Origin of the sequence: Streptococcus danieliae (assembly GCF_009767945.1) — a bacterium.
Lineage (GTDB): Bacteria > Bacillota > Bacilli > Lactobacillales > Streptococcaceae > Streptococcus > Streptococcus danieliae.
In genome coordinates, this window is the sequence record NZ_WSRS01000002.1 from 1 (window position 1) to 57,257 (window position 57,257).

Genomic DNA, 57,257 nt, shown 5'->3' on the forward strand with positions numbered 1-57,257 from the left:
TTCGCATCCACTAAACCAATCTCCTCTACTCATGTTTTCTGAGACTAGTATAGCTAGATTTCTACTTTATCGGAAGATACCTTGTTATTGGGCGCTTACATTAAAAAGCTAAATAATAAAAGCCTAAAACTGTCAGTTTTCAGGGATTCCACACAACTTGACAAAGAGCCAATTTTTTTTGCAAAAAAAAACTCTATGGATTAAAAATCCATAGAGTCAATGGCTATTCTGAATCAGACTCTGCTGCTTTCTCTGGGTTTGCTTCCATTTTTGAAACAATTTCATCAAAAGAAAGGGGGTGAACATCTGTCTCCTCTTCCTCTTTATTAACTGGCATTTTACCAGTTTCATAAAGGGATTTAATCTCTTGACTATCTAGAGTTTCATGTTCTAAGAGAGCTTGAGCAATGAGAGCGTGTTTTTCGCGGTTATCTTCAATAACTTTACGAGCTGCTTCATGGGCTTCTACCAAGAGTTTCCGGACTTCCTGATCAATTTCCCGAGCTGTTTGTTCAGAAACTGATTTTTCTGGGCTCACTTGGCCACTAAACAAAGCATGGTTTCCTTCATATTGAACAGGACCAAGCACGTTGCTCATTCCATATTCAGTAACCATACTTCGAGCTAACTGAGTCGCTTGTTCAAAGTCATTGGAAGCACCAGTGGTCTGAACACCAAAAATGATTTCTTCGGCAACACGACCACCCATCAAGCCTGCCAATTGTTCCTTCATATCATCCTTGGAAAGAAGGGATTGGTCTTCTTTTGGAAGAGCAATCATGTAACCACCTGCACGGCCACGGGGGACAATGGTAACTTTGTGGACCACACGCGCGTTTGACAATACCAAACCGACGATGGTATGACCAGCCTCGTGGTAGGCCACAATTTCCCGGTCTCGTTTGGATACTTCCTTGTCTTTCTTGGATGGACCAGCAATCACACGGTCTTCCGCCTCATCGATATCTGAAGCATCAATTTCTGTTTTGTTGCGACGCGCAGCTACCAAGGCTGCTTCGTTCAAGACGTTCTCCAAATCAGCTCCCACAAAACCTGGGGTTTGTTGGGCCACCAATTTCAAGTCAACATCTTTGGCCAAAGGTTTGTTCTTGGCATGGACGCGAAGAATCGCTTCCCGGCCTTTCACATCTGGACGACCGACCAAAATCTTCCTATCAAAACGACCTGGACGAAGCAGGGCAGGATCCAAGACATCACTCCGGTTGGTTGCAGCAATAACAATAATGCCTTCGTTGCCTGCAAAACCATCCATTTCGATCAATAATTGGTTAAGGGTTTGTTCGCGTTCATCATTTCCGCCACCCATACCAACACCACGACGGCGACCAACAGCATCAATCTCATCAATAAAAATGATGGCTGGGGCAGCTTTTTTGGCATCTTCAAAAAGGGAGCGAACCCGACTGGCTCCGACACCGACAAACATTTCCACAAAGTCCGAACCAGAAATACTGAAGAATGGCACACCAGCCTCCCCAGCAACAGCCTTGGCCAAGAGGGTTTTACCAGTCCCTGGAGGGCCCTCTAGCAAGACTCCAGCCGGAATCCGCGCACCAAGGTTGGTAAAGCGTTTTGGGTCCTTGAGGAATTCAACAACTTCTACCAACTCTTGTTTTTCTTCTTCAGCACCGGCTACGTCTGCAAACCGAACTTTGATTTCTTCCTTGGTAGCAGCTTTGGCACGGTTCCGACCAAAGTTCATAGCACCGCGTGCCCCGCCTCCGTTCTGGTTCATCATGGTCATGAAGAAGAACAGAACAATGACAAAGGGAACAATGCTGATCATAAACTGAATCCAAGCACCACTGGAGCTTTCCCGCTTAATGCTAAGATCAGCTCCCTTTTCTTGGGCTAGATCCTGAATTTTAGAAATATTGGCTTCTGATGGTAGGATGATGCTGGTAAACTGCTCAGCTTTCACCGAATTGGCGTCAAAAAATTGGACTCCTAGATCCGTTTTTACCTCTTGTGCTTCTTTATAAGTCCCTTGGATCTCAATCACACTACCATTGGGTTGGTAGCTAAGCTTCTTGACATTGCCACTTTCTAATTGCTTGGTTAACTCTGAAAAGGAGAGTTGTTGTGTCTGACTACCAGAATTAGAGCCAAATAGCATTTGGAAACCAGTAATCACGGCAACAATCACAAGGAGATAGGCCAAGGGATTACGACCGACGAATCGGTTGTTTTGTTTCTTCATGTAGTTCCGTTTCCTTTTATATTTTATTGATAAACTTCCTCTTTTAAAATTCCAATGTAAGGAAGGTTACGGTAATTCTCTTGATAATCTAGCCCAAAACCAACGACAAATTCATTGGGAATGGTGAAGCAAGAATAGTCTGCATCAATTTCAACCTGACGTCCTTCTGGCTTGTCCAAAAGGGTTACGATCTTAAGAGAGGCTGGCTTGCGCTCTAAAAACATCCGTTTCAAAACATCCAAGGTCAAACCGGAGTCAATAATATCCTCAATGATAACAACGTGTCGATTTTCAATATCAGCTGTTAGATCTTTAACCACAGTCAACTCGCCTGTACTCGCCATTCCACCTTGGTAACTTGAAACAGCCATATAATCTGTCTCCAAATGAGCATCGACATGGTTAATCAACTCCGCCATAAAGGGAATGGAGCCTTTTAGAATTCCTACAAAAATTGGATTTTTCTCTTGGTATTCTTGGGTCAAAGTCTGACCTAACTTTTCTGCAGCGGCAACAATCTCTTCATGAGAGATAAGTACGTTCTTGATATCCTGATCTAACATATATATTTCCTACTCTATTTTCATTTTTTGGACATAAATTCTAGCCTTCATTATACCATGTTCATTCTCGATACTCAAACATGGGCCATGACTATTGACAATTCCCTGAATCTTTTCATTCTGCTCGACAATGACGGCCTGCTCCCGCTCCTGAACCGGAATTTTCTCATTAATAAACCAACGCCGCAATTTTCGCCGATAACCGTTCCATTCAAAGGCATCCCCTTCTTGACGTCGACGCAAGAGAACTGGCTTTGACTCCACGAGAATCTCCGCCAGAATAGGACCTTGGGGTTTTCTTTCGAAGAAAAAGCGAAAGGCACCAAAATCAGTCACCTGGCCGACTTCTAGCAAAAAGGGAGGGAGCTCTTCTTGGCTGGAAGGAGGACTTGTAATTTCAAAGCTATTGTAGCGTTTGTCTAACCAGTAGCCCTGCCCTAGATAAGTCCGGTGACTTCCATCTTTCCGCAATAGACGAGCCAGGGAGTCAAGGCTGTTCGGTCCCCTGTGGAGCTGGGGATAGTTCTTTAAATACTGGTCTAAGAGGTACATTTGTAAGACCTCTGGCTCCTCTTGCCATTTTTCCAAATGGGAGGGATCCAAAGGCGGAATCCGACTGGCCAAGAGACCATAGAGGTCTTCCACCTGCTGGGATAAACGCAAAAGGCCACGATCAAGCCCCGGATTCTCCGCCCGCAAAAGGGGCAGTAGCTGATGGCGAACTCGATTACGAAAATAGGTGGGGGAGCTATTGGAGCTATCTTCAAAATAAAACTCCTGGGGCAGGTCCTGCTTGGCAAAGGGAAGCAGAGGACGAATCAGCTGACCAGGGCCAAACAACTGACACTGCTTCATCCCTCCCAGGCTCTCCAAATGCTTGCCTTGAATAATTCGCATCAGGATGGTCTCAACCTGATCATCCTGATGGTGGGCTGTGATCAGGGCTGTGTAGGCCTCTTCAACCATCAGGCGCTTAAAAAAGGTGTAACGAAAATCACGCGCCGCTAGCTCTGTAAATTTTCCTGTAAAAGAGCATGAATAGAAGGGAATTTCCAAGTCTTGCGCCAGGCGCTCTAGGGACTTCTCCTCCCAAGCAGCTTCCGGACGTTGACCATAATTTACATGGGCCAGCCCCATCTGAATCCCCAATTCCTCTTGGTGCCGATAGAGAAAACTCACTAAATACAGGGAGTCTTTACCTCCTGATAAGGCCACCAAAACCCGGCTATGCTCTTGAAAAAATTGCTGGTCTAGCACATGTTGGCGTAAATGTTCCTCAAATGTCATTTGAGTACCTCGTAGATATCCTTGGAAATGCGAGCAATCAGGTCCATTTCTTTATTCTCCGTGAAAACAACAAGAACATAGGGAGACTTGGCAAAAACAATAGCTGCATCGTGGTGAAAGTCATCCGCATCACCAATTTTATGAGCAACTAGAACCGGCAGATCTTTGGGAATCCGCTGGTCGTCAAAATTCGTTTGCTTGAGCATCTCCAAAAGCTCGCCTTGCTGGTCATAAATGGCTTCCATCAGGAAACCTGCCATTTGCGGGCTCACCTCCCGGTCCACAACATCCCAAGTCTGCCCCACAATCTGACGAATTTCCTGGTGGAAGTCTTGATTGGAGGAGTCCGTCCCATAATAGCCCAAGATATTATGAGCTACATTATCGGACTCTTTGGCTGCTTTTTCCTCTAGTTCCTTAAGACTGTAGTTTTTTCCATCCGGTTCTTTGGGAAGACTGCCTGTTCCAGCTGGATCATAAGCGCCATCATAGTCTTCCGTTTCTTTCTTATAAAGAAAGGTGTCTGTCCACTTTAAAGTGCCGTCCAGGACCTGCTTTTGCACATAGTAAAGGTAGGGAAGTTTGGTGATACTAGCCGAATACATGATTTGATCTAGCTTCACCCCTGCCACCTGCTGGGTTTCCAGTTGTTTCACATAGATGCCCAGTCCCTCTTCTTGGTACTTCTGCTCCAAAAGCTCCTGTACCCGCTGGATACGGTTGTCCTCCTTTGATAAAGAAGACCAGGCAACATATTCCCCTTTATCGGTAAGGGCAAAGGGACCACGTGGATAGGTCAATTTTTGAACAATCCGTACCTGCTGATAAGGCTTGTAAGGAACAGAGGCAGGTTTTGTCTGAGCTGTTGGAAACTCTTTATAAAACTGGGCTCCGGGTTGGATAAAAAAGGACTGGTCCAAGGTCTCTGCCGTCAGAACTTGATTGTCATAGACCAGACTCCGACTACCCAAGATATGACTCCCGTCCTTTAGTGTAAACAGGGGAGTCCCATCTTCACGATAAATCAAGCTTTGGATCTCCAAAGCTTGATTGGGGAGGATTGTGTTTTTGATATCTTGCAACTCTTGATCCTTAAAACTAACTAATGCTTGAGCAGCTAAGGGCTGCTGGGGTAAGTCTTGGTAAAACAAACCGAAAGGCAGCTGGGTCAACAAGGCCTTTTCTCTAAGCCCCAGGGTTAAATTCTCGGCTGGGTCTAGTTTCACAAAAGGCCAGCTGACAAACCAGCACAGGACTGGCAAGAGTAGCCATTGCTGCTTACTGGTCTTCGACATGGTCATTTAAATAGAAGGTTTTGTTCTTTTCCGCTAGTTCAGCTAGTTTTTCCTCTGAAAACTGGAGAAAAAGCGCAACCTTTTTCATGAGTTCTGATTTTTCCATTTATTTAGGTAGGAGGTCCGGTATGGTATAGATGGTTTCCCCGTCTTTTGAATAGTAATAACGGGCCCGCATATACTTGCTGGCATAGTCATCATCTTCTAGCTTCTTGGCTAGATTCGAGAGCCTCTCTTCTTCCCTTTCTAATTGTTGGTATTGTTGGTCCATTTCACGGTAGTGCTTCCGTCTTTGTTCCAAAACCTCGCGATTTCGAACCAGGTTAAAAATAGGAAGGATAAACAGGAGCACCACCAAAATAAGGACCCAACCTATAAACCGATTCCGCTGCCGGCGGTGGTCATGTTGTTCACGCCTTTGGGAGCTTTCTTCGTGAATATAGGCATTCTTCATTTGCAGGACATTTTTAGGCATCTTCTTCGATCCTTACTTCCTCCAACAATTCATACATTTTGGAGGCATCTTCTTTTTTGGTGCTGTCCAACATTTCTACAACACGAACGCGCACCAACTTGTTACCAAAACGGATTTCAACAATATCGTCGATTTTTAAATCAGTTGAGGATTTTGCCAGGATACCATTGACTTTAATTCTCCCCTTGTCAGCAACTTCCTTAGCCACTGGACGTCGTTTGATCAGGCGAGATACTTTCAAATACTTATCTAATCGCATGGTTCATTCTCCTTTTTTTCTATTGTAACACGTTTTGTTCAGGCTTTTGATCGTGATCCTCTAGTTTCTGATCCAATACCTGCGCTAAAAAGCGGGTTACCTGGAGCAAAGCCTCGAGGATCTCGTAATCTTTTTCCTGTTTGGCCTTAAAAATGATTTCCATTTTTCCTTGGACATCGCTTAATTGTGCTTTCAAAGTCGTTTGTGAAAGGGCTTGGAAATAATCTTGGGCCAAGAAATAGCGGCTAGCTTTGGCAGCAAAGCGAAGGTGAATAGCTCCGTTTCGCAATAAAATATTTTCGACAAAAACCTTATCTGCATAGGCTTTTAAAAGGGCAATTTCAAGCAGATAGGCCACCGCATCTGGATACTCTCCAAAACGGTCAATCAACTCTTCCTGCAACTCTTGGTAAACTTCTGGTCCATCGATTTGACGAATCCGTTTATAGATCTCAATCTTCTGCCGTTCATCTTGAATATAGTCAGATGGCAAATAAGCATCGATGCCCAAAGAAATCTCTGCGTGGGTTCCCTGTTTTACCTGAACCCGATTCTGCTTCTTAGCGATAGCTTCTTCTAATAATTGTGAATAGAGTTCAAATCCAACGGAGTCAATGAAACCACTTTGGGAGCTTCCCAATAGATTTCCTGCTCCACGAATGGAAAGGTCCCGCATCGCAATTTTAAAACCACTGCCCAGCTCTGTGAAACCTTTAATCGCATCCAAGCGTTTCTCTGACACTTCTGTCAAGCTCTTGTCAGGCTTGTAAAAGAGATAGGAATAGGCAAGCCGATTGCTACGGCCGACACGTCCCCGCAATTGGTAAAGGGTTGACAAGCCCATGTAATCGGCATTTTCAATAAAAAGCGTATTGGCGTTTGGAATATCAACCCCTGTTTCAATAATGGTTGTGGTGACCAAGACATCATAAACACCATTGATAAAATCCAAGAGGGTATTTTCCAAACGCACTTCCGACATTTGACCGTGGACAAAACCAATCGAAGCTTCTGGAATCAGTTCCTGCAATTCGGCAACCTTCAGTTCAATGGTTTCGACACGGTTGTAAAGATAGTAGGCCTGGCCGCCTCTTTCAATCTCCCTTAAAACAGCATCACGGATAACTTGGGGATTGGTTTCCATTACAAAGGTTTGGACTGGGTAGCGATTGGTTGGAGGGGTTTCAATAACCGATAAATCTCGGATTCCTAGCATGGACATATGCAGGGTTCGGGGAATCGGAGTAGCAGTTAGGGTTAAGACATCTACCTTATTTTTCAAGGCTTTCAATTTTTCTTTATGTTTCACCCCAAAACGCTGTTCTTCATCGATGATGATCAAACCTAGGTCGGCAAATACCACATCGTTTGAGAGGAGACGATGGGTTCCGATGATGATATCGACTTGTCCCTTGGCCAATCTTTCCAGGATCTCCGCCTGTTCTTTTTTACTTCGAAAGCGGCTCAGACCGTCCACCTCAACCGCAAATTCTGCAAAACGTTCTTGGAAGTTTACCAAGTGTTGTTGAGCGAGAACGGTCGTCGGCACTAGGATGGCCACTTGTTTCTGATCCTGCACCGCTTTAAAGGCTGCCCGCATGGCGACCTCGGTTTTTCCAAACCCAACATCCCCTACCAAGAGACGATCCATGGGTTTGTCTTTTTCCATGTCCTCTTTGATTTCCTGAATACTCTTGAGCTGGTCCTCTGTTTCCACATAGGGAAAATCATTATCAAATTCTTCCTGATCCGGAGTGTCTGGCGAAAAGGCAAATCCCTTCAGCTGGGCACGCTCCGCATAAAGCTTCAGCAAGTCATCGGCAATATCTTCGACCTGCTTTTCAATCTTCCGCTTGGTTTTCTGGAAACGACCGTCATTTAGTTTGTTCAGTTTCGGAGTTTTTCCGTCACTGGCCACATATTTAGACAGCAAATCCAATTGATCAACTGGTAGGGAGATACGATCGCCGTTTTCATAACGGACCGTGAGGTAGTCCCGATGATTCCCGGAAACCTCTAAGGTCTCAATTCCTAGATATTGACCGATTCCATGGATGGAGTGAACAACATAGTCGCCTTTTTCCAACTCCTGATAACTTTTTAAGCGCTCGGCGTTTGAAATCGTCTGTCGCCGAACCCGGTGTTTATTCTTTTTATGGAATAGTTCCTTCTCTGTAATGACCAGTAATTTCTGATCTTGGAGTTGAAAACCTTGACTCAAGCCAAGTTGACACAATTGTATCCCATTAACCTTGATTTCATCGCTTTTCACAAAATCCACTGTCAATTCATACTCCTGTAAAGAAGATTGTAAAGACTGTAATCTTTCTTTAGAAGTGATGTCAAGCAGAATTGTATAGCCCGATTTCTGAAAACGAACCAACTCCTCTTTAATGATTGGGATTTGGTTAAAGTAGTCCTGGAGTGGAAATTCCTGAAACTGGTATAAGCCGCTTAATTTTAAGTTTCCAAACCCTCTTTGAATATAGGAAAAGAAACTAGCTGGCTTGTGGAGACGCCACTTAGAGTAGGTATCCAGATAGTAGCGTTGAGTTGACACTGCTTTGTCAATCTGTAATTGATCTGTCAAGAACTGAGCAACCTCTAGTTCTTGTTGGGCTTTTCTATCTGTCAAGCGTTGAAATTCATCAAAAATGACCAAATTTTCCTTTGACAGGTAATCCAAAAGGCTCCATTCTCCCTCATAGAAGTATTGTAAGAATCCTGGATAGGCATCATGGTAAGAATAGTTACGAACTGCAGCAAGAATTTCCTGAAGATAAGAGAGAAGACTTGGATTGGATTGAGACTCCATCAATTCAATCAAGGCTGCTTCAGCACGGTCATAGTCTGCTTGACTAAGAATCTGATCAACAACTGGCTGGAGAGTCAAAGAATCAACCTGTTGTTGCGAACGTTGATGGTCGGGACTAAAGATTCTGAGACTGTCTAATTCGTCGCCAAAGAACTCTAAACGATAGGGAAAGTCTTGGCCTAAGGGATAGATATCCAAAATATCTCCGCGGTGGCTATATTCTCCTGCTTGAGAAACCTGGCCCACCTTCCGATAGCCCATATCCGTTACTACTTGCAACAAATCGTCAAAGGCATAGGTTTGCCCTAATTCTAGGGTCATTTTGTAAGCCGCATAATCCTTAGGATTTGGTAAACGGAGGCCCAGAGCAGCTAGATTGGCAATCAGAATACCCGATTGATTTTCTTGCAGAAATTGGAGACTTTGAGCCCGTGCATATTCTCTCTCCTTGGAAGCAAAGGCTAACTCTACCGCCGCCACATCTTCAGCAATAAAAGGATAGACCTGCTCCTCTCCCACTAAGGCTACCAAATCGCTTTCCAAGCGTTCAGCCTCCACCACACTGGCAACAACCACCACAATTTTTGCTTGTTTGGTACGTAAGAGACTGGCAATTGCGAGAGCTTTGCTACTGGCAGAAAGGCCTAAAATCAGTTGCCGCGAGTCCTTGGTAAAGCCTTCTTGCCAAGCTTGCATTTGCTGATTTTGTTCAAAGAGTGAAATGAGATCGATTTTAGCCATTGTAACGCCTCATTGTAGCTTCTAGGTCACTTGTCTCCAGATAATGGTAAAGTCCGTCTGTGACGCGTTCTAGGGCTTCTGACATCGCGATTTGTTCCTCAGCCGTAAAATTCCCTAGTACATAGTTAGGAACAGACTGCTGGGGCGCTGGACGGCCAATCCCAACCTTGAAACGGAGAAAATCCGAATGCCCTAACAGATGGATAATGTGTTTGATCCCATTATGACCACCTGCTGAGCCTTTGGCTCGCAGACGAACTTTCCCGACAGCCATATCCAGGTCATCATAAATCAGGATTAGATCCTCAGCCGTTAACCCGTAATAGGCCAGGAGGGCTTCGACAGCCAAACCACTTCTATTCATAAAGGTCGTTGGTTTTACAAGATAGATTTTTTCTCCTCGATGGAAAAAGGAAGCTACTTCTGCTTGAAAAATACGATCTTCCTTGAACGTAATATTTTCTTTTTGGGCAACATGATCCACAAGCTGGAAACCCACATTATGGCGTGTTTGTTGATATTTAGAGCCTGGATTGCCCAAGCCGACTACAAGTTTGGTCATTATTCCTCCAATACGAAAAGAGGCTGGGAAGGTGCCAACCTCGCTTGATTATGTTAGACGTTAAAACGAAATTCCATGATGTCGCCATCTTGAACGACGTACTCTTTTCCTTCTTCACGCAGGCGTCCAGCTTCTTTAACAGCCTTTTCACTACCATAGGTCATCAAATCATCATAGGACATGGTTACAGCGCGGATAAAGCCTTTTTCGAAGTCTGAATGGATAATCCCAGCTGCTTGTGGTGCTTTCATTCCCCGTTTAAAGGTCCAAGCGCGAACCTCTTTCTCACCAGCGGTGAAGTAGGTTCCCAAACCTAGAAGGTGGTAGGCAGCGCGAGTCAACTTGTCCACACCGGATTCTGCTAGTCCCATTGCTTCGAGAAACTCAGCCTTGTCTTCATCTTCTAATTCGGAAATTTCTTCTTCCGCACGTGCTGAAATCACAACTACCTGAGCATTTTCTGTTTCCGCAAAGGCGCGAATTTGTTGGACATACTCGATAGCATCAGGATCAGCTACTTCATCTTCTCCCACATTGGCCACGTAAAGAACCGGTTTTGTAGTTAAGAGGAATAAACCTTTGACCATTGCTGCTTCTTCTGGACTAAACTCAATTGTCCGAGCAGACTTCCCATCTTCGAGTACCGGTTTAATTTTTTCTAAAACGGCAAATTCAGCGACAGAGTCCTTATCCTTTTGAGTACGGGCCATCTTCTCAACACGCGCATAGCGTTTGTTAATACTTTCGAGGTCGGCCAAAATCAATTCTAGATTAATAGTCTCAATATCTGCCATTGGATCCACAAAATCAGATTCACGTCCTTGTTCCCGCATGACATTTTCATCGTCAAAAGCCCGAACCACATGGACAATTGCATCAACTTCACGAATGTTAGCCAAGAACTTATTTCCTAGCCCTTCTCCCTTAGAAGCTCCTTTAACAATTCCAGCAATATCCGTAAATTCAAAAGTAGTTGGAACTGTTTTCTGTGGTTTAATAAATTCCGTTAGTTTGATCAAACGTTCATCGGGTACTTCCACCCGACCAACATTGGGATCAATAGTCGCAAAGGGATAGTTTGCTGCCTCTGCTCCTGCTTTGGTAATTGCATTAAATAAAGTGGATTTTCCAACATTTGGTAATCCAACAATTCCTGCTGTTAAAGCCATGTTTACTCTCCTATTTTCAATTCAATCCATTATATCATATCCGCCTAAAAAAGGGCGTGCAACTCCAATTTCTCTTTCTAAACAGAAATTGGCCAGTCACACCCCCTAAGGCTCCATTTATTGTAAAATTCGTTTTATTTTTTGTTCAAAATCATGCCGACTCATCATAATCAAATGCTGGCAATTGTGACACCGCAGTTTAATATCGGCCCCTAAGCGTAGAACTTCCCAATCATTGGCCTTCTTACCCGTCTCTTTAACCAGACAGGCATGCGGTTTTTTCATTTCAATCCTAGTTCCAACTTGATACATCCTACCTCCTAATTGGTCCGAACTGGAGTAATTAACTGAATCAGATGATCATCTTCCATTCCTTTTAAGGTAAAAGGTCGAATATGAGAAATAAAGCTAAGCTCGACTTCCTCAGCCTTAATCGCCTTTAAGGCCTCAATCAAATAGTTAGGGTTAAAACTGATCGTCAAGTCTTCCCCAACAAGATGAATCGTTTCTAACTCTTCGTCAACCTGTCCCACCTCTGGAGAATGAACATAGGAACGGACTATCTGGTCTTTGATTTCCATTTTGACAGTTCCATTCTCGGTCGCATTGGAAAGAAGCCGTGCCCGCTCCATAGCTTGCCGCAGGCTAGCAACATTGAACGTAATTTGACTATTAAATTCTTTTGGAATCAAGCGGTCTGTATCCGGGTAATTTCCTTCTAGCAAACGCGTGTAAAAGGAAATATACTCACTTTTGAAGAGCATTTGGTTGTGGGCAAAATAAACCTTAACTGTTTCAATTGCGTCATCAAAGACAGCTGTAAATTCCTTCAAAGAACGGCTGGGAACGACCACATCAAAATGATCACCCACATTCTCCAGTTGAATTACTTTTTGGCTTAGCCGGTGGGAGTCTGTGGCCACTGTTTTAAGTTGTTTCTGATCATTGAGAACAAAGTGAACCCCTGTTAGGATTGGGCGACTTTCCTGGTTACTTGCTGCAAAGGCTGTTTCTGAAATGAGTTCCTTAAGGACTTTCGTTTCCAATAGGAGGGGATTGGTTGTTGGGACTTCCTGAATTCGAGGATACTGATGACTATCTTTTCCTTTTAGGGTAATCTCAGACTTGCCACTTTTAAGAATCAATTGGTGATTTTCAATTTCTTTCAACTCCAATTCAACGGATGGAAGGCTGGAAACGACATTAATGAAAAAATTAGCTTCTAACAGCAAACTACCTGGGGCATCAATGACTAGGCCAGCATTTTCTTGGTCAATTGAAATAAAGTTTTCAATTGAGATCTGACCGTTGGAACCAATTAAGGTAATCCCTTCAGCTGCTACTTCTATTTTTAAGGTTGATAGAATGGGAATTGCATTTTTGGTACTAATGGCACGTTTCACTGTATTCAGAGCTTGAAGAAAAAAATTCTTGTTAATTGAAAATTGAAACATGGGGTCTCCTTTATTTATTATTTTAGTTATTAATTGTTAAGTATTAGTAGTAGGGCTTGTGGATCTTGTGGAAAAGTCGCTTCAAGTGAGTCCACAAGTGAGGTTAGACTTGTGCACAACCTGTGAATAACTTGGGGAAAACTTCGGGAGTTATCCACAGCTACTTTTTCAGGTTTTTTTTAATTTCCTCAATTTCCAAAAATAAACTTTGGTCATCTTTAATTTGTTTTTTGATTTTTCGATGGGCATGGATGACAGTTGTGTGGTCTTTGCCCCCGAAAGCTTTGCCAATTTTGGGTTGAGAGTTATCTGTCAGTTCGCGACTAAGATACATGGCAACTGAACGAGCCAAGACGATGTGTTGTTTCCGAGAGCTCCCTTTAATTTCCTTGACACTGATTCCGTAGAATTTGCCAACTTCTTCTTGGATATTTTCGATTGGGATAACGGTAATCCGTCGAACATCTTCTTTGCGAGAACGGATGGCTTGAGCGGCCAATTCGACGGTAATGGTTTCAACTCCTTGGACATCTGCAACGAGTCGGATGTCATTTAGAGCTCCCTCTAGTTCTCGCACGTTGCTATCGAATTGATTGGCTAGGTATTCGAAGGTTTCAATGGGGAAGGTGTAGGGAAGATTCTGGGTTTTGGCTTGAAGGATGGCAATCCGTGTTTCATAGTCAGGAGGTGTGATGTCAGTGATTAGGCCCCATTCAAAGCGGTTAATCAAACGCTCGGGCATGCCATTTAGTTGATCGGGTCTACGGTCACTGGTAAAGACAATTTGTTTTTCTTTTTTGAAGAGGGTTTCGAAGGTATTGAACAATTCTTCCTGAGTGCTGGCCATGGTGTCTTTGTTGAGTGATTGGATATCATCAATAATCAGCAAGTCCAGGTTGCGGAAACGCTCTTTAAAATCTTCGGTATTGGCCAAGCGAATGCTTTCGATAAAGGAATTGAGAAAGCTTTCAGCCGAGATGTAGAGAACTCGATTATTAGGGTAGTCTTCGAAAAAGGCATTTCCAAGAGCATTGATCAGATGGGTTTTTCCGAGACCCGGGCCGCCATAAATGAATAGGGGATTGTAGGTATTCCCTGGTGCTTCGACAACAGCTAGGGCTGCCCCCAGGGCATGGATATTCCCATCTCCGCGGACAAAGTTGTCAAAGCTATGTTTCCTGATCAGTCCTGTATCTTCCCGATTTTGAGGCTGGACCTGGGGAGCTGCCCTGTACTGCTCTTGGTAGGCAAGTGGACGCTCAAAAACGTAGTGCACTTTGAAATCAACGTGATAGAGTTCAAAGCCAGCAACGCGGAGATTTTCTTGGAAATTATTCTCCCAATAGTCTTGTTTGATGGGATTGTCCAGGTAAACTGTAATGGTGTCTCCATCAATTGAAACAAGTTCAGCTCTATCGACAAAAAACTGGATGGATTCAGCGTCATTTGTTTGCTGGCTTAATTCTAAAAAACGCTGCCAAAATTGTTGATTTTTGTCCATAGCGATTCCTTTCCTGTGTATAACTCGATTAGTAGGATTATATCATAGCTAAAAGTTTTCCACAACCTGTGAATTGATATCCACATGTTTAGAAAAAGTTTTCCACAACCTGTGAATTCCAGTTAGAACTGTTGAACAATCAACTTTTGGCTTGTGAATAATTTTGAGAATAAAAAAGAAAAATCCACAAGTCTATTTTAACTTGTGGATAATTCGCTCGTATTCGTCAAGATCTTTGTAGAAGATGGTGATACTTCCTTGATTATTAGAATTTTGTTGGATCTGGATGCGCGTGCCGAGATTTTCTTGAAGTTGACGTTCGGCATCTGCAAGGAAGGGATCTGTTTTTTTCGTTTTTGGAGTTTCCTCTTTGTGTTTCAAGGCAGCCTCTAGCTGACGTACCGACCAGCTCTTGCTTTGGATTTCTTGCAGGAGGTAGAGTTGTTTTTCAACTGTTAAAGGAAGCAGGAGGCGCGCGTGTCCAGGGCTAATATCTCCTTGAATGAGGGCCTCTTGTAAGATAGGGGCTAGTTTTAGGAGACGGAGGCTGTTGCTAATATAGGGGCGGGATTTGCCCAGTTGCTGGCCAATGTCTTCATGGGTTAAGCCGTGTTGAACCAGTTTTTGGAAGGCCAGTGCTTCCTCGATGGGATTTAAATCTTCCCGTTGTAAGTTTTCAATAATGGCTTGTTCCATCATCTGGGAGTTGGACAAGTCTTTAACCAGAGCTGGAATGGTGGACCAGCCTAGCTTTTTACAGGCACGTAAGCGCCGTTCCCCAGCCAATAATTCGTAACCGGTAATGGGGGATTGACGGACAATGATGGGTTGAATGAGGCCGTTGACAGCGATGGATTGACTTAATTCTGTCAAGGCTTGCTCTGAAAATTGTTGTCTTGGTTGATACGGATTGGTTTGAATTTCTGCAATCCGAATGTCTGTCATGTAATCCATTTGTAAAGTATAACACCGCCTTACGAAATTGTAAAGCGGTGCAGGGACTATTGTTTTAGGTCTTTGGTTGATTTGTCGAGTTTTACTTCAACTTTTTCTAACTTACCATCGCGGTAATATTCAATGGTGACGGTGTCGTTTAGTTTTTTACTGTAAAGAGCGGTTTGTAAATCGCTAGTTGACTGGATTTCGCTGTCGTCAATCTTGGTAATGACGTCGTATTGTTTCAATTTACCGTCAACAGGGAAACCAGCTTGGATGGAGCGGATCACAACACCGCTTTGAATTGTTTCAGGCAGTTGGAGTTGGTCCAAGTCACTGGTTGAAAGGTTTGTCAGGTTGGTCATGCTGATGCCAAGGGCTGGTCGATTAACGGAACCATTTTGCTCCAGTTGTTCGACGATGGCAATAACTTCATTAGAAGGAATGGCAAAGCCCATACCTTCAACGGATACGCCAGAGATGCTGGAAGCAATCTTACTGGATGTAATCCCAATCACCTGTCCGTCAATGTTGATGAGGGGACCGCCAGAGTTTCCTGGGTTAATGGCTGCATCAGTTTGTAAGGCTTTAGTGGAGATGGTTTGGCCATCTTCTGAACGCGAGGTAACCGTCCGTTCCAGGCTGGAGATAATTCCTTGGGTGACGGAATTTGCATAGTCGGTTCCCAGAGGGCTTCCGATTGCAATGGCTGTTTCTCCAATGCTTAGTTGACTAGAATCGCCTAGTGTTGCAACTTCTTGGACTTTATCAGCAGGAATGCGGACTACCGAAATATCTGAATAGACATCGGAACCGACCACCTCGCCTTCGACCTTGCTTCCATCAGCGAATTGAATATCGAGACGATCTGCCCCAGAAATGACATGGGTATTAGTGACGAGATAGGCATGTTTATTATCTTTTTTATAGATAACCCCAGAACCTTCTCCAGCAGCCATATCTTCGCCATTATCGCTAGGACTCAGATTAAAAATACTATTACTTTGGTTGTTTTCCGTATAGCTAATCACAGATACAACGGCGTTTTGTACTTTATTAACAGCTAGTGTTGTACTGGTTTCATGTTTTTGCGTTTTTTTGGGAACAACTTGAGTCTGGTTGTTCATGAGCATTTGATTTTGAGAAAGCTGACTTCCAGCATAGCCTCCTAAAAAACTAAGTCCGAGGATACCAGCAGCAATCACAGGTGTTTTTAATGATTTATGTTTCATGTGGACCTCCAATTCACAAGTTGACTATATAAAATCAGACTTAATTATAGCTTAAATCCCCAAAGTTATCCACACATTGTGGATAACTTTGTGTATAATGGGGATATGAAAGTAAAAATTATCACAGTGGGAAAACTAAAAGAAAAGTATCTGCGTGACGGAATCCAAGAATATCAGAAACGGCTGTCACGTTTTACACAGGTCGAGATGATTGAATTGGCCGATGAACGAATCCCAGATCGGGCCAGCCAAAGTGAAAAGGATCAAATCATTGAAAAAGAACACCAAAAGATTATGGCCAAAATCCAGGAACGTGATTACCTGGTCGTTTTAGCCATTGAAGGTCGCTTGCAGTCTTCTGAAGCTTTCAGTCAAGCCTTGGCTCAGGCAACTTTAAAAGGTTATTCTACTTTGACCTTTGTGATTGGTGGGAGTTTGGGACTGTCTGAAAAATTAAAAAAACGGGCTCATTTACTTCTCAGTTTTGGATTAATGACTTTACCCCACCAGTTAATGAAATTGGTTCTGGTTGAGCAGATCTATCGTTCCTTTATGATCCAGGAGGGCAGTCCCTATCATAAATAGTTTCCCCCGCTAGGACGAGGAGCCTTTCAGTAGTAGGGAATAGTTGAACTGCTTGCATTTGAAGGGTTTATTTGGTAGAATAAATCGTGTTGGTCCCATAGCTCAGCCGGATAGAGCATTCGCCTTCTAAGCGAACGGTCGCAGGTTCGAATCCTGCTGGGATCATGTAGATAGAGTCTATAGTAGAATAGAGGACTGGTCTATAGCCAGTTCTTTTTTTGACGGCTCTTATGAAAATATCTGCTTGTTTTTTTAGAAATGGTCTTGTGTAGTTTCATTTCAGGCAGTTTGGGGTACATCTTGGGATTTGAATCCCTTTAGGAGGCTATTTTAAGATAAAATAGACAAAAAGTTTCAAGGATTACCAAGAAAGCCTGTAATAATGGGATTTATGACCTATCGAAAAATATTGACTTCTGAATTTATTCCCCAATTTGTTCCCCCTAGAGATTTTTCAGAGCTGTTTCAAAGTATGAGACGGCTTTTTTTGCGTTCTCTTTTGAGAGGTGGCTGTAGATGTCCATAGTCATTGATAGCTGGGAGTGTCCCAGTCGGTGCTGGAGTTCCTTGTAAGGGATCCCCGAGTTAAGCAGTAAGCTGGCGTGAGTATGTCGGAAGCAATGGAATCCAAGATAAGGAACGCGGGCTTTTTCGCAATGTACTTGAAGGCGATAGCGTAACCTCCGACTATGCGGGTAATCATTGATGAAATCAGAAAAGACCACAGTTTCAGTCCTTCCCAGTTTCCAAGCCTCTTGAGTTTGTTCTCGCTTGTAACTCTTTAGCATGGCCACAGTCTCTTGGCTTATATCTATATCCCTTTTACTTGATTGGGACTTAGGACTGTTTACCTCCTGTTTATGGTTCAACGTCTTAGTGATGTGTACCACCGATTGGGAAAGGTCAATATCTGACCAGTGGAGTGCCAGCGCTTCATTGATACGGCAACCAGTAGCCAGTAAGAACTTGTAGAGGGTGACCTCGTATCGATGGCGGTAGATGGTTTGGTCAAGGGTATCTAAATAATCAAGAAATTGTTTTAACTCCTGATTGTCAAAGTATTTTAGCTTTTGGTGATTGGCTTTCTGGGTATTTCTTGGCAGTATTACCTCCCTGGCTGGATTGTAGGGGAGTGCTTGCATGGTAACACCATACTGAAGAATCCGCTTATTGAGCGCGTGGATTTTGTCATAGTGAAGATATGCCCCTTGGTCTCCCCTATTGGTTTGCTCGGCCAGTTTGTTGATGATTGACTGAATCAATGGAGTGGTGAGCTTATCCAGTTTGTACTGACCGAACAAGGGGATAATATGACGGTTTAGGAGTGTCTTTATCCCATTTTGAGTATTGGGCTTGACTGTATGCTGGTAGCTGTCCCACCAAAGGTTGGCAAGTTCTTGATAAGTGGTAATGCTGGTAGATTTGATCCGAGTAGTACCGTTTTTCTGAAAGTCTACAATAGTCTTCCGAGCCTTTGCCTTGACCTCTTTCTTGGTTCTGCCCGTGATGGTGGTTTTGACTTTCTTTCCTGTCACCTTGTCAGTTCCAAGGTAGATGTTAGCCCTGTAGACGGTTGAGCCGTCCTTTTTTGTAATCTGTTTGATATTCATGATAAACCTCTTTCTAAATTCATCAGTAGGCAAGCGATAAAGTTTTTTAGGTTTGAATCATGAATGGAGCGCACGCGCCCCGGATTAGATTTTGTCAGAGTGTTTGGAAAGAGTGAGTCCGTAGAATGTGGGGTCACGTTTTGTCACCTCATAGGGTGAGGTAAGGGTTAGGTATCGTGAGTTCTTCTCTTGGTTCGTTTTGGAACTTCTCGGCGTTCGGCATGTAAACAAAAAAAAGCTAGATGACCCTATCACTCCCGATAACTGAAAAGATTTTGATGTGAGTATCTTCAGTAGGTGGGAAGTCAATCACGATGTCAGAGTATTTAGGGTTGATGGAGACCAGGCGGAGCGCGTGGGGTTCGGTGTAGACACGTTTCAAGTACGTTTTATCATTGACCACGACAGCGCAGACTTGGCCTGAATAGTTAGAAATCCCCTTATCTATTAAGTAGACCACGTCCCCATCATGGTAGTTAGGTAGCATACTATCACCGTCAACGATTGAAGCGATGTCGTGCCTCGGTGGTTCGTTGGTGACTTGTACGGTGGTTTTGTCGTCGTCATCATAGCTAAAACCAAGGCCAGCAGCTAGACTTGATACTGTTTCCACGTCATAAGTGATACCTAGTTCTTCTACAGCCGTTTCTTGTTCTTCTAGGAGACTATGGCCATACTGTACCCACTTTTGGCGATTATCGGCTGTTAGTTTTTGGTCAAGCTGGTTTAGGTCGGAAGGAGTGGGGGATGAGGTTGAGGTATTTGAAAAAGTTCCGACTTGGCCACTTAGTTTCATCACCTCGTGTGGGATATTGTCTACAAATCTTGGGTCAAGTTGTGATTTTCTGATATTTAAAAAGTCGGCCATCTTTTGTAAGTTTCCCGCAGTCGGTAACGATGTTCCTTTTACATAACCGGTTATAGTACTTTTGGGAATCCCAGTAGAGTTGTGGAGGTCTATTTGGCGGACTCCTCTAGCAGACATATATTTATTTAGATTGTGTGAAAATAATTTCCTGTTTAGTAGGTCTTGAGGGCTAGATTTTGCCATATTATTTCCCTGCTTTCATTGTCTCTTATAGAATAATTGTAACACTAAAATAGAAAAAATACGAGTATTTCAGAATTTTTTTAAAAAAGTTTGACAAAGTACGAAAATAATAGTACTATCTTTCTATCACTTTTGAAAGGAAATTAGAAAAAATGCAACAATGGACACTAAAGGCTTGCCGTATAAATGCTGGATATACGTTGAGACAAGTTGCCGAAAAGGTAGGAAAAAGTTTTCAAACTATATCCAAGTACGAAAAAGATAGTACTGAAATTCCTTTAAGTCTACTAAAAGATTTAGCAAAACTTTATAACATGAAAATAGATGATATTTTTTTGGGAGATAGTACGAAAAAATCCGAACAGAGGTAGAGTCTCAGAGAGATTGAACCGACCATCACTATTGATGACTTATTTTTCAGTTAGAAAGGATCAACACCATGAACCTAGTCTATTTAGACGGCAAGAAAGAGCCGTACACAACTCACGAAATCGTGGCAGAACATGCTGAAATCGATAGTATTTCAGTTAGAAAGCTGATTGATAAACACAGAAAGCGATTGGAAGCCTTTGGGGTTTTGTCATTTGAAATCCATAAACCTGAAAAAGGTTCTTTAGGTGGGAGGCCTAGAAAAATCTATCACCTAAACGAACAACAAGCGACCTTACTTGTTACCTACCTGGGAAATTCTCTCCCCGTGGTTGAATTTAAGACAAACCTAGTCCGTGCCTTCTTTGAAATGCGGGACGAGTTGGCCAAGTTTCAATTACAACGACAACTTGAAGCACCGAAACGCAAAGCCTTACATAGTGCCATAGCAAGATGGGAACACGCTCCCAAGCATGCCCATTCTACAATGGTCAACCTGCTTTTGAAGGGAACCACAGGCTTGAATAAGAAGCAACTGACTGAAGCGCGTGGGGGAACTACAGCAAACTCATTGACGAGTTGCGAACTATCCACGGCTTGAACCTGGTTGCTATTGGCCAACGTATCGGTACAGATCCGAGGACGGTAGGCAAATGGCAAGCAGGTAAGCATAAACCGAATAAAGATAGTCGCAAGAAGATAAATGCCTTATATAGAGAAGTGAGGAAAGACATGACAACACAGAATACAGTGAATCCATTTGAAGATTTTTTCGATTGGTCAAAAGAAGTTAGTAAGAAACCAGTTGCTGAAGTTATTACAGTTCAACAATTCGGGGAACACTCTTTTGAAATTTATGGAGACAAAGATAATCCGCTTTTTATTGCCGTTGAAGTCGCTAAAATGATTGAGGTACAAAACACAACGGACTTATTAAAGAGGGTTGATGAAGATGAAAAGCTGACCTATGTAGTATCTAGGGCAGGACAAAAACGAGAAGTGAACATGTTGACAGAATTCGGCTTATATGAAGTTCTATTCCAGTCACGCAAACCAAAAGCGAAAGAATTCAAAAGGGTTGTCAAACAAATCCTGAAAGAAATCCGTCAGCAGGGTTACTACATGCAGGGCGAGCTGGTAGAACCAACAACAGCACCCACAGAAGAAGAAGCAGAACGCTACTACATTGACGCACTGACAAAGCTTATTTTGGAGGCCACAGACCTAAGCGAGAAAGAGCGTCTAAATCAACGCCTGGGGCTTTTCTTAAAGAATCGTAACTACTACAGCAAGCGAATCGAAACGAGTCACTAAGCGCGTGAGAACACAAAAAAAAAGACCTAACGGATACCAGCCGTTAAGTCTGACGGAACAAACCAAAACCAACCATCAGTAGGCATGCGATAGAGGTTTTTAAGTTTATCATGAATATTTTAATTATATCAGAAATTAGGGCGAGAAGCTATGAACGTAATGAATATTATGGGGAGGGAAGCATGAACGAATTATATTTATCAATCCATGACCAACTGTTGACCTTGCTTGTTTTGTTCCTTCTGCTGGGGCTTACGGTATTCCACCGAAAGCCAAAGATTGAGACCACAGAGGAAACACGCGCCACAAAGCAAGAAACAGAACTAACCCCAGACTATGGCCGATATATTTGGTTAGCTGGTCGGTACTACAATTAGGAGGCAGAAGATGACAGATTTAGAAGTAAGGCTACTTAGGCTTATTCCAGTAGGGAGTCAGAGGCCTATCAATACGAAGGAGCTTGCTAAACTCCTAGGAATCAATGAGCGGACAGCACGGGATATTATTAGCCGTTTGATTGTTCGCTACCGCGTCCCAATTGTGGCCAACCGTGGGGGCAATAGCGGGCATTATATCCCAGTTGATGATGGGGAGCGTTTGGCGGGAATCCGTGAGCTACAAGCCCAGCATAAGGCAGAGGGTGAACGCTTGAATACACTTATTATGGCCGACCTAAAGCAACATGAAAAAGTGTTGGCAGAGTTTGAGGAGAAAGAACATGAATAAGATTGATTTAGAAGATATTAGGGTAAAACTTCCCAACTTGGTGACTATATCCGATAGTACTCTAGCTTGTGATGACCGTAATTTGACCTATGCGACACTATCTACTGTTACCGACGTCTTAGACACGATTGTCAGAGCGATTGATGAAGTAGTTTAGGAGGAAAGACCATGAATCTATTAAGCCAAGAGGTTGAAACAGCTTTGAAGTTGGAACTATTGACCATGGTTAAGAAATTTCTGGAATCCTATGAGAGAAAAAGGAATCGCAAGACGGGGCTTATTTCTCAAAAAGAATTAATGGAGGAGCTTGAGATCAGTTATCAAACTTTGACAAGGTGGGAAAAAGCTGGCTTGAAACGCTACCAACCACCGCTTGAGGATACCCGAACAGTATTCTACAGAGAGTCCGATATATTGATGTTTTTAGGAGCTGAAAGATGATTTATACAAGTATTGGAGTACAAAACAGACGACTGACCCCAGTAGCTCCTGATATGAGTTCATGGGACTACTTGGTCGCCTTAGAGCCTGTACCTGTCCCACCTACAGCAGGATTGGGGCAATGGAAGAAGAGCCAAGCCCCGTACTGTATCGCTGGAACAGTTGAAGCTGAACCAGACGGGAGTTACAAACGGAGTAATAAAACACTCGTGGCGCGTGATTTGATTTTTCTTGATTATGACGAACTAGAGAATCAAGATGATTTTTTCGAAGCAGTCAAAGAAGTTTTGAGCGACTACACTTTCTTGATCTATCCAACCATCTCATATAGCTTAGAAAAGCCAAAGTACAGGTTAGTAGTCAAGCCAAGCGAGGAAATGGATGAAGTTAGTTATAAAGCTACTGTTAGGGAGATAGGGGACAGAATCGGCCTACCTTACGACGGGGCTTCTCTAACGTGGTCGCAGCTACAAGGTTTACCCGTGAAGACACAAGCAATGGCTGGGGCTATCCGTTTTCAGAATCTGGGGCAGGACTACCCCGTGCAGAAAGTTGAAAAGACTGACTCGGTTGGCGGTTCTTCTCCTAGAAGTTCGGGAGGTATTTCAACGGCTTACAGCGGGGACTCACTTACAATGCGGGTTGTTAAAACTCTCCTGAATGGTCTAGGAGACGAGGGAGGGCGAAATGTTGCGCTGACTCGATTTGTGGGACTTCTATACTCGAAGTATGTTCGGTGCGATGTGGCCACAGCGTATGAGTTGGCAAAAATTGCCAATAGTGTGACGACTGACCCGTTACCGATTGAAGAAGTTGACAGGACTTTTAAAAGTATCACAGAACGAGAAATCGAAAAAAGGAGACTAGGGCTATAGATGAATATTGAAGAATTAACCCAAAGCATGAATCAGGCGGAAGCTGAATATGATTTTAATGAGATTGAGAGCATGGCGGATTTGTACCGCAGAATCAAGCAAGCTGGGGAGCTTTGGAGAATAGAACATACCGAAATAAAGATTATTTCAAAAGGACCGAGAAAGGGGGAAACTGAAACAAAAATCCCGATACCCTCCCCTGTTGATGTTGCAGAGAATTTGAACAAGCTATGCCATTTTACTTTCATTGGTCGGGGTGGGATTTCTGATAGCAGCCCCGTGTATACATTCGATTGGGATAGTGGGGTATACACTCATAGTCGGGATTTATTGTGGCGATTGTGTCGGGCTTTTGATGGTCGTTTGAAGTCGGCACACTACAAAGAAGTTGAAATGCAACTAAGAACCATGATAAAGATGAAGCGACCTCTAGAAGATAGAAATCTTATCCCGGTCAATAATGGAATCTTTAATCTCAAAGACAAGACTTTCAGACCACACGCGCCCCAGTTCATTATCACCAGCAAGATTAAGACTAGTTATAACCCAGGGGCTGAAAAGCCGATCCTCGGGGGCTGGTTTGATTTTGATGAATGGCTGGACGGTATCGCAGTAGGTGATGAAGATGTAGTGACTCTCCTTTGGCAGATCATGAATGAAGCTATCAATCCCAACTATACAAGGGGGAAAATTGTTCTCCTTCTAGGAGATGGGAACAACGGAAAAGGGACTTATCAAGATTTACCAAAGAATTTGATAGGCCAAGAGAATGTAGCTGCCTTGCGGCCTGACCAGTTTGAAGGGCATAAGCCTGAAATGTTGCTCGGTAAAGTTTGTAATATCGGTGATGATATTAGTAACAAGTATCTTGATGAAGTTTCTGACTTGATGAGTATAGCGACAGGGGACACCGTGATGATCAATCCCAAGCATGAAAAACCTGTAGAACTAACCACGAAGCCTTTGTGTCTTTTCTCGGCCAATGCGTTGCCTAACAGTCGAAACAAGTCCCAAGGTTGGTATAGGCGTTTATGTATCGTTCCTTTTAACGCTGATTTTAACGGACAGAAGGAGCGCCCAGAAATCAAGCAAGTATTTTTAAAAGACAGGGAGCTTTTAGAGTGGGTTCTGTTTAAGATTTTGAACATGGAGAACTTTAAGAAATTCATTGAGCCAGAAGTGACCAAGACGACGCTTGAGGAATACAAGTCAGATAATGACTATATCCTTGGTTTCGTGAAAAACAGGTACGTTCCTAACGGTTGGGATGGACTAACTCATGTACCTACAGCATTTTTAAAAAGAGAGCTGTCAGAGTATGCCCATGACGAGGGAATCAGCAACCCACAGCTTTACGGAGCGGGTAAGCGAGTTGTAGCTGTTTTGAATAAAGAGACAGAGGGAAGGTATGAAATAAAGTCGGGGCGGGTAGTTTTTGGTGATGAAAAAATCTTAGATCCGTTTGGTTTTTTTCAAAAAGACCTAGCAGGGTCACGGAGGGGAATCAGTAAAATCAGATAAAAGGTTTGTGCCCTTGTTTGAAATAGCCAAAACCCTTGATAATACTAGCTGTTTAGGTGGTTTGTGCCTTTGTTGTGACTTTCTTTTTTAAGAATGGCACAACGAAAACCATTGGTGTTGCTGGGTTTGTTGCTATTATGTGACCTTGTGACGTTCTTTTTCTATTATGGATAAAATAAAATAAATAATAATTATTATCTATTTAAAATATATATAATGTCCGAGAAAAACGGCACTGGCACACAACGTGGCTAAACCCTTACAGCCCCAAGGGTTTGAGCGTGTTCCCTTTCTAGGGCACAAAAGGTCACAAAATCTATTTTTTAACATAAATTAGGAGGAGACACATGAAAGAAATTGTAAATATTGAAGAAATGATGGTATTCATCATGAAATTATTGGTCAGCGGTGCCGTGGTTATGTTGGAAGATGGTGGAATTTCCCATGTACCTAGACCCAAAAATGACGCTTTGGTTATTGAGTTTGAAGATGGAGAACCGACCGGGTGCATGAGAGCGGAAAAGGTTGAGGAATTTTATGAGGTTAAGAAAGGGGTGTTGAGATGTTTATAAAAACCGAAAAAGGACTGGTCAATATTGATCAGATTAAAATGATGAGATTTCCTTATGATGAGGATGAACACCAAGGAATGCTTTTGGTATTAAAAAATGACCGAGTCGTGATGACGGAAATACTTTACCCCGATTTAGTGGAAAAAATGGAGAAATTAGGGGTATTGATTTAAGAAGGAGGAAGAAAAATGCAAATCGGAAACAATAACATGGTGGGAATAGATAGTTACAACGATCAATGCTTACGCCTAACGTGTTGAAGCTGATGAAAGTCTTGGATCATGACGGAATTTATACGGAGTTCCTGGAGAATGTTGAAGTCTAAACAATAAAAAACGAGGGTAGCCCAAAAGTGGGTTGCCTTTTTGCCTACATAGTTGGGCATTTGGAGGTATATAGTGATGATGAAGCTAACCATAGAACAATTTGTCGGTATAATGGACAGCCCACGCGCAAAAGGTATGTCAGAGGGTGAGCCTTTTGAAATTGATTTAGAAGCTGAATCATTGTACTTGGGTAGTCAGTACATACCGCTGGAGTCACGACCAGCCAACTATGGCGGTAAGCAATGGTATTTTGTTTGTCCTGATTGTGATACAAAGAGACGGGTACTGTATGGCGAGATTGGACTCATGGCTTGCGGTGAGTGCCAAGGGATCTATAAGCAGACACGGAACAGAACCAAAACAGATTGTGGGTATTGGTGGGATATGGCACTAAAGGAAATCCGAAAGCTAGATCCAAATTTTAAACCGCCAAAAGGTTACGTAGATTATGATGACTTTCCAAAGCGCCCAAAGTGGATGAGATGGCCTGATTATCTGAAGCGCTGGAGGAAGTTCCATAAGTACATGGATAAAGCCCACACCTTATGGCTTAAAGGGTGGTAGAATATTGCAATGACAGATATTAAGAAACGATTGAACAGACTGAAGAAAATACCTGAACGCTTGCAAGAAATCAAAAGGGAAATCGAATACTTGGAGAGTAACCCGATAGCTTCCCAGCAGTTTGAGAATCAGCCACGGAACAATAGCAACAGGAATACCACCGAGGATAGAACTATCAATACCATTGACAGGTTGTCCGAGTTGAAAGTGGAGTTTAAAGCTTGTCTTGACGAGCAGAAAGAGATGGCCCAGGGCATTGAATCCTTGTCTGACCCGTTAGACAATATGGTTATCAGGTTGTTCTACATCGATGGCAATAGCTGGGACGAGGTAGCTAGGAGTTTACGGGTCAGCAAAGCCACTATACAACGGGCTAGGACAAGAGCCATGGAGGAGTTGGAGGAGTTGCTGGGTGGGTGATATTACTAGAAAATACGAGAATAAAATCTGATATAGATGAACAGGAAACCAATACAAACTAGTAACGTCCATTTTTGGACACAACTTAAAACATTTCAACATGCTCAAATTTGAGTGGGTTCAGAGAAGGAATATGATCAAGTAAGAAGCGAAGCCTTGCATGAGTTCACTTATGGTTATCTAGGCGGTTGCTTGATGGAGTTGGTAGCTGGTACATAATCGATTTTTTGGGAACGGTCACAGTAGGAAACAGTAGGGGAGCTGACCCTGTAAAACACAGACTTAGGTTAGACTAGTCCCCCATGTCGAAAAAATCGGGATTTAATTTTAATTCCGCCACCGGTGGTGGGGTCGATTACGGAGATATTTGCATTTCTCGCGTACGACCCCCCTCCCCCCTGTCGTTTTCTTGTCATTGCTGACTTCTGACTGATTTGGGGATTCCTTTTTGGTGCATTTTAGGCTGTTTTTTAAAAGAATACCGCTCAGAATAGCAAAAATTTCAACGAGACCGCCCCTATTTTGAACCCTAGTAATGTCGGTGGTGATTTATACCTTGAATCCTTAAAAGCTCCCAGGGGGAAAATACGGGGCTATTGTGGTTATCAACTATTAGTTGACTGTTTCCATTTTTGGCAGAGCACGCGCAGATTGAAAGCAGGTAATCCAGTAGCTCCCTTATAGGCTGAAAAATGTCAAGTTTTATCAAGTTGTATATTTTAGTAGCTATGTGGGTATTTGCTCGCTGGCAACGGTGTAGGCCTATCCCTTAGCAGACCAACAAAAAAGCGAAGTCGTTTTGACCTCGCCAGCTTGCCTACTGAACTCGTAAAAAATTTGTTCCCCTTTTTGTTCTCCTTTGGTGGTAGTCTATGGGGGTGTATGGAATATCTAAACCCCTAAAAGTGTTGATTTGGTGGTTTTTGTTGGCTGTATGGCGGAATAATAATAATTAGTATTTGCTTTAAGATATAGTATACAGTTGCTATGGAAGTTCATTTGTTTTTAGGACAGGAGAGTCCGTTTCTTCTGCTTTTATTGCTGATCCGTTCTGGGAGCCTGGGCTGGCTCTTTTTTAGTCTACTGAGAAATCGTTTAAAAATGCCTTTCTTTAGTGGTTTCTGCTTGTATGAGCTACTGTTGATAGGGTTTGGAATCTCTTATCCTCCGATCTTTCATCTATTTCTTCTGGTAGAACCTTTTTTCCTGTCTTGGATTCTGTATCGAAATACCTATGAGAGTTTTTCGTTCTCGGCTTATTCGGTTGGGATCCTCTATCTAGGTTTTGATCTATTACGTGCCTTTTTTCTTTTTGGCCTGTATGCGATTGTAGATCACCGGGTGTTTGTGGATTTTCATGTGCTCCTATATGGTGTAGTTGCAGGTTTGTCTGTCTATACTTTGGGTCTCTGTTTTCACTATGTTCATCGCTATTTATTATTGTTGGATAAGCCTCGTTTTCAACAGCAGGTGCGGAGCTCCTTTTTGTGCTTTATGTTGATCCATTTGCTGTTAACCCTGTCGCAAATGTGCAGCTGTTCCTTGTTATCTCTTGGTTGCTTTAACTTCTTGCGAACGGCCTCGCTTTATGGATTTGCTTTTGTTATCTTACGTTTGCGTTTGTCTATTCTTGCTTTTGAAAAAGAAGAAAGGGAGGCACGGCTTCCTATGGCTAAGTTGTGTAAAAAGTTAGGTTGCCTCTATCAGGACTTAAGGGGATTCCGACATGACTTTGCGGGCATGATGGTCAGCTTTACGATGGCGATTGAAAGTCGGGATTGGGAATTGATTGAAAAATTACATCGAGAAGTACTGTTGGAGGCCAATAAGAGCTTGTCCTCTCACGAATATTCTTATTTTGATTTGTGCCTGTTGGAGGATAAGACCATCCGGAGTTTAATCTTTCACTATCTGGGGCAGGCTCAGGAAAAAGGATTGGAATTTTCTCTGGAAATTCGCGAAGAGGTCCCAGCCCTGAATGTAAACCAGCTGGCCTTGGTTCGCTTGCTGACCATTTTACTGACCAATGCAGTTGAAGCAGCTCAAGCATCTGCAGAGAAGGAGATTGCGCTAGCGATTTTTTCAACGGAACACGGGGTAGAGTTGATTTTGGAAAATAGCCGACCAGCTGGTGACTTGGATATTCAAAAAATCTACCAATCTGATTGGTCGACCAAGGGGCCTAGTCGAGGAACCGGTCTCTTTACGGTAAAGCGGATTCTCAATCATGAGGAATCTATGTTATTGGCTACGGACTTTGAGGACCATCGCTTTACCCAACACCTAACGATAAGGAGTCACACATGAAAGTACTGATTTTAGAAGACCAGCTTCACCATCAAATTCGTTTGGAAGGAGCTTTGCAGGAATTAGGGGAAGAATTGCAGCAGAAGCTAGAAATTCGAACCACGGGGAAACTAGAGGAATTTATGGCTTACCACGCGCAGGCGGAAGTTCATCAACTCTATTTTCTGGACATTGAGATTCAGAATCGGGAGCGAACGGGATTGGAACTGGCACGTGAAATTAGGAAAGACAACCCCTTTGCGATCATTGTGTTTACCAGTTCCCATTCTGAATTTGCTCTTTTAACCTTCCGTTATCAGGTGGCTGCTCTGGATTTTATTCCCAAGGATTTGGCAGATGATCTATTTCGTATCAGGTTACGAGACGTGTTAGAATATAGCCGTTCGCATTTTGTAGATGTGGATACCCAGGCAGATTATTTTGATTTTTGTACCAAAGGCGAACGCCTACAAATCCCTTTTCAGGATATTTTCTACATTGAAACGGCACCCAACTCCCACAAACTACGAATGGTCGGAAAAAATTTTATCAAGGAATTTCCAGGAACCCTACAAGAATTAAGTGATTTAAAGGACTCCAAAGGACGAGACCGGTTTTTCCGCCCTCACAAGTCCTATCTAGCCAATATTCAAAATATCCGAGGCTGGGATCGACGAAATAGGATGGTGTTATTTCTGGAACAGGTGAGCTGTCCCTTGTCCCGTTTACGGTTTGCAGCCATGAAAGAGTTATTAGCTGAAAAAAATGAAATTTTTTGAAAAAAAGACTTGCATTCTCAAATCTGAACTGCTATAATTATTCTTGTCCTTGAGATGAGATGGTCCGTTGGTCAAGGGGTTAAGACACCGCCTTTTCACGGCGGTAACACGGGTTCGAATCCCGTACGGACTATAGTTGAGTCGGAGTTCCTCCGGCTCTTTTCTTATGTCTAGAAGCCATAATCAAAAACCACACTGCGATAACTCCATCTTGATTCATTTTAAGATTGGGAATTGTAGTGTGGTTTTTAGTTAAGCCTAGTTTTGTCAAGTATCTCTTTTTTATGTTTTATGAGACTTTTGTCCTGGCTTAAGTGGCTCTAGTTTTTAAGAAACGCTGGTAGAGCAGAAAAGCTATGAGGGAGATGAAACTGATCCAGAAACTAGCATAGAATCCTTGTGGAACAAAGACGAATTGAATGGTGTTAGATCCTTTTGCCAGATCTATGGCCATAAATCCTGTTTGTGCTTGACGGATGGGGATTTCTTTTCCATCTTGGTAAGCTTTCCATCCTTTGTCGTAAGGGAGGGTTACAAAGAGACTGCTAGTTTTGTCGGTTTGGTACTGGATGTTCAGTTTATTGCCTTCTATACGAACCTCTGGTTGATTCTCTTTGAGTTTGCTAAAGAGACTTTCCAGACTTTCTTGAGGAATGTTGTAGACATGGGGTTGACCGTAGCTGGCTTTGGTAGCTCCTGGAAAGAGGAGTTTCAGGTTCACTTCCTTGGCTTCAGAGAAGTAGCCTAAATCAAAGAAGGAGAAGGTGTTATCTAAGGTGTAGGTGTAGACGTTCCCGTCTATCTGGAGTTGGACATTGGAGTCTTCATCATCAGGGAATTGGATATTTGGGAGACTGAGGTAGAGTTGCTGATTGGCTGGTACCTGCAGTACAAAGCTTGTCTGTGGAGGAGTATCCCCGTCCTTTTTGAGATTCCGTTTCAGGTTGTTTTCATAGATAGGAACTTCTTCAAAAAGGGGAGAGTCCAGGCCAGTCAGATGGTGCAGCAAATTGCGCTGATTGTCTAGCGTTAAGCTGGATAATTCAATATCTTCATAGATTTCTTGGGTTAGAAAGGCGAGGGGAAGAGCCCAGTTATTTTCCTCAAGGCGATAGTCGTTTGCTGTTGCAATGGTAGTAAAGCCTAACCGTGGTGGCTGATTTTTACCAATAAGGTAGCGGATACCAAAGAGACTGTCCATGAGGACGGTGTTGTTTTGATAGCGAAGATTGAGGTTGCTACCGGAAGATTTGTACCCGAGGACGTCTAAGGTACCGCTAGTCAGGCGATTGCGAACAGAGGAGAACTGGGAGATGCCATTGAGTCCATGCTTCATCGTATCATTCCCTGTTTGCACCTGTGTTAGTTCTGCTCGGTAGTCTCCTTCTGACATCTGTTCTTTGAGAGCGAGGATCTCTGTTTGGCCTCTTTGGTAGGAATCAAGAGAGGCGAAGCCCCATTCCCCGGCAATTCCCTGAATTTGAAAAAAGGAATTGCAACCAATCTCCACGATTAGGAAGAAACTAACCGCCACAGTGTAGAAGATAGGAGACAATTTGGCCTTCTTGTAAGCCCAGAAGAGCAGCAAATAAGCACCTAAAAATTCAAACGTTAATAAAAACTGGGTAGAATCGAGATAGGTATAGTGCTTGCTGGAGAAATACCAGGTGAGTCCCCAGCCACAGGCTAGGAAGAGGTTGGCGAGGAGTACTTGCTTGAATTGCAGCTCCTCGAGGCGCTCTAAGACAGTTGCGGCCATAAAGACGAGCAGTACGGAAAAGAGCCAGGAGTAACGGTGGAGAAACATATTGGGCGCATGGAATCCTTGCCAGAAGAGGTCTAGGCCTTCAAGATAGAAACTAGTAATTAGGAAACTGATGAGGAGGCCATAGGACAGTTTCACATGAAACCGGATCGATTTTAGGAGAAAGAAGCAGAGACTGAGAATTAAGGGGATTAATCCGACATAAATCATCGGGATCGCCCCGTATTTGGTAGTGTCAAAGGCTCCCACCAAGGTTTTGGCAAAGATATCGAGATACCACGAATCCTCTGTCAAGAGCCGATCAATCGGTGTCAAGGACTCGCCATGACCCCGAAGGTCCAAGAAAGTCGGGAGTAGCATGATGGCGCTACTGGTTCCAGCTAGAATAGAGGTAAGACTAAAGCGGGTTAAACTTGACAGTCTTCTCTTGAAATCCCAGCTGAGTTGAACCAGGTACCAAAGTGGAAGGAAAATGACCAGCATATAGCCAAAGTAGTAATTTTGAATCAAAAGAACGGTCAAACTAACATAGTAAAGACCAACTTTACCCTGCTTGATGAGCTTGTCTAGTCCGTAGAGAATGAGTGGGACCAAGATAAAGACGTCCAACCAGGTCTTGATTTCCAATTGACTAACTGTAAAGCTCATAAAACTATAGCAAAGTGAAAGTATTAGTGCCAGATAGGGTTTTAGTTGCTTAAACGTTCCTTTGATGGAAATAAAGCTAGACAGGCCAATGCAAGCAAATTTAAGGATTGTAAAGAGATAGACGGCATTGGGCATGGTCTTTACGTCGAAGAAATACACTAAAGGAGAGAAGAAACTCCCTAAATAGTAGGAACTTAAGGCATAGAAATTCAAGCCTAAACCGGTGGTAAATGAATAGAATAGACTATCTTTCCCATGTAAAATATCTCGTAAAGCAGTGTCAAAAATGACATACTGGTGGAAACCGTCTCCGAGCAAGGCTGTTTTAGGGCTTGACCAGTAAATTTCCTGACTGTAATAGAGGAGAATCATGCCTAGAGCTGGCAGTATAAATGAGAGGATGGCAAGAGATTGCCTTTTGAGCAAATCTTTCATAATAATTCCTATATAAAAAGGGAGGCTGGGACATCGGTCCTGGCCTCGAAGTTTATTTACAGAGTCTTTTAATTTAGCGCTTATTCCTGCTTCTTACTCCCTAGTTTGAATTCAAAGGGCACCTCTAAAAACTAAATTTCTGAAAATCTAAATGTTGATTTATCAAGGTTTGAGTGATTCAATTTGAAGAAAAACTGGGGTTTTTAGAGGTCCCCAAAAATAGAGCGTAATGGAGAGTAAGGGAACAGTAAACTAAAAGATGATAAGGGAAGCAGAGTGTAAATTCAAAGAGTCTTAATTTTTCCAGAGTTCTTGAACCTTAGCTTGAACTTCTTCATTTTCAAGGAATTCATCGTAGGTTTCGTCAATCCGGTCAATCACACCATTTTTAGAAAGGACGATGATGTGGTTGGCTAGGGTTTGAATAAACTCATGGTCATGACTGGCAAAGATAATGCTTTCTTTAAAGTTTTTCAAGCCATCGTTAAGGCTGGAGATAGATTCCAAGTCTAAGTGATTGGTTGGATCATCAAGAACCAAGACGTTAGATTTCAGCAGCATCATTTTTGATAACATGACGCGGACCTTTTCTCCCCCTGACAAGACGTTGACAGCCTTGTTGACTTCATCTCCACTGAAGAGCATGCGTCCAAGGAAGCCACGGAGGAAGGTATTGTCATCTTCTTCTTTACTTGCAAATTGACGTAACCAATCGAGGATCGATTCATTGCCAGCAAAGTCTTTGGAATTATCTTTTGGTAGGTAGCTTTGACTGGTGGTTACCCCCCACTTGACAGTTCCTTCATAGTCGATATCTCCCATAATGGCACGAATGAGTGCAGTTGTCTGGATATCGTTTTGTCCGATGAGGGCTGTTTTATCACCTGGGCGGAGAATGAAGCTGATGTTGTCAAGGATTGTTTCACCATCAATTTTGACACTGAGGTTTTCGACTGTCAAGAGGTCATTCCCAATTTCACGTTCTGCTTTGAAGTTGATAAATGGGTATTTGCGGCTGGAAGGGACGATTTCTTCCAAGACAATCTTATCAAGCATTTTTTTACGGGAGGTTGCCTGTTTTGACTTACTTGCATTTGCTGAGAAACGTGCCACAAACTCTTGGAGTTCTTTGATTTTCTCTTCTGCTTTGGCATTACGGTCAGCTTGCAATTTGGCAGCCAATTCACTTGATTCTTTCCAGAAGTCGTAGTTTCCAACGTATAGTTGAATTTTTCCAAAGTCAAGATCGGCCATATGGGTGCAGACCTTATTGAGGAAGTGACGGTCGTGGGAGACGACGATGACGGTGTTGTCAAAGTCAATCAGAAAGTTTTCTAACCAGGTGATGGATTGAATGTCCAAACCGTTGGTCGGCTCATCGAGGAGGAGAACGTCTGGTTTACCAAAGAGAGCCTTGGCTAAGAGAACCTTCACCTTTTCACCATTGGTCAATTCACTCATGTTTTGGTAGTGAAGCGCTTCTGGGATATTGAGGTTTTGGAGTAGTTGTGCTGCTTCACTTTCTGCTTCCCAACCACCCAACTCTGCAAAAAGACCTTCGAGTTCGGCAGCTCGAACCCCGTCTTCATCAGAAAAATCAGCTTTCATATAAATAGCATCTTTTTCTTTCATAATGCTATAAAGATGCTCATTTCCCATGATAACGACATCAATCACGCGCTCGTCTTCATAGTCAAAGTGATTTTGACGAAGGACAGATAGACGTTCGTCTGGACCGAGGCTGATCTGACCAGTACTTGGTTCGATGTCTCCGGCTAGAATTTTTAGAAAAGTGGATTTTCCGGCCCCATTGGCTCCAATGAGACCATAGGTATTTCCTTCTGTGAATTTGATGGTTACATCATCAAAAAGTTTGCGATCACTGAATCGCAATGATACGTCTGTTACTGTTAACAATGGACTTCTCCTATTTTTAATATTATTCTCATTTTACTAGAAAGGAGGCTATTTATCAAATCTTGACTTACAATAAGGAAGACTATACAATAGTATCCATCAGAAAAGTAATTTTGTCTCCTCTCAAGAGAGCTTGTGGTTGCTGGGAACAAGTGGGGAACAGGGTGAAGATTGGGCTGATAGACCCTTTAAGTTGCTCTTTTATGATTGTGTTAGCTCGTCTTGGCATAGACAGGACTGCTAGGATTTGCTACCTTATAAAAGACTAGAAGGAATAGATGAATAGAGTAAAAAGAGATGGTTTTCCATAACTGAGGTGGCACCGCGGTATATCGTCCTCACAGAGTTTTTTCTGTGTGGACTTTTCTTTTTATAATTCGAAATGAGAAAGGATTTCTATGACTAAACCAGTTATTTTAACAGGAGATAGACCGACTGGAAAGCTCCATATCGGTCATTATGTTGGGAGCTTGAAAAATCGTGTGCTACTCCAGGAGCAGGGCCAGCACCAGCTATACGTTTTTTTAGCGGATCAGCAAGCTTTAACAGATCACGCCAAGGACCCCCAAACGATTGTGGAATCGATTGGGAATGTTGCCTTGGACTATCTAGCTGCTGGACTTGATCCAGCCAAAAGCACTATTTTTATTCAAAGTCAAATTCCCGAGTTGGCAGAATTGTCCATGTATTACATGAACCTGGTATCACTGGCTCGTCTGGAACGTAATCCAACTGTCAAGACAGAGATTGCCCAAAAAGGTTTTGGGGAGAGTATCCCAACAGGATTTTTGGTTTATCCAATTGCCCAGGCTGCAGATATTACAGCCTTTAAGGCAAATTTTGTTCCAGTGGGCAATGACCAGAAACCGATGATTGAGCAAACCCGTGAGATTGTCCGGAGCTTTAATCATACTTACCAAACAGATGTGTTGGTTGAGCCGGAAGGGATTTATCCTGAGAATGAATCAGCAGGTCGCCTACCAGGTTTGGATGGCAATGCCAAGATGTCCAAGTCTTTAGGGAACGGTATTTATCTGGCTGATGATATGGATACCTTGCAGAAAAAGGTGATGAGCATGTATACTGATTCAAACCATATTCGTGTTGAGGATCCAGGACAAATTGAGGGCAATATGGTTTTCTATTACCTCGATGTCTTTGGTCGTCCGGAGGATGTAGCTGACATTCAAGCCATGAAAGACCACTATCAACAGGGAGGTCTCGGGGATGTCAAGACCAAACGTTACTTACTAGAGATTTTGGAAAGAGAACTCGGACCTATTCGGGAACGCCGCTTAGAATTTGCCCAAGATATGGGACAGGTTTATGAGATGCTCAAAAAAGGGAGTCAGGTTGCTCAAGCAGTGGCTGCGGAAACTCTGGATCAGGTCAAGGAAGCAATGGGGATTCGCTATTTTTAATCTTAAGTGATACTAGTTGACAATTCAGTTGAGAGTGATAAAATATTTTAAACCTATCAGGATTGGCCTGATAAAAGATAAAAAAAGAGGAGAAATACCATGTCAAATTGGGATACTAAGTTTTTGAAAAAAGGATACACCTTTGATGACGTTTTGCTAATTCCAGCAGAAAGTCATGTGTTGCCAAATGATATTAATTTGAAGACACAATTGGCACCAAATTTAACCTTGAATATCCCTATTATTTCAGCTGCAATGGATACGGTTACGGATAGTCGTATGGCCATTGCAATGGCTCGGGCTGGTGGGCTTGGAGTGGTTCACAAGAACATGCCTATTGAAGAACAGGCCGAAGAGGTTCGTAAAGTGAAACGTTCTGAAAATGGCGTTATCATGGATCCCTTCTTTTTGACGCCGGATAACTCTGTATCCGAAGCCAATGAGCTTATGGAACGCTACCATATTAGTGGTGTCCCAATTGTCGACTCGCTTGACGGTCGGAAGTTAGTCGGAATTATTACCAATCGTGACATGCGTTTCATCACGGATTTTGGTCAATCGATCCGTGAACACATGACCAGTGAGGATTTGGTTACTGCACCTGTTGGTACAGATTTGGAGACAGCTGAGCGCATTCTTCACCAAAATCGGATTGAAAAATTACCATTGGTGAATAGCGATGGTTCCTTGGCTGGTTTGATTACGATTAAAGATATTGAAAAAGTGATTGAGTTTCCAAATGCGGCTAAAGACCACTATGGACGCCTCTTGGTTGCAGGTGCTGTCGGAGTTACTTCAGATACCTTTGATCGGGCTCGTGCCTTGTTTGAAGCAGGAGCAGATGCGATTGTTATCGACACTGCTCATGGTCACTCTGCCGGTGTTCTTCGCAAGATTCGTGAAATCAGGGAAGTGTTCCCTGATAAAACGCTGATTGCCGGAAATGTGGCGACAGCTGAAGGTACACGAGCTCTTTATGAAGCTGGAGTTGATGTGGTGAAGGTCGGAATCGGACCAGGATCTATCTGTACAACCCGTGTCATTGCAGGTGTTGGTGTACCACAAGTGACTGCTATCTATGATGCAGCAAGTGTGGCGCGTGAATATGGGAAAGCCATCATTGCCGATGGCGGAATCAAGTATTCAGGTGATATTGTCAAAGCCTTGGCCGCAGGTGGACATGCAGTTATGCTCGGATCTATGTTAGCGGGTACAGATGAGGCACCAGGTGAGACAGAAATCTTCCAAGGACGTAAGTTTAAAACCTATCGCGGTATGGGAAGTCTAGCAGCTATGAAAAAAGGCTCCAAAGATCGCTATTTCCAGGGTTCTGTCAATGAAGCAAACAAACTAGTTCCTGAAGGGATTGAAGGTCGGATTGCTTATAAAGGTGCAGCATCAGATATCGTCTTTCAAATGGTTGGTGGACTTCGTTCTGGCATGGGCTATGTGGGTGCTGGAGACCTCTTCCAACTCCGTGAAAATGCTCAATTTATGGAGATGAGTGGTGCGGGTCTTAAAGAAAGTCATCCACACGATGTTCAAATCACGAATGAGGCACCAAACTACTCTATGCATTAAACCTATAAAACTAAAAGGGTCTGACTCCTCTTGAATTGAGGGAGAAGACCCTTATTTTTTTATTAATGAGGTTGGGACAAAAGTTTAGCCTCTCTATTTATGATTAGCAAAATAAGATGACGCAGTAGTTGATTGGGTCTAACAGTATTGTATGCTATTAGAGAGTACCAAATATTGTTTGCTAAGCAAACTCCAATCGTTCGCCATATGAAGAACACTACATAATCAACCTTGCGGGGGTGGGATGGAAAAGGTCCTGAAGACTTTTTCCATCCCAGCCTAAAAATAAGGACGCGAGGTAGGTTCGGGGAACCTTTTCAACCTGAGCTAAGAAATTGGAAAGCAAAGTAAGATCCAGTGGATCTTTTTAGTATGAGCCTAAAATTAAGAGATCGAATAAACTAATTTTTTTCATCTTAGTTCTGTCCCACACCCTTCTTATTGCTCGGAATAAGAAGGGTTCGTTAGCCTATTTACCGTTATTGGCTTGTAATTTTTCCTTGATGGATGTTAAAAACCTGTAAATCTACTTGTAAATCTTGTAAATGGTCGAGTGAAGTTGTTGTCAAGAATGTTTGGATATCACCGCTAATAGCTTCTAGAAGTCTTGTTTGACGATGATTGTCCAATTCACTCATCACATCATCCAATAAGAGGATGGGACTTTCTCGGGTAACATTTTTGATTAATTGAATTTCAGCTAGTTTTAGAGAGAGAATCAGACTTCGTTGTTGGCCTTGGCTGCCATATTTAGCATCAATACCGTTAAGAGAAAAGCGAACATCGTCTCGATGGGGACCAACGCTTGTACTTCGTTTGAAGATATCGGTTTGTCTTTTTTCTAAAAGAGCTTGAGTCAAATTCTGAGAAAGGAGTTGTAAATCATCTTGTAAATCAACAGAACTCTTGTAATGGACTCTCAAAATTTCTTGATCTTCGGATAAATGTTCTTGTTGAGTTCTGGCTACGGTTTCTAAATCAGCGAGAAACTGCAGCCGATGTTGGATAACACGAGCACCAGACTGAGCGAGTTGCTCGTCTAAAACATCTAAATAATTGCTGTCAATTTTCTGACTAGATTTGAGATAGGAGTTGCGTTGTTTTAAGATATACTGGTATTGAGATAGTTCAGCCAAATAGGTGGATTTTATTTGTCCTAAATCCATGTCCACAAACCTCCTTCTTAAAGAAGGAGAACCTTTAACGAGCTGTAAATCTTCTGGGGCAAATAGGACGACATTCATATGTCCGATATAGTTGGATAGTCGGGCTTGCTTTAAGTGATTTACCTTGGTCATCCGTCCCTTACTGGTCCAAGCTATTTCTAATGGTAGTGTCCCTGTTAGCTTTGCTAAAACTCCTTGCAGCTGGAAGTTATCCGTATCAAACTGAGTCAACTCTTTGTCAAGACGAGTACGGTGGCTCCGGGTAAGCGCTAAAAAATAAATAGCTTCTAGCAGGTTGGTTTTTCCCTGTGCATTTTGTCCCAAGAAGACGGTTAGGCCTGGTTGAAATTGGAGCTTGACATCCTTGTAATTTCGAAATTGGTGAATTTGTAGTTCTTTTAACCACATCTTATCTACCTGGGAACCGAACGGGTTTTCTTTTTGGTTTAGCTTTATCAGGGCTTTGCTGTTTATTTAATTCCTTGACGAGTTGAGCCACTCGTTTTTTTTCTGCGAGGGCTTCTTGGTGTTCCGCAATCTCTTCTTGACTTGGGGCTATTAATTGGATTTGTAAGTCTAGATTGGGAATTTGAAGGTTGTCTTGCAGGTAGAGTTTTTTACCACGACGATTTTCTTCTTGTCCATTTAGAAAGACTTGATTTTCGGCTAAAAAAGCTTTCACAGCGCCTCCACTTTGGATAATTCCTAGGTCTTTCAATAGGGCTTGTAATGTAATAAATTCATCAAATAATTTGTAGTTCATAATATACCTCTGAGGCTATTATAGCATACCCATTCCATTCCTGCTTTGCGGTGTGTAGAGTATGTTTTTAGAGGGATTAGTGGTATAATGAAATCCTATATAGAATTTATTTCGAGGTGGTTATGGAATTAGTAGATGGCGTACATATACATGTCATGAATAGTCATAAATTTAAAAGCAATGTCATCAAGATTCGCTTTACATCTACCTTGTCTCGGTATTCCGTTTCTGCGAGAGCTATTGTGGCGGCTATTTTGGAAACTGCTAATCAATCCTATCCGCGTTTAAAGGATTTGCAAAGATATTTGGCATCTTTGTATGGTGCGGAATTGTCAACGTCGATCCATATTGTAGGGGATTTACACTTAGTTGACATTGATTTAATCTTTGTAAAAGACCGATTTTTGAGTAAAAAGCAATTTTTGATTGAGAGGATTTTTGATTTAATTTCCGAGGTATTGTTTAATCCTTTAATTGAAGATGAGGCTTTTGCGCACTCTTTATTCCAAACTGAGCGAGAGAATTTAATCGAGTTGTCCGAGCGAGAATGGGAAAATGATTTTAGCCAGGCACGCAATGAAAGTTTCAAAGCCTTTTATCGAGGCCATCCCGATTTGTCCCTGGCCAATTATGGGAATAAGGAACTACTAGAGTCGGAGACGGCAAGGTCCACCTATAAAGAATTTCAACGAATGATGCGCGAGGACCGAATCGACTTTCTCTTCTTTGGAGAATTTCCTGAAAAAATGATTCGAGACCGAATTCGTAGCTGGGATTTACAGCCTCGAAAAGAATTGAAATCCTTAACTCATTTTCAAGCAGAGAGCTCCGTTGTCCAAGAGGTATTTCAAAAAGCGATGGGGCAACAGTCTGTATTGGATTTGGCCTATTATACCCCTGTTTTTCGAGATGAAAAATCTTATCCAGCCTTGGTTTTATTAAATGCCCTTTTGGGCCAGTTTCCCCATTCCTTCCTTTTTCGTAAAATCCGAGAGGAGGAGGGACTGGCCTATACGGTTGGTAGTCAGCTTCATGTATTTTCCCATCTCTTCCGGATTTATGTAGGATTTGAAGCACCTCAGCGGAATGTGATTTTTAAACAGATTCGTCAAGAAATGAATCGTATCCGAAGAGGTTTTATCAGTGAAGAGCAGTTGTCCATGAGTAAAAAGATGTTGTTGAATCTGATTGTTCAAGTCGAAGATTCACCCATGGCCATGGTCGAGCGAACTTATCAAACAGCTACGTTTGGTTCTGCTTACAGTGTAGATGGTTCTTTCCAAAAAGCGATTGAAGCTGTGACACCTAAAGACATTCAAATGGTTGCTAGAAGTTTACAGTTACAGTCAATGATTTTTTTAGAAGGGAGTAGCGAATGAGAAAAATCGAAGAAAAACATTTTTCCAGTATTGATGAGACCTTATTTACCTATCGTTTTTCCAATGGCTTTTTGCTACGCATGCTTCCTAAAAAAGGCTTCAAGGAACAGGCTGGTTTACTGACTGTCAATTTGGGTAGTCTAGATTGGAAGGGAAGTGAGCCAGCAGGGCTAGCTCACTTTTTAGAACATAAAATTTTTGAAGCAGAGTCTGGGGAGGATTTTCTGTTAAAGTTTACAGAATCTGCGACGGATAGTAATGCTTTTACAACCTTTGGCTACACGGGCTATACCTTTTCTTCCAGTAAGGCTATTACGGAGAATGCACATCTACTTCTAGAAATGATTTCCAGCTTTACTACATCTGTAGAGTCTATTGACAAGGAAAAGGAGATTATCCAGCAGGAGTTGGAGATGTATAAGGCGGATCCAGATCAAGTTCTGTTTACAGAAGCTTTAGCCAGGATGTATCCAGATACCCCCTTGGCCATGGAAATTGTTGGCAGCCGTGAATCGATTGCGCAAATAGATTTGAGAGATTTACAGCGTATTTACCAAGATTACTATCACCCACAAAACATGCAGTTGTTTCTAATTGGTGATTTCAATCCCCAAGAACTGGTGGACTCACTGACCGAGGGTGTTTCAGGACTGCCAACTACTGTCAGCTCGATACCAAAAAGAAGTCCTCTGCCTCGTCACCCAGTAGAGTCTGGAAAATCCATGCGGATGGATGTTTCCAAAGCAAAATTGGCCATTGGCTTACGAGGAAATAAAGGCCTAGGTCAGGAAGATTTATTCCTTTACAAGGTAAAGTTGCAATTGTTCTTTTCCTTATTACTGGGATGGACTTCGCAACGTTACCAAGAGTTACTGGATGCAGGAAAAATCGACTATTCCTTTCAATTTGAAATTGATGTTCAAGAGCTTTATCACCATGTATTCTTTTTCTTGGACACGGATGAACCGGTTTCGTTTTCGCACCAGTTACGAACGATTGTCAAACGTTTTGAACAGTCTAGAGATTTGTCGGAAGAGCACCTTGATTTATTGAAGAATGAGATGTACGGGGACTTTATCCGACAATTGGATCACTATGACTTTATCTTTAATAACTATTTGCCCGGGGTTGAAGGATTAAATCTTTTTGACCTCCCAGCCATCCTACCGAATATCCATCTTGTCGATGTGCTTGAAGTTGGACGTGAATTTATAGAAAGCTGCGATATGATGGATTTTACGATTTTACCGAATTATACCTAGAAAGAGAAGGACCCTGATATGAGAAAAGTTACAATCGGTGAAGTATTGCGTCGTGAACGTATTCATCAAGGAAAAAAGTTGAGTCAGCTTCAAAAGGCCGTTGATATTCAAGTAGAATATCTGGAAGCTCTTGAAAATAATGATTTTGATCAGTTACCAAGCCCCTTCTATGCCCGTTCTTTTATCAAAAAGTATGCTTGGGAGTTGGGACTAGACGAAAAGATTTTACTTGCGGCTTATGAAAATGGCTCCATGGTTGCCTACGATGAGATTGAGGTGGACGAAGAACATGGCCGTACGACACGGATTGAAAGACGTAAGATAAAATCTTATTTACCGATTTTTTACTTTGTGCTGATATCGTTAGGGATTCTGGGTTCAGTCGGCTACTTTGTTTGGAATTATTCGACCAGCCACGTGTCTGAAACTCCAATCACCACCTCTAGTAGCAGTCAGGAAGAAAAGGCTTCAGAGGAGGCAAAGCAGCGGGAGCAGTTGGATATTTCTGTTTCTATGGTTAATGGCGTAACCTATGTGACTGCAGCTGGAGCTAGTGAACCTGTTGAATTAACAATCAGTAGGTCTAAAGAGACAGATACTTGGGTCACTGTTTCTGAAACGAGGGCTGCAAGTGGCCTGGCTCTAACTGCAAACGCCCCAAGCTTTAAGGAAGACCTGGTGACCAATTATGAATTTTATATTGGTTTAGGGGATCCAAACCTAGTGGAGTTAACTCTGAATGGACAGAAGGTGGCACTGGAGAATTTACCTGAGGAAGCTACAACTCTTGTCCTGCGGACTAGTTCGGCTGCGGCGCAGAGTTCACCAGCAAGCAGTTCTACAGCTAGTTCTGTAACTGAAGAAGTATCCCAAGATACAGAAGTAGGCCTTCCAAGCGAAGGTTTAGAGGAGTAAGTTTATGAAAAAAGAAAATATTCCTAATCTTTTAACCCTTCTACGAATCGCCATGATTCCGATCTTTATTCTCATTCTGAGCCTACCAGGTCGGAGGGACCTGCATTGGGTAGCCGCTGTGATTTTTGCGGTGGCTAGTTTTACGGATTATTTAGACGGTTATCTAGCCCGCAAGTGGCAGGTGGTGTCGAACTTTGGGAAGTTTGCCGATCCGATGGCGGATAAGCTTCTGGTAATGTCAGCCTTTATTCTCCTCGTTGGCTTAGGCTTTGTGCCAGCCTGGATTGCTGCCCTGATTGTGTGTCGTGAGTTAGCAGTCACCGGCTTGCGCTTACTCCTGGTTGAGCAGGGGGGGACGGTGTTGGCAGCCGCCATGCCTGGGAAAATCAAAACCTTCTCACAAATGTTCGCGATTATTTTCTACCTTCTCCATTTCTCCTTACTAGCCGACATAACGCTTTACATCGCCTTATTCTTTACCCTATATTCCGGTTATGATTACTTTAAAGGCGCATCTTTCTTATTTAAGGATACATTTAAATGAAGAAAAATAGTATTGAGGTTCGCAATCTCAGCTTCCGTTACCAAAAAGAAGATGCTCACCTGACCCTCAAGCAGGTAGAGTTTCATGTGAAACAGGGCGAGTGGCTATCTATTGTCGGCCATAATGGTAGTGGCAAATCTACCCTAGTACGTTTGCTAAATGGACTGTTAGAGGCTGAAGAGGGCCAGGTTTTAATCAATGGCCAAGTCCTATCAGCCGAGAATATCTGGGAAAAACGCCAAGAAATGGGAATTGTCTTCCAAAATCCAGACAATCAGTTTGTTGGCGCGACGGTTGAAGACGATGTTGCCTTCGCCTTGGAGAACAATCAAGTTCCACCTGAGGAGATGCAGGTACGAGTTGAGGAAGCGCTCAAGATGGTCAATATGTGGGATTTCCGGGATCGGGAACCTGCTCGCTTGTCTGGAGGTCAGAAGCAACGGGTGGCCGTTGCAGGAATTCTAGCTCTAAGGCCAAATATTATCATTCTCGATGAAGTAACGAGCATGCTCGATCCAGAGGGGCGCAAAGAGCTGATGGAGACAATTGCGGCTATTCGGAGCCAGCAGGCCATCACAGTTTTATCTGTCACCCATGATTTGGAAGAGGTCAGTCTTAGTGACCGTGTGTTGGTGATGAAAGCGGGACGTGTGAAATCCCTGCAGACACCCCAAGAGTTGTTTCAACGACCAGATTTAGAGGATCTTGGTTTAGACCTCCCCTTCACCCGCCAATTAGTAGAAATGCTAGATTTAGATGTATCTGGCTACTTATCAGAAGAAGAATTGCAGGACTATTTATGGGAATTACAGTTTCCAAGGTAAATTATAGCTACCAAGCAGGTACACCATTCGAAGGACCGGCCTTGTTTGATCTGAATTTAGAGATTGCCGAAAAGAATTATACGGCGATTATCGGTCATACCGGCAGTGGTAAATCAACACTATTACAATTGCTGAATGGCTTATTGCTGCCGACCAGTGGTCAGATCAAAGTTGGAACCCTCATTTTAGAAGCTGGAAAAAAGCAAAAGGATATCAAAGCAGTTCGAAAACGGATTGGCTTGGCTTTCCAATTTCCAGAAAGTCAGCTATTTGAAGAGACTGTTTTAAAAGATGTTGCCTTTGGTCCCCAAAATTTTGGTTCCTCTCAGGCAGAAGCTGAGCAGCTAGCGCGTGAAAAATTAGCTCTAGTTGGTATTGCCCCAGAGCTTTGGGAGCGTAGCCCCTTTGAATTATCCGGTGGACAAATGCGACGGGTTGCTCTGGCTGGTATCTTGGCCATGGAACCAGAGATTTTGGTACTGGATGAGCCAACTGCTGGTTTGGATCCAGCTGGTCGAAAAGAGTTTATGCAGTTATTTGCCAAACTGCATGCTCAAGGGATGGGAATCATCCTAGTAACCCACCTCATGGATGATGTGGCTGATTATGCCGACTATGTCTACCTTTTGTCAAAAGGACGTCTAGAGGCTCAGGGACAGCCACGAGAGTTGTTCCAGCAAGTAGAGCGTATGGAGGAACTCCATCTAGGTTTACCCAAGGTGACTCGTTTTGCCCTTGGTTTAAGAGAAAAAGGCTTTTCGTTTGACCGCTTACCGACAACCCTAGCAGAATTTAAGGAGGCCTATCATGGATAAATTGATCTTAGGTCGTTATATTCCAGGTAAGTCCTTTATCCATCGTTTGGATCCCAGGGCTAAATTATTAGGGATGTTTGCCTTTGTGCTCATGGTGTTTTGGGCCAATAATCTTGTGACAAATGCGTTGATTTTGTTGGTTACAGGAGTCCTTTTATTTCTGTCAGGTTTACCGCTTAAAGTCTATTGGGACGGCTTAAAACCGATGTGGTTTCTTATTTTCTTTACGATTAGTTTGCAGTTGTTTACGCTAAACACAGGGACGGTTTTAGTTCAGTTTGGTTGGTTGACAATAACGGATCAAGGTTTGTCTCAAGCAGGGATTATTTTGGTCCGCTTCTTAACGATTGTCCTCTGGTCGACAGTTTTAACCTTGACTACCATGCCTTTGACCTTGGCGCGAGCGATTGAATCACTCTTAGGTCCTCTGAAAGTATTTCGTTTTCCAGTTCAGGAAATTGGCTTGATGTTATCTATGAGTTTACGGTTTATTCCTACCTTGATGGATGATACGGTCAAGGTCATGAATGCTCAACGAGCGCGTGGTGTTGATTTTGGAGAAGGAAATATCATCCAGAAGGCCAAGTCCTTTATTCCTATCTTAATTCCGTTGTTTGCCTCAAGCTTTAAACGAGCAGATGCCTTGGCAACAGCGATGGAGGCGCGTGGCTATCAAGTTGGTTTACCACGAACAGCCTACCGTAAACTGCAGTGGACTTTTTTAGATACCTTGTCACTTATTTTACTTTTCTGTCTAGCTCTAGCTCTCTTTTTCCTTAAAAATTAGCTTTTATTACAGTAAAAAGCTGTAAATATCATCTTCTTGTAACAAACGTTACTTTTTGTATAAGAAAGAGTAACAAACACCCTGTATGATAGGTGTAGGAAAAAGGAGAAAAGAATGCGTAACGATCAAAAGCAAAAGTATAGAAACTTTGGAATCTTGTCAGCGGCTTCCGCCCTTGTTATTGGTGGCACAGTTCTGGCAGAAAACTATACTGTAAGTAGAGAGACTGCGTCTTCAACTACAAAAAAGGTAGAGACAGTAGCATCATCAAGCTCTGTCAAAAAGTCTACAAACTCAGTTGAAAAGACTTCAGAAGTTCAAAAAGCGTCTGAAGAAAACATGCCAGAAGTGTCTGCTGCTTCAGAGTCAGCGACGCTTGTTCAAGCAAGTGCAACACCTGTACATGCACCAAATCAAGAAACTATTGAAGTGACACCTCTTGTAGCAGCTGCTGAAAACCATACTTATGCAGCTCCGTCAACCTTGTCACTTGCTCCAGTCAGTTATTCAAATACAGCAGCAGGTTCTGTTGTATTGGCCAATGGTAATACTGCTGGTGAGCAGGGCATGTATGCGGCAGCCCGTATGGCAGAATTGACAGGTGTGTCAGCTTCTACTTGGGAAAATATTATTGCTCGTGAATCAAACGGAAATATGTATGCTGCCAACGCTTCTGGTGCTAGTGGACTCTTCCAAACCATGCCAGGTTGGGGATCAACAGCCAGCGTTGATGACCAAATTCAAGCTGCCTACAATGCCTACAGTAATCAAGGCCTGGCTGCTTGGGGTTACTAATAAAATGACTATAGAAGAAAACGCCTCGAGAAAAGTATCTCAGGCGTTTTTACTTATTCAAAAAATGCGGTCAGCTCCTGTGTTTCTGTCAGTAAAATCTGGGCTCCGTTTTCAAGGAGAGACTCGGAACTGCCATAGCCCCATGTAACTCCGATACGCCCGATGGCTAGATCGCGACCAGCAGCCATGTCAAACAAGGTATCACCGATGATATAGGCTTGATCATTAGGAGCCTGAGCGTGTTCGATGCCTCTTTTAAGGACATCAATTTTGTCATGTGACTCTGGAAGAGCTCCAAAGACTTGGTGGAAGTAGGTTTCTAAGCCAAAGTGCTGAACCATGACCTGGGCCATGGGTTGATTTTTACTGGTCGTAATGGCTAGATAATGCCCTTGTTCTTTCAGAGTCTGGAGTGTCTCTTTTATCCCAGGATAGGGGATGGCTTGATAGACCCCTTTTTCTCTGTAATAGTGACGGAAAAGGGTGATCGCTTCTTCAACTTTATCCTTTGGAAGATAGAGGGCAAAGGATCGTTCCAGTGGTGGGCCAATCAGTGTATCCAATTCGGAATCAGCAGGTACGGCTTGCTGTAGTTCTGTGAAGGCATAGTGGAAGGCAGCCTTAATACCAGGTCCGCTATCGACTAAGGTTCCATCTAAATCAAAAAATAAAAACATATAAACTCCTTTACATCCAGTATACCATAAGCTAAAAGGGCTTGGATTGTAAAGAATCTAATCAATCTTCTTCACACTCCTGTAAAATTCTCTCGGTTTTTGCTATCTTTTCGTAATATTCCTAGGGTAGAATAAGGTCAGATAAGAAAGGAACTTTACATGAAAAGAAAACAATATTCCCTCTTAACGGGATTGGTAGCTCTTCTAATGCTAGGAACTGTAAATACTGTGTCAGCTGAGTCCTATACAGTAAAATCGGGGGACACCTTATCAAAAATTGCTGCAGAAAAACAAACAAGCCTTGAAAAGATTCTAGAACGCAATAACATTCAGAATCCAAATGTGATTCAGGTTGGCCAAGTCCTGGAGTTAGCAACAGGAACTCCAGCGGCTGATCCGGTTCAAACGGAAATAGTAGCTTCAGACCAACAAGATCTTGTCAATGAAGGAGTCAAGGAAGCGGAAGCTCCCGCAGAAACAGCTCAGGAGCAGGTAGCTCCAGCGGTGACAAGTAATTTGTCAAGTGATGAGCAAGCAGCCAAAGAATGGATTGCTCAAAAGGAGTCAAGTGGTAGTTACACGGCCCAAAATGGCATCTATTATGGACGTTACCAATTGACACTTTCTTACCTCAATGGTGATTTGTCACCCGAGAACCAAGAACGAGTCGCAGATGAATATGTCAAAAATCGCTATGGTTCATGGACCCAAGCCTATCAATTTTGGCTTGCCAATGGCTGGTATTAAAGACCTTCAAATCCTCCACAAAACAACCTTGTTCAGTGGAGGATTTTTTTGATTCGTGTTATAATAAGCCTTGCTCAAAACGACCTTCAAATCGTTGAAAGCGCGCACGGAAACGTGACGAACGAAAGATGGGAGAAAACTATGAGTGTTCCTTCAAAAACACGAGTTGTTGTAGGGATGAGTGGGGGAGTTGACTCCTCTGTTACAGCCCTCTTGTTAAAAGAACAAGGCTATGATGTCATCGGTATTTTCATGAAAAATTGGGATGATACCGATGAAAATGGTTTTTGTACGGCAACAGAAGATTATAAAGATGTTGCAGCGGTAGCGGATCAAATCGAGATCCCTTACTACTCTGTCAACTTTGAGAAAGAATATTGGGACCGGGTCTTTGAATATTTCTTAGCAGAGTACCGGGCCGGTCGGACACCGAATCCAGATGTCATGTGTAACAAGGAAATTAAGTTTAAAGCCTTCCTTGACTATGCGATGGAACTGGGAGCAGACTATGTAGCCACCGGTCACTATGCCCAGGTTGAACGAGATGAAAATGGCCAAGTACGCATGCTGCGTGGAAAAGACCAAAACAAGGATCAGACCTACTTCCTTAGCCAACTGTCTCAAGAGCAATTGCAAAAAACGCTCTTCCCGCTTGGTCATTTGGAAAAAGCACAAGTGAGGGAGATTGCAGAAAAAGCAGGCTTGGCAACAGCTAAGAAAAAGGATTCAACAGGAATCTGCTTCATTGGGGAAAAGAATTTCAAAGAATTTCTCAGCAACTATCTACCCGCTAAACCTGGCCGAATGATGACCATGGAGGGGCGTGATATGGGAGAACACAGTGGTCTCATGTATTACACTATCGGACAACGTGGAGGCCTAGGAATTGGTGGTCAAGAAGGTGGTGATAACAAACCTTGGTTTGTTGTTGGTAAAGATCTTGAACAGAATATTCTGTATGTGGGTCAAGGTTTCCACCATGAAAACCTTATGTCAACTAAATTGACAGCCAGTCAGGTGCATTTTACAAAAGAAATGCCTCAAACTTTCGAAATGGAATGTACAGCCAAATTCCGTTATCGTCAACCTGATGCTAAGGTAACAGTGTCTGTCAATGGCGACAAGGCTTTGGTAAGCTTTGCGGAAGAGCAACGGGCGATTACCCCAGGTCAAGCTGTGGTCTTTTATGATGGGGAAGAGTGCCTAGGCGGTGGCTTGATTGACCAGGCCTATATGAACGACCAAGTTCGTCAGTACATATAAATTGACAAGTTACTAAGATATGCTACAATACTAAGAAGCAAATACACTGATGGTCAAAGCTCATGGATTTGCAGGTTTTTTGGCCTGCAATCAAATGAAGCCTTGACCTTTTTTTGTGAAAGGAAGGAAAAATGACTAGACAGTTTGCGGAGACTTATGATGTGATTGTCATTGGTGCTGGCCATGCAGGAGTAGAAGCATCTCTTGCGGCTGCCCGGATGGGTTGTAAAACACTCTTGGCAACCATTAATATTGAAATGTTGGCGTTTATGCCTTGTAACCCTTCGATTGGAGGATCTGCCAAAGGAATCGTGGTCCGTGAAGTAGATGCCCTGGGTGGTGAAATGGCCAAAAATATTGATAAAACCTATATTCAAATGAAGATGCTGAATACAGGTAAAGGGCCTGCTGTCCGCGCCTTACGAGCTCAAGCTGACAAGGAACTCTATGCGAAAGAAATGCGCAAGACAGTTGAAAACCAAGAGAATCTGACCCTACGCCAAACCATGGTTGATGAAATTTTGGTTGAGGATGAAAAGGTTATTGGGATTCGGACTGCAACCAATCAAGAGTTTGGTGCCAAAACGGTTATTGTGACAACCGGGACAGCCCTGCGTGGAGAGATCATCATTGGTGATTTAAAATACTCTTCTGGACCCAACCACAGTATTGCTTCTGTCAAGCTAGCTGACAACCTAAAAGCACTAGGATTTGAAATCGGTCGCTTTAAGACAGGGACTCCACCCCGTGTCAAGGCATCCTCCATTGACTATAGTGAGACTGAAATCCAACCAGGGGATGAAGCACCCAACCATTTCTCCTATCGCTCCAAGGATGAGGACTACTTGAAAGATCAGGTACCTTGCTGGTTAACCTACACTAACCAGGATAGCCACCAAATCATTCAAGATAATTTACACCGAGCACCTATGTTTACAGGTGTTGTTGAAGGAGTAGGCCCTCGCTATTGCCCATCCATTGAAGATAAAATTGTTCGATTTGCAGACAAGGAAAGACACCAACTATTCTTAGAACCCGAAGGACGCGATACCGAAGAGGTTTACATCCAAGGACTATCAACTAGTCTTCCAGAAGATGTGCAACGTGAGTTGGTTCATTCTATTAAAGGACTTGAAAAAGCTGAAATGATGCGGACAGGTTATGCTATTGAATACGATATGATTCTCCCTCATCAATTGCGAGCTACTCTTGAAACTAAGAAAATTTCAGGTCTCTTTACGGCCGGTCAAACCAATGGAACTTCAGGCTATGAAGAAGCTGCAGGGCAAGGAATCATGGCCGGCATTAATGCGGCTCTTAAAGTTTTAGGGAAACCAGAACTAATTCTCAAACGCAGTGATGGTTACATTGGTGTGATGATTGATGATCTGGTTACTAAAGGAACCTTGGAACCTTACCGTCTCTTGACCAGTCGAGCAGAGTACCGCTTGATTTTACGGCATGACAATGCAGATATGCGTCTAACGGAGATTGGGCGTTCGATTGGTTTGGTCGATGATGAGCGTTGGGAAGATTTCCAAATGAAGAAAAACAGTTTCCAAACAGAAATGGAACGCTTGGAAAGTCATAAATTAAAACCAACCGCGGAAACCAACCAAAAAGTTACCGATCTTGGTTTTAAACCGTTAGCGGATGCCCTAACAGCCAAGGAATTTCTACGGAGACCAGAAGTCAGTTATGATGACCTGGCCCATTTCATTGGATCAGCTTCTGAGGAAATCGATGAAAAGGTCAAAGAACTATTGGAAACGGAAATCAAATACGAAGGTTATATCCAAAAAGCACTTGACCAGGTTGACAAGATGAAGCGAATGGAAGAAAAACGAATTCCGGCAGATATTGACTGGGATGATATCGATTCAATTGCTACCGAAGCTCGGCAAAAATTCAAGCAAATCAATCCAGAAACGATTGGTCAAGCCAGCCGGATCTCGGGTGTAAATCCAGCAGACATTTCAATCCTGATGGTATACCTAGAAGGGAAGTCTCGTAGTATTTCGAAGCGACAACAACAAGTAAACGCTTCGTCAACAAACAAGTAAAGTGATTTTTAAAAACAGAGGTTTTATTCTTTGAAATAGCCTCTGTTTTTAGTCTTTTGATAAAGTTGTATTGGTCAAGAATCTTAACAGAATTATAAAACTACTTGACGACACGAGAGCGAAGAAGGATTGTTTGAAGCTACTTAACGCTGCTTCGAACAGGACTCAACAAGAATCTAGAGTTGACAATTTCGTCAAGTGTTTTCATAAATACTTGACACAGAAACTTGACCTATGTCGTAAAATCCCATCTTTTCTTGCTTGTTTTTACAGTGAAAACTTGGTGTCATACCTCCTTTATGGTAAAATATCAGGAAGAGGTTTATGATGAAAAAATTTCCATTATCCCCCTTTCATTACTTTATGATCGGGATCATTTTTTTAGGGATTTTGTCCGTTGTTTGGCAACATTCCATGAATGGTATCCCTATCGCTATTACCATGATTTTAATGGGAGCTTTACTCCTTCTGGTTTTAATGGACCAAGAATTGGTGGTGACCAAGGTCGACGAAGAACACCAACGACAGGTGGAAGATCAGGTAGAGGCGAGCTTAGCCAATCTCCTTAATAAAATCCCCATCGGCATTCTGAAGTTGAGCGAGGATTCCGGGGAAATAGATTGGTACAATCCCTATGCAGAGCTGATTTTTGTAGGTGAAGATGGCGTTCTAGATTTGAAACTCGTAAAATCGGTGCTTGAAGCTGCGCAAAAGGACCAAGGTCACTATGTCACCTTAGGTGAGCGAACTTACGCCGTTCATCTGGATCAATCCGGGAACATGGTCTATTTCTTTGATGCCAGCAATGAGTACAATGCTACGGAAGAACTAGCCACCAGTCGCCCCGTTATTGGAGCGATTTCTCTGGACAACTATGATGATTTCAGAGAGGGTTTATCTGATTCAGAAATCAGTACTACCAATAGTTTTATTGCTGATTTTGTATCGCGTTTTGCGGAGGAATATCAAATGTTTTACCGCCGCGTAGATGCAGATCGCTACTATTTATTTACAGATTACACAGTCCTAAATCAACTGATGACGGATAAATTTGCGATTATCGATGTATTCCGCAATGAAGCTAAGGAGAAAAAACTCCCTCTGACCTTAAGTATGGGCTTTGCCTTCGGAGATGGCAATCATGCGGCGATTGGAAAAACAGCCCTCGAGAATTTGAACCTAGCCCTTGTGCGGGGTGGAGACCAGGCAGTTGTCCGTGAAAATCGGGAAAATAAAAATCCGATTTACTTCGGAGGTGGTAGTGTCTCAGCCGTAAAACGGACCCGTACTCGTACCCGGGCCATGATGACAGCCATCTCAGACAAGATTCGGTCTGCAGATCAGGTCTTTATCGTGGGTCACCGCAATTTGGACTTGGATGCCCTAGGGGCTTCCATCGGGATGCAGAAATTTGCGGAAAATCTAACCGATCAGTCCTATGCGGTTTATGATCCGGAATACATGTCAGCGGACATTCAGAGAGCTATCTCCAGTTTACAGGAGGAAGAGCGAACCAAGCTGTTGACCTTGGATGAAGCCATGCCACGGGTGACTCGCCAGTCGCTCCTGATCATGGTCGACCATTCCAAGATTAGTCTGACCCTATCAGAGGCTTTTTATCAGGAATTTTATCAAACCATTGTTATTGACCACCATCGCCGGGATGAAAACTTCCCAGAGAATGCGGTTATCACTTATATCGAAAGTGGAGCGAGCAGCGCCTGTGAATTGGTGACAGAATTGATTCAGTTCCAAAATGCCAAGTCAAACCGTCTCAGTAAAATCCAAGCCAGCATTCTCATGGCTGGTATTATGCTGGATACCAAGAATTTTTCAGTTCAGGTAACCAACAGAACTTTTGATGTGGCGAGTTATCTACGCAGCCGCGGTAGTGATAGCACCTTGATCAAAGAAATCATGGCTAATGATTTTGAAGAGTACCGTCGGGTCAACGAATTGATTCTACAAGGTCAGCGTCTAGCGTCGACGATTGTCCTGGCTGTTGCTCTAGAAGAAAATCACTATTCAACGATTGAACTCAGCAAGGCAGCCGATACTATTCTGAATATGTCAGGGATTGAAGCGACCTTTGTGGTGAGTTATCTGGATGCTGAAACGGTTGGAATCTCTGCTCGGAGTCGCAGTCGGATCAATGTACAGAGAATAATGGAGGAGATGGGCGGAGGTGGCCACTTTAACCTGGCTGCTGCCCAACTGCGGAATATCGACCTCTCCAGGGTGACGGCGCGATTAAAAGATGTTATTATAAATGAAACGCAAGAAAAGGAGACTCAAGCATGAAAGTTATTTTCTTAGAAGATGTCAAAGGAAAAGGTAAAAAAGGCGAAATTAAGGAAGTGCCAACAGGTTACGCCCAAAACTTCCTAATTAAGAAAAATCTAGCTAAAGAAGCAACTGCCCAAGCTATCGGTGAGCTTCGCGGTAAGCAAAAGTCTCAAGAAAAAGCGCATGCGGAGCTAATTGCAGAAGCTGAAGTTGTGAAAGCGCAATTGGCCAAGGAAGAGACTGTGGTTCGTTTCACTGAAAAAGTTGGACCAGATGGTCGGACCTTTGGCTCGATTACCAGCAAGAAAATTGCAGAAGAGTTGCAGAAACAATTTGGCATTAAAGTTGAAAAACGGAACATCCGTTTGGACCATCAACTCCGCTCCATTGGTTCTGTGGAAGTACCTGTTAAGCTCTACCAAGATGTAGCCGGAGAGATTAAGATTTACATCCAGGAAGCTTAAGGAGGAGAAATGGCCAATCTAGAAGAGTTGCGGACCCAACCGCAAGATATTTTAGCAGAGCAGTCTGTTCTGGGGGCTATTTTTTTGGATGAGAGTAAGCTGGTTTTTGTACGCGAGTACATTGAACCAGCTGACTTTTTTAAATATGCGAACCGCCTTATTTTTCAGGCCATGATTGACTTGAATGATCGGGGAGATGTCATTGACGCTACCACCATGAGAGCTATTTTGGAAGCCCAAGGAGACCTGGAAAATATTGGTGGTTTTTCTTATTTAGTGGAAGTCGTAAACGCTGTTCCGACTAGCTCCAATGCTGAATATTATGCCCAAATTGTGGCCGATATGGCCATGCGGCGCCGTTTTATTTCACGCTTAACCGAAAGTATTAACCAGGCTTACGAAGGAGCCCTGGGGACTGATGAACTGATTGCAGGGGCAGAAAAGACCCTGATTGATTTAAATGAAAATAATAAAAGAAGTGGTTTCAGAGTTATCAAGGATATCCTGAACATCAACTTCGAAAATCTGGAAATTAGGTCCCAGCAAACGTCTGATGTGACAGGGATTCCAACGGGCTATCCGGAGCTGGATCGGATGACAACCGGCTTGCATGAAGAGGAGCTGATTATCTTGGCTGCTCGGCCGGCCGTTGGTAAAACGGCTTTTGCCCTCAATATTGCCCAAAATATTGGCAGTAAATTCGGAAAAACTGTGGCTATCTTCTCGCTGGAAATGGGGGCAGAAAGCTTGGTAGATCGGATGTTGGCGGCAGAGGGACTGATTGATTCTCACTCAATTCGGACAGGTCAACTGTCAGATGAGGAATGGCGGAAGGTTACAATTGCCCAAGCCAACCTGGCAACCGCGCCGATCTATATCGATGATACACCGGGGATTCGGATTACGGAGATTCGCTCGCGATCACGGAAACTGGCTAAAGAATCCGGTAATCTGGGACTGGTCCTCATCGATTACCTCCAGCTTATTACAGGAACTGGGCGGGAAAATCGCCAGCAGGAAGTCTCTGAAATCTCCCGCCAGCTCAAAATTCTTGCCAAAGAATTGAAAGTCCCTGTTATCGCTCTCAGTCAGCTGTCACGGGGCGTGGAACAGCGGCAAGATAAACGTCCCGTCCTCTCTGATATCCGGGAATCCGGATCTATCGAGCAGGATGCTGACATCGTTGCCTTCCTCTACCGGGATGATTATTACGATCGCGCGGGTGAATCCGAAGATGAAATTCCCAATAATAAGGTCGAAGTGATCATCGAGAAAAACCGGAGCGGGGCGCGTGGAACCGTCGAACTTCTATTTCAGAAAGAATACAATAAATTTTCAGCTATATCCAAAAGGGAGGAATAACTATGAGCGATGCATTTACAGATGTTGCTAAAATGAAAAAAATCAAAGAAGATATTAAAAACCATGAGGGAAAAATGGTTGAAATGACCTTGGAACATGGCCGTAAACGTCAAAAAAATAAAACAGGTCGTTTGATTGAAGTTTACCCATCCCTATTCATCGTTGAATACAACAATGTTGGAACCCTACCTGGTGAAATCACAAACACTTATGTGGAATCTTACACTTACTCAGATATCCTAACGGAAAAAACACTGATCCGTTACTTGGATGATGAGGAAGCATAACCGAAAAAAATCCTTTACAAGCTGAAGGAAACTTGTTACAATAGAGAACGTGCGAAATAGCAGCAGAAAAATATGAAGCTCGTCAACAGGAAGTCCCAGTAAGTAACCCTTGCTGTTTGGGCGAAGGTTTCCTGCACGAATCAGGATTTTTCAAATGACTATTTCCTCAAACAATTATTTAGAGGAGGACATTTAAATGTCACGTTATACAGGACCATCATGGAAAAAATCTCGTCGTCTTGGCTTGTCTCTATCAGGAACTGGTAAAGAACTTGCACGTCGTAACTACGTACCAGGACAACACGGACCAAACAACCGCAGCAAACTTTCAGAATATGGTTTGCAATTGGCTGAAAAACAAAAACTTCGTTTCATGTACGGAGTAGGTGAAAAACAATTCCGTAACTTGTTCGTACAAGCTACAAAAATCAAAGGTGGAATCCTTGGTTTCAACTTCATGCTTCTTCTTGAACGTCGTTTGGACAACGTGGTTTACCGCCTAGGTTTGGCTTCAACACGTCGCCAAGCTCGTCAATTTGTTAACCACGGTCATATCCTTGTTGACGGTAAACGTGTTGACATCCCTAGCTACCGTGTTGAAGTTGGTCAAGTAATCTCTGTTCGTGAGAAATCAGCTAAAGTTCCAGCAATTTTGGAAGCTGTTGAGTCAACTCTTGGACGCCCAGCATTTGTATCTTTCGATGCAGAAAAATTGGAAGGTTCATTGACTCGTCTCCCAGAACGTGATGAAATCAACCCAGAAATCAACGAAGCACTTGTCGTTGAATTCTACAACAAAATGCTTTAAGATCAGACTTTATATTGCAGAAAGCCTACAACAGTGGGCTTTTTGCTTTGTCTTAAAACGTTGATTTCTGGGTTTGTTCCCCTTTTTGTTCCCCTTAGAGATTTTTCAGAGCCGTTTCAAAGTATGAGACGGCTTTTTCTGTATTCTCTTTTGAGAGGTGGCTGTAGATGTCCATAGTCATTGATAGCTGGGAGTGTCCCAGCCGGTGTTGGAGTTCCTTGTGGGCACCTCTAAAGTAAGCGCCCAATAACAAGGTATCTTCCGATAAAGTAGAAATCTAGCTATACTAGTCTCAGAAAACATGAGTAGAGGAGATTGGTTTAGTGGATGCGAA

56 protein-coding genes, 2 tRNA genes and 2 pseudogenes are annotated in these 57,257 nt (G+C 42.9%); 36 read left to right on the plus strand and 24 right to left on the minus strand.

Annotation, left to right across the window (positions count from 1 at the left end):
* Positions 1–223 precede the first annotated feature (223 nt).
* From ftsH to E5983_RS00405, 15 genes are all read right to left on the minus strand, one after another.
* Positions 224–2,221 carry an ATP-dependent zinc metalloprotease FtsH gene (ftsH, locus tag E5983_RS00340; protein ID WP_160331958.1) on the minus strand — a complete coding sequence of 666 codons (1,998 nt, stop codon included), beginning with the start codon at positions 2,219–2,221 and terminating at the stop codon, positions 224–226.
* Between the two features lie 23 nt (positions 2,222–2,244).
* Positions 2,245–2,784, minus strand: a complete 540-nt coding sequence (gene hpt, locus E5983_RS00345) for a hypoxanthine phosphoribosyltransferase (RefSeq protein WP_160331959.1) — start codon at positions 2,782–2,784, stop codon at positions 2,245–2,247.
* Between the two features lie 9 nt (positions 2,785–2,793).
* Complete coding sequence (gene tilS, locus E5983_RS00350) at positions 2,794–4,071, minus strand: tRNA lysidine(34) synthetase TilS (protein ID WP_160331960.1); 1,278 nt, start codon at positions 4,069–4,071, stop codon at positions 2,794–2,796.
* Positions 4,068–5,372: a serine hydrolase gene (locus E5983_RS00355; RefSeq protein ID WP_160331961.1), complete on the minus strand. Its 1,305-nt coding sequence runs from the start codon at positions 5,370–5,372 to the stop codon at positions 4,068–4,070. The genes tilS and E5983_RS00355 overlap by 4 nt, the downstream gene beginning before the upstream one ends.
* Positions 5,350–5,472, minus strand: coding sequence for a hypothetical protein (locus tag E5983_RS09985; protein WP_269148522.1), 123 nt, complete (start codon positions 5,470–5,472; stop codon positions 5,350–5,352). Before E5983_RS09985 ends, E5983_RS00355 begins: the two co-directional genes overlap by 23 nt.
* Entirely contained in the window at positions 5,473–5,841 is a 369-nt protein-coding gene (locus E5983_RS00360; RefSeq protein WP_160331962.1) for an FtsB family cell division protein, read from the minus strand. It lies immediately after the preceding gene.
* A complete protein-coding gene (locus tag E5983_RS00365) occupies positions 5,834–6,100 on the minus strand; it encodes an RNA-binding S4 domain-containing protein (protein WP_160331963.1) in 267 nt (88 codons plus the stop codon). The genes E5983_RS00360 and E5983_RS00365 overlap by 8 nt, the downstream gene beginning before the upstream one ends.
* A gap of 19 nt (positions 6,101–6,119) precedes the next feature.
* A complete protein-coding gene (gene mfd, locus E5983_RS00370) occupies positions 6,120–9,656 on the minus strand; it encodes a transcription-repair coupling factor (RefSeq protein WP_160331964.1) in 3,537 nt (1,178 codons plus the stop codon).
* Positions 9,649–10,218: an aminoacyl-tRNA hydrolase gene (gene pth / locus E5983_RS00375; protein WP_160331965.1), complete on the minus strand. Its 570-nt coding sequence runs from the start codon at positions 10,216–10,218 to the stop codon at positions 9,649–9,651. The genes mfd and pth overlap by 8 nt, the downstream gene beginning before the upstream one ends.
* A 53-nt stretch (positions 10,219–10,271) precedes the next feature.
* A complete protein-coding gene (gene ychF, locus E5983_RS00380; RefSeq protein WP_160331966.1) occupies positions 10,272–11,387 on the minus strand; it encodes a redox-regulated ATPase YchF in 1,116 nt (371 codons plus the stop codon).
* Between the two features lie 117 nt (positions 11,388–11,504).
* The gene (locus E5983_RS00385; protein WP_160331967.1) at positions 11,505–11,699 is read right to left on the minus strand and encodes a DUF951 domain-containing protein; all 195 of its coding nucleotides are present in this window, start codon (positions 11,697–11,699) and stop codon (positions 11,505–11,507) included.
* An 8-nt stretch (positions 11,700–11,707) separates the two neighbouring features.
* On the minus strand, positions 11,708–12,841 hold the full coding sequence (gene dnaN / locus E5983_RS00390; RefSeq protein WP_160331968.1) for a DNA polymerase III subunit beta: 1,134 nt from the start codon (positions 12,839–12,841) through the stop codon (positions 11,708–11,710).
* 160 nt (positions 12,842–13,001) lie between these two features.
* A complete protein-coding gene (dnaA, locus tag E5983_RS00395) occupies positions 13,002–14,342 on the minus strand; it encodes a chromosomal replication initiator protein DnaA (protein WP_160331969.1) in 1,341 nt (446 codons plus the stop codon).
* Positions 14,343–14,534: 192 nt separating this feature from the next.
* On the minus strand, positions 14,535–15,296 hold the full coding sequence (locus E5983_RS00400) for a ParB/RepB/Spo0J family partition protein (RefSeq protein WP_160331970.1): 762 nt from the start codon (positions 15,294–15,296) through the stop codon (positions 14,535–14,537).
* 47 nt (positions 15,297–15,343) lie between these two features.
* Positions 15,344–16,510 carry a S1C family serine protease gene (locus tag E5983_RS00405; protein WP_160331971.1) on the minus strand — a complete coding sequence of 389 codons (1,167 nt, stop codon included), beginning with the start codon at positions 16,508–16,510 and terminating at the stop codon, positions 15,344–15,346.
* 105 nt (positions 16,511–16,615) lie between these two features.
* On the opposite strand from E5983_RS00405, the gene rlmH reads away from it, so the two are divergent.
* Both rlmH and E5983_RS00415 read left to right on the plus strand, forming a co-directional pair.
* On the plus strand, positions 16,616–17,095 hold the full coding sequence (gene rlmH, locus E5983_RS00410) for a 23S rRNA (pseudouridine(1915)-N(3))-methyltransferase RlmH (protein ID WP_160331972.1): 480 nt from the start codon (positions 16,616–16,618) through the stop codon (positions 17,093–17,095).
* A 91-nt stretch (positions 17,096–17,186) separates the two neighbouring features.
* Positions 17,187–17,260, plus strand: a tRNA-Arg gene (locus E5983_RS00415).
* A gap of 278 nt (positions 17,261–17,538) precedes the next feature.
* Here E5983_RS00415 and E5983_RS00420 read toward each other — a convergent pair.
* From E5983_RS00420 to E5983_RS10165, 3 genes and pseudogenes are all read right to left on the minus strand, one after another.
* On the minus strand, positions 17,539–18,705 hold the full coding sequence (locus tag E5983_RS00420) for a tyrosine-type recombinase/integrase (RefSeq protein ID WP_160331973.1): 1,167 nt from the start codon (positions 18,703–18,705) through the stop codon (positions 17,539–17,541).
* A 238-nt stretch (positions 18,706–18,943) separates the two neighbouring features.
* Positions 18,944–19,501 (minus strand): S24 family peptidase, encoded by a 558-nt coding sequence (locus E5983_RS00425; protein WP_228064550.1) that lies wholly within the window; start codon positions 19,499–19,501, stop codon positions 18,944–18,946.
* A 60-nt stretch (positions 19,502–19,561) separates the two neighbouring features.
* Positions 19,562–19,756, minus strand: a pseudogene (locus E5983_RS10165) (helix-turn-helix domain-containing protein); the annotation flags it as partial.
* A 152-nt stretch (positions 19,757–19,908) separates the two neighbouring features.
* On the opposite strand from E5983_RS10165, the gene E5983_RS00430 reads away from it, so the two are divergent.
* From E5983_RS00430 to E5983_RS00505, 16 genes are all read left to right on the plus strand, one after another.
* Positions 19,909–20,127 (plus strand): helix-turn-helix domain-containing protein, encoded by a 219-nt coding sequence (locus tag E5983_RS00430; RefSeq protein WP_160331975.1) that lies wholly within the window; start codon positions 19,909–19,911, stop codon positions 20,125–20,127.
* Between the two features lie 68 nt (positions 20,128–20,195).
* Entirely contained in the window at positions 20,196–20,726 is a 531-nt protein-coding gene (locus E5983_RS00435) for a Rha family transcriptional regulator (protein WP_160331976.1), read from the plus strand.
* Positions 20,723–21,439 carry a BRO-N domain-containing protein gene (locus E5983_RS00440; protein WP_237397552.1) on the plus strand — a complete coding sequence of 239 codons (717 nt, stop codon included), beginning with the start codon at positions 20,723–20,725 and terminating at the stop codon, positions 21,437–21,439. The genes E5983_RS00435 and E5983_RS00440 overlap by 4 nt, the downstream gene beginning before the upstream one ends.
* Positions 21,440–21,621: 182 nt before the next feature.
* Positions 21,622–21,816: a hypothetical protein gene (locus tag E5983_RS00445; protein ID WP_160331977.1), complete on the plus strand. Its 195-nt coding sequence runs from the start codon at positions 21,622–21,624 to the stop codon at positions 21,814–21,816.
* A 10-nt stretch (positions 21,817–21,826) separates the two neighbouring features.
* Positions 21,827–22,165 carry a DNA-binding protein gene (locus tag E5983_RS00450; protein ID WP_160331978.1) on the plus strand — a complete coding sequence of 113 codons (339 nt, stop codon included), beginning with the start codon at positions 21,827–21,829 and terminating at the stop codon, positions 22,163–22,165.
* Positions 22,158–22,322, plus strand: coding sequence for a hypothetical protein (locus E5983_RS00455; RefSeq protein WP_160331979.1), 165 nt, complete (start codon positions 22,158–22,160; stop codon positions 22,320–22,322). Before E5983_RS00450 ends, E5983_RS00455 begins: the two co-directional genes overlap by 8 nt.
* Before the next feature lie 11 nt (positions 22,323–22,333).
* Entirely contained in the window at positions 22,334–22,606 is a 273-nt protein-coding gene (locus E5983_RS00460; RefSeq protein ID WP_160331980.1) for a hypothetical protein, read from the plus strand.
* Positions 22,603–23,481, plus strand: coding sequence for a primase alpha helix C-terminal domain-containing protein (locus tag E5983_RS00465; protein ID WP_160331981.1), 879 nt, complete (start codon positions 22,603–22,605; stop codon positions 23,479–23,481). Before E5983_RS00460 ends, E5983_RS00465 begins: the two co-directional genes overlap by 4 nt.
* Positions 23,482–25,002 carry a DNA primase family protein gene (locus tag E5983_RS00470; RefSeq protein ID WP_160331982.1) on the plus strand — a complete coding sequence of 507 codons (1,521 nt, stop codon included), beginning with the start codon at positions 23,482–23,484 and terminating at the stop codon, positions 25,000–25,002.
* A 347-nt stretch (positions 25,003–25,349) separates the two neighbouring features.
* Positions 25,350–25,574: a hypothetical protein gene (locus tag E5983_RS00475; RefSeq protein ID WP_160331983.1), complete on the plus strand. Its 225-nt coding sequence runs from the start codon at positions 25,350–25,352 to the stop codon at positions 25,572–25,574.
* Positions 25,565–25,747, plus strand: a complete 183-nt coding sequence (locus E5983_RS00480; RefSeq protein WP_160331984.1) for a hypothetical protein — start codon at positions 25,565–25,567, stop codon at positions 25,745–25,747. The genes E5983_RS00475 and E5983_RS00480 overlap by 10 nt, the downstream gene beginning before the upstream one ends.
* A 228-nt stretch (positions 25,748–25,975) precedes the next feature.
* Positions 25,976–26,464, plus strand: a complete 489-nt coding sequence (locus tag E5983_RS00485; RefSeq protein ID WP_160331985.1) for a hypothetical protein — start codon at positions 25,976–25,978, stop codon at positions 26,462–26,464.
* 9 nt (positions 26,465–26,473) lie between these two features.
* Entirely contained in the window at positions 26,474–26,884 is a 411-nt protein-coding gene (locus E5983_RS00490; protein ID WP_160331986.1) for a DUF1492 domain-containing protein, read from the plus strand.
* A gap of 987 nt (positions 26,885–27,871) precedes the next feature.
* Positions 27,872–29,191 carry a GHKL domain-containing protein gene (locus E5983_RS00495; RefSeq protein WP_160331987.1) on the plus strand — a complete coding sequence of 440 codons (1,320 nt, stop codon included), beginning with the start codon at positions 27,872–27,874 and terminating at the stop codon, positions 29,189–29,191.
* Positions 29,188–29,949: a response regulator transcription factor gene (locus E5983_RS00500; protein ID WP_160331988.1), complete on the plus strand. Its 762-nt coding sequence runs from the start codon at positions 29,188–29,190 to the stop codon at positions 29,947–29,949. Before E5983_RS00495 ends, E5983_RS00500 begins: the two co-directional genes overlap by 4 nt.
* Before the next feature lie 61 nt (positions 29,950–30,010).
* A tRNA-Glu gene (locus E5983_RS00505) sits at positions 30,011–30,082 on the plus strand.
* Positions 30,083–30,259: 177 nt separating this feature from the next.
* On the opposite strand, the gene E5983_RS00510 is transcribed toward E5983_RS00505, so the two are convergent.
* Together E5983_RS00510 and E5983_RS00515 are read right to left on the minus strand one after the other, a co-directional pair.
* Entirely contained in the window at positions 30,260–32,797 is a 2,538-nt protein-coding gene (locus E5983_RS00510) for a YfhO family protein (protein ID WP_160331989.1), read from the minus strand.
* Positions 32,798–33,091: 294 nt separating this feature from the next.
* Positions 33,092–34,714 (minus strand): ABC-F family ATP-binding cassette domain-containing protein, encoded by a 1,623-nt coding sequence (locus E5983_RS00515; protein ID WP_160331990.1) that lies wholly within the window; start codon positions 34,712–34,714, stop codon positions 33,092–33,094.
* Positions 34,715–35,112: 398 nt separating this feature from the next.
* Here E5983_RS00515 and trpS point away from each other — a divergent pair, with 398 nt between their 5' ends.
* Both trpS and guaB read left to right on the plus strand, forming a co-directional pair.
* Complete coding sequence (trpS, locus tag E5983_RS00520) at positions 35,113–36,135, plus strand: tryptophan--tRNA ligase (RefSeq protein WP_160331991.1); 1,023 nt, start codon at positions 35,113–35,115, stop codon at positions 36,133–36,135.
* A gap of 99 nt (positions 36,136–36,234) precedes the next feature.
* Positions 36,235–37,716 (plus strand): IMP dehydrogenase, encoded by a 1,482-nt coding sequence (gene guaB / locus E5983_RS00525; protein WP_160331992.1) that lies wholly within the window; start codon positions 36,235–36,237, stop codon positions 37,714–37,716.
* A gap of 479 nt (positions 37,717–38,195) precedes the next feature.
* Here the strand turns inward: guaB and recF are convergent, their stop codons facing one another.
* Both recF and yaaA read right to left on the minus strand, forming a co-directional pair.
* On the minus strand, positions 38,196–39,290 hold the full coding sequence (gene recF, locus E5983_RS00530) for a DNA replication/repair protein RecF (protein WP_160331993.1): 1,095 nt from the start codon (positions 39,288–39,290) through the stop codon (positions 38,196–38,198).
* A 1-nt stretch (position 39,291) separates the two neighbouring features.
* The gene (gene yaaA, locus E5983_RS00535; protein ID WP_160331994.1) at positions 39,292–39,645 is read right to left on the minus strand and encodes a S4 domain-containing protein YaaA; all 354 of its coding nucleotides are present in this window, start codon (positions 39,643–39,645) and stop codon (positions 39,292–39,294) included.
* A 122-nt stretch (positions 39,646–39,767) separates the two neighbouring features.
* On the opposite strand from yaaA, the gene yfmF reads away from it, so the two are divergent.
* The 8 genes from yfmF (at position 39,768) to E5983_RS00575 (ending at position 46,966) form a co-directional block, all read left to right on the plus strand.
* Positions 39,768–41,024 carry an EF-P 5-aminopentanol modification-associated protein YfmF gene (gene yfmF / locus E5983_RS00540; protein ID WP_414486740.1) on the plus strand — a complete coding sequence of 419 codons (1,257 nt, stop codon included), beginning with the start codon at positions 39,768–39,770 and terminating at the stop codon, positions 41,022–41,024.
* Positions 41,021–42,286: an EF-P 5-aminopentanol modification-associated protein YfmH gene (gene yfmH / locus E5983_RS00545; protein WP_160331996.1), complete on the plus strand. Its 1,266-nt coding sequence runs from the start codon at positions 41,021–41,023 to the stop codon at positions 42,284–42,286. The genes yfmF and yfmH overlap by 4 nt, the downstream gene beginning before the upstream one ends.
* An 18-nt stretch (positions 42,287–42,304) precedes the next feature.
* On the plus strand, positions 42,305–43,201 hold the full coding sequence (locus E5983_RS00550; RefSeq protein ID WP_160331997.1) for a helix-turn-helix domain-containing protein: 897 nt from the start codon (positions 42,305–42,307) through the stop codon (positions 43,199–43,201).
* A 4-nt stretch (positions 43,202–43,205) separates the two neighbouring features.
* Complete coding sequence (pgsA, locus tag E5983_RS00555) at positions 43,206–43,745, plus strand: CDP-diacylglycerol--glycerol-3-phosphate 3-phosphatidyltransferase (protein ID WP_160331998.1); 540 nt, start codon at positions 43,206–43,208, stop codon at positions 43,743–43,745.
* Positions 43,742–44,569 carry an energy-coupling factor transporter ATPase gene (locus E5983_RS00560; protein WP_160331999.1) on the plus strand — a complete coding sequence of 276 codons (828 nt, stop codon included), beginning with the start codon at positions 43,742–43,744 and terminating at the stop codon, positions 44,567–44,569. Before pgsA ends, E5983_RS00560 begins: the two co-directional genes overlap by 4 nt.
* A complete protein-coding gene (locus E5983_RS00565; RefSeq protein WP_160332000.1) occupies positions 44,545–45,384 on the plus strand; it encodes an energy-coupling factor transporter ATPase in 840 nt (279 codons plus the stop codon). The genes E5983_RS00560 and E5983_RS00565 overlap by 25 nt, the downstream gene beginning before the upstream one ends.
* Positions 45,377–46,171 carry an energy-coupling factor transporter transmembrane component T family protein gene (locus E5983_RS00570; protein WP_160332001.1) on the plus strand — a complete coding sequence of 265 codons (795 nt, stop codon included), beginning with the start codon at positions 45,377–45,379 and terminating at the stop codon, positions 46,169–46,171. Before E5983_RS00565 ends, E5983_RS00570 begins: the two co-directional genes overlap by 8 nt.
* A gap of 114 nt (positions 46,172–46,285) precedes the next feature.
* A complete protein-coding gene (locus E5983_RS00575) occupies positions 46,286–46,966 on the plus strand; it encodes a transglycosylase SLT domain-containing protein (protein ID WP_160332002.1) in 681 nt (226 codons plus the stop codon).
* 53 nt (positions 46,967–47,019) lie between these two features.
* Here E5983_RS00575 and E5983_RS00580 read toward each other — a convergent pair whose 3' ends face one another.
* Complete coding sequence (locus E5983_RS00580; protein ID WP_160332003.1) at positions 47,020–47,643, minus strand: HAD hydrolase-like protein; 624 nt, start codon at positions 47,641–47,643, stop codon at positions 47,020–47,022.
* 159 nt (positions 47,644–47,802) lie between these two features.
* On the opposite strand from E5983_RS00580, the gene apf reads away from it, so the two are divergent.
* From apf to rpsD, 8 genes are all read left to right on the plus strand, one after another.
* Positions 47,803–48,390, plus strand: a complete 588-nt coding sequence (gene apf, locus E5983_RS00585; protein WP_160332004.1) for an aggregation-promoting factor — start codon at positions 47,803–47,805, stop codon at positions 48,388–48,390.
* A gap of 141 nt (positions 48,391–48,531) precedes the next feature.
* Positions 48,532–49,653 carry a tRNA 2-thiouridine(34) synthase MnmA gene (mnmA, locus tag E5983_RS00590; protein WP_160332005.1) on the plus strand — a complete coding sequence of 374 codons (1,122 nt, stop codon included), beginning with the start codon at positions 48,532–48,534 and terminating at the stop codon, positions 49,651–49,653.
* Between the two features lie 131 nt (positions 49,654–49,784).
* Positions 49,785–51,716 (plus strand): tRNA uridine-5-carboxymethylaminomethyl(34) synthesis enzyme MnmG, encoded by a 1,932-nt coding sequence (mnmG, locus tag E5983_RS00595; RefSeq protein WP_160332006.1) that lies wholly within the window; start codon positions 49,785–49,787, stop codon positions 51,714–51,716.
* Between the two features lie 327 nt (positions 51,717–52,043).
* Positions 52,044–54,017, plus strand: a complete 1,974-nt coding sequence (locus tag E5983_RS00600; RefSeq protein ID WP_160332011.1) for a GGDEF domain-containing protein — start codon at positions 52,044–52,046, stop codon at positions 54,015–54,017.
* Positions 54,014–54,466, plus strand: coding sequence for a 50S ribosomal protein L9 (rplI, locus tag E5983_RS00605; protein ID WP_160332007.1), 453 nt, complete (start codon positions 54,014–54,016; stop codon positions 54,464–54,466). The genes E5983_RS00600 and rplI overlap by 4 nt, the downstream gene beginning before the upstream one ends.
* A gap of 9 nt (positions 54,467–54,475) precedes the next feature.
* On the plus strand, positions 54,476–55,828 hold the full coding sequence (gene dnaB / locus E5983_RS00610) for a replicative DNA helicase (RefSeq protein ID WP_160332008.1): 1,353 nt from the start codon (positions 54,476–54,478) through the stop codon (positions 55,826–55,828).
* 2 nt (positions 55,829–55,830) lie between these two features.
* The gene (locus E5983_RS00615; RefSeq protein WP_160332009.1) at positions 55,831–56,115 is read left to right on the plus strand and encodes a Veg family protein; all 285 of its coding nucleotides are present in this window, start codon (positions 55,831–55,833) and stop codon (positions 56,113–56,115) included.
* Positions 56,116–56,311: 196 nt separating this feature from the next.
* The gene (gene rpsD / locus E5983_RS00620; RefSeq protein WP_135035848.1) at positions 56,312–56,923 is read left to right on the plus strand and encodes a 30S ribosomal protein S4; all 612 of its coding nucleotides are present in this window, start codon (positions 56,312–56,314) and stop codon (positions 56,921–56,923) included.
* Between the two features lie 94 nt (positions 56,924–57,017).
* On the opposite strand, the pseudogene E5983_RS09650 reads toward rpsD, so the two are convergent.
* Positions 57,018–57,146 (minus strand): annotated as a pseudogene (locus E5983_RS09650) (site-specific integrase); the annotation flags it as partial.
* Between the last annotated feature and the right edge of the window lie 111 nt (positions 57,147–57,257).

Coding starts and splice junctions, on each gene's coding strand:
- E5983_RS00565 (WP_160332000.1), top strand. CDS start 44,545: ATGGGAATTACAGTTTCCAAGGTAAATTATAGCTACCAAGCAGGTACA.
- ychF (WP_160331966.1), bottom strand. CDS start 11,387: ATGGCTTTAACAGCAGGAATTGTTGGATTACCAAATGTTGGAAAATCC.
- E5983_RS00420 (WP_160331973.1), bottom strand. CDS start 18,705: ATGAATATCAAACAGATTACAAAAAAGGACGGCTCAACCGTCTACAGG.
- E5983_RS00435 (WP_160331976.1), top strand. CDS start 20,196: ATGAACCTAGTCTATTTAGACGGCAAGAAAGAGCCGTACACAACTCAC.
- yfmH (WP_160331996.1), top strand. CDS start 41,021: ATGAGAAAAATCGAAGAAAAACATTTTTCCAGTATTGATGAGACCTTA.
- E5983_RS00400 (WP_160331970.1), bottom strand. CDS start 15,296: ATGGATTACATGACAGACATTCGGATTGCAGAAATTCAAACCAATCCG.
- pth (WP_160331965.1), bottom strand. CDS start 10,218: ATGACCAAACTTGTAGTCGGCTTGGGCAATCCAGGCTCTAAATATCAA.
- E5983_RS00455 (WP_160331979.1), top strand. CDS start 22,158: ATGAATAAGATTGATTTAGAAGATATTAGGGTAAAACTTCCCAACTTG.
- E5983_RS00355 (WP_160331961.1), bottom strand. CDS start 5,372: ATGACCATGTCGAAGACCAGTAAGCAGCAATGGCTACTCTTGCCAGTC.
- E5983_RS00425 (WP_228064550.1), bottom strand. CDS start 19,501: ATGAAACTAAGTGGCCAAGTCGGAACTTTTTCAAATACCTCAACCTCA.
- mfd (WP_160331964.1), bottom strand. CDS start 9,656: ATGGCTAAAATCGATCTCATTTCACTCTTTGAACAAAATCAGCAAATG.
- pgsA (WP_160331998.1), top strand. CDS start 43,206: ATGAAAAAAGAAAATATTCCTAATCTTTTAACCCTTCTACGAATCGCC.
- E5983_RS00570 (WP_160332001.1), top strand. CDS start 45,377: ATGGATAAATTGATCTTAGGTCGTTATATTCCAGGTAAGTCCTTTATC.
- E5983_RS00365 (WP_160331963.1), bottom strand. CDS start 6,100: ATGCGATTAGATAAGTATTTGAAAGTATCTCGCCTGATCAAACGACGT.
- rplI (WP_160332007.1), top strand. CDS start 54,014: ATGAAAGTTATTTTCTTAGAAGATGTCAAAGGAAAAGGTAAAAAAGGC.
- E5983_RS00465 (WP_160331981.1), top strand. CDS start 22,603: ATGATTTATACAAGTATTGGAGTACAAAACAGACGACTGACCCCAGTA.
- mnmA (WP_160332005.1), top strand. CDS start 48,532: ATGAGTGTTCCTTCAAAAACACGAGTTGTTGTAGGGATGAGTGGGGGA.
- E5983_RS00450 (WP_160331978.1), top strand. CDS start 21,827: ATGACAGATTTAGAAGTAAGGCTACTTAGGCTTATTCCAGTAGGGAGT.
- E5983_RS00490 (WP_160331986.1), top strand. CDS start 26,474: ATGACAGATATTAAGAAACGATTGAACAGACTGAAGAAAATACCTGAA.
- E5983_RS00475 (WP_160331983.1), top strand. CDS start 25,350: ATGAAAGAAATTGTAAATATTGAAGAAATGATGGTATTCATCATGAAA.
- dnaN (WP_160331968.1), bottom strand. CDS start 12,841: ATGTTTCAATTTTCAATTAACAAGAATTTTTTTCTTCAAGCTCTGAAT.
- E5983_RS00460 (WP_160331980.1), top strand. CDS start 22,334: ATGAATCTATTAAGCCAAGAGGTTGAAACAGCTTTGAAGTTGGAACTA.
- ftsH (WP_160331958.1), bottom strand. CDS start 2,221: ATGAAGAAACAAAACAACCGATTCGTCGGTCGTAATCCCTTGGCCTAT.
- E5983_RS00480 (WP_160331984.1), top strand. CDS start 25,565: ATGTTTATAAAAACCGAAAAAGGACTGGTCAATATTGATCAGATTAAA.
- rlmH (WP_160331972.1), top strand. CDS start 16,616: ATGAAAGTAAAAATTATCACAGTGGGAAAACTAAAAGAAAAGTATCTG.
- E5983_RS00615 (WP_160332009.1), top strand. CDS start 55,831: ATGAGCGATGCATTTACAGATGTTGCTAAAATGAAAAAAATCAAAGAA.
- recF (WP_160331993.1), bottom strand. CDS start 39,290: ATGTGGTTAAAAGAACTACAAATTCACCAATTTCGAAATTACAAGGAT.
- hpt (WP_160331959.1), bottom strand. CDS start 2,784: ATGTTAGATCAGGATATCAAGAACGTACTTATCTCTCATGAAGAGATT.
- E5983_RS00470 (WP_160331982.1), top strand. CDS start 23,482: ATGAATATTGAAGAATTAACCCAAAGCATGAATCAGGCGGAAGCTGAA.
- E5983_RS09985 (WP_269148522.1), bottom strand. CDS start 5,472: ATGGAAAAATCAGAACTCATGAAAAAGGTTGCGCTTTTTCTCCAGTTT.
- trpS (WP_160331991.1), top strand. CDS start 35,113: ATGACTAAACCAGTTATTTTAACAGGAGATAGACCGACTGGAAAGCTC.
- E5983_RS00600 (WP_160332011.1), top strand. CDS start 52,044: ATGAAAAAATTTCCATTATCCCCCTTTCATTACTTTATGATCGGGATC.
- E5983_RS00445 (WP_160331977.1), top strand. CDS start 21,622: ATGAACGAATTATATTTATCAATCCATGACCAACTGTTGACCTTGCTT.
- E5983_RS00550 (WP_160331997.1), top strand. CDS start 42,305: ATGAGAAAAGTTACAATCGGTGAAGTATTGCGTCGTGAACGTATTCAT.
- E5983_RS00405 (WP_160331971.1), bottom strand. CDS start 16,510: ATGAAACATAAATCATTAAAAACACCTGTGATTGCTGCTGGTATCCTC.
- guaB (WP_160331992.1), top strand. CDS start 36,235: ATGTCAAATTGGGATACTAAGTTTTTGAAAAAAGGATACACCTTTGAT.
- E5983_RS00430 (WP_160331975.1), top strand. CDS start 19,909: ATGCAACAATGGACACTAAAGGCTTGCCGTATAAATGCTGGATATACG.
- dnaB (WP_160332008.1), top strand. CDS start 54,476: ATGGCCAATCTAGAAGAGTTGCGGACCCAACCGCAAGATATTTTAGCA.
- E5983_RS00485 (WP_160331985.1), top strand. CDS start 25,976: ATGATGAAGCTAACCATAGAACAATTTGTCGGTATAATGGACAGCCCA.
- E5983_RS00495 (WP_160331987.1), top strand. CDS start 27,872: ATGGAAGTTCATTTGTTTTTAGGACAGGAGAGTCCGTTTCTTCTGCTT.
- E5983_RS00500 (WP_160331988.1), top strand. CDS start 29,188: ATGAAAGTACTGATTTTAGAAGACCAGCTTCACCATCAAATTCGTTTG.
- E5983_RS00360 (WP_160331962.1), bottom strand. CDS start 5,841: ATGCCTAAAAATGTCCTGCAAATGAAGAATGCCTATATTCACGAAGAA.
- dnaA (WP_160331969.1), bottom strand. CDS start 14,342: ATGGACAAAAATCAACAATTTTGGCAGCGTTTTTTAGAATTAAGCCAG.
- E5983_RS00580 (WP_160332003.1), bottom strand. CDS start 47,643: ATGTTTTTATTTTTTGATTTAGATGGAACCTTAGTCGATAGCGGACCT.
- E5983_RS00385 (WP_160331967.1), bottom strand. CDS start 11,699: ATGTATCAAGTTGGAACTAGGATTGAAATGAAAAAACCGCATGCCTGT.
- rpsD (WP_135035848.1), top strand. CDS start 56,312: ATGTCACGTTATACAGGACCATCATGGAAAAAATCTCGTCGTCTTGGC.
- apf (WP_160332004.1), top strand. CDS start 47,803: ATGAAAAGAAAACAATATTCCCTCTTAACGGGATTGGTAGCTCTTCTA.
- yfmF (WP_414486740.1), top strand. CDS start 39,768: ATGGAATTAGTAGATGGCGTACATATACATGTCATGAATAGTCATAAA.
- yaaA (WP_160331994.1), bottom strand. CDS start 39,645: ATGAACTACAAATTATTTGATGAATTTATTACATTACAAGCCCTATTG.
- E5983_RS00560 (WP_160331999.1), top strand. CDS start 43,742: ATGAAGAAAAATAGTATTGAGGTTCGCAATCTCAGCTTCCGTTACCAA.
- E5983_RS00510 (WP_160331989.1), bottom strand. CDS start 32,797: ATGAAAGATTTGCTCAAAAGGCAATCTCTTGCCATCCTCTCATTTATA.
- E5983_RS00575 (WP_160332002.1), top strand. CDS start 46,286: ATGCGTAACGATCAAAAGCAAAAGTATAGAAACTTTGGAATCTTGTCA.
- tilS (WP_160331960.1), bottom strand. CDS start 4,071: ATGACATTTGAGGAACATTTACGCCAACATGTGCTAGACCAGCAATTT.
- mnmG (WP_160332006.1), top strand. CDS start 49,785: ATGACTAGACAGTTTGCGGAGACTTATGATGTGATTGTCATTGGTGCT.